Source organism: Xanthobacter pseudotagetidis, from assembly GCF_043194795.2.
GTDB lineage: Bacteria > Pseudomonadota > Alphaproteobacteria > Rhizobiales > Xanthobacteraceae > Xanthobacter > Xanthobacter tagetidis_A.
In genome coordinates this window covers 2,281,306-2,337,570 of record NZ_CM195534.1, presented here as the reverse complement: position 1 = coordinate 2,337,570, position 56,265 = coordinate 2,281,306, and the positions used below count along the sequence as shown (strand labels likewise).

Here is a 56,265-nt window from a genome sequence, read left to right as displayed (position 1 = left end):
GGGCGAGATGCTTTCGAGGTCGTCGCGTTCGCCTCGTGCGCTCTTCGCCATGCTGGCCAGCGTGAAGTGCCACTCGATCCGGCTGGGGTTGCCCTTGCGCCCCACGACATAGACCCCCAGCCCCGCCGCTTGGAGTTCCTTGGCGACGGCTGTCGCCTCCGAGACCGGGACCTTGAGAAGGTTCGCTAGTGAATCGATCTTCGTGGCCGAGCTGTTGTTCGTGCGGTCGCCAAAGTGATCAAAAATGCGTTGCGCCCAAGGCTGTTGGGTGTAAAGCTTCCGAATGGCCTGGACTGTCTTTTGCCTTTCATTGCTACCGGCCACTGTTGGTCCTCGCCGCGTCGACACTGTGCACTCGTCATATATGGACGATGTGGGCTCTCAAGGCAAGCTAAAAAACGATAGACGCTTCTAGATCGGATATGGCCGGGCGTCCGCACCTCATTTTCTTATTGGCTTTAGCCTCCGAAACTCATCCAGCATGTCCGCCCAGGTCTGCATCAGCGCCACGCGCTCAGGCCAATAGGTGGCCCGATTGTAGGCCCGCCGCACCTCGTTCTGATCCAGATGCCCGAGCGCCGCCTCGATCACGTCCGGCGAATGGCCGCGCTCGTTCAGGATCGAGCTGGCGGATGCCCGGAAGCCGTGGGCCGTCATCTCGTCCTGCGTGAACCCCATGCGCCGCAGCGCCGAGTTCATGCCGTTCTCGCTGATCAGCTTCTTGTTGGACCGGATGGAGGGGAACACCAGTTCGCTCGCGCCCGAGAAGGCGCGAATCTCGTCGAGCCCGCTCAGCGCCTGGCGCGACAGCGGCACCATATGGGCGCGGCGCATCTTCATGCGGATGGCGGGGATGTTCCAGACGGCCTTGGCGAAGTCGAACTCGTTCCACCGTGCGCCACGCACCTCGCCCGGCCGTGCGAAGGTCAGCGCCGTGAACAGGAGCGCCGCCCGCAGGGTAGGCCAGCCGTCATACTCATCGATGGCCCTGAGCAGCCCGCCGAGGGCGACAGGGTCCGTGAGAGCCGCACGATGGACGACCTTTGGCCGCTCCAGGGCATCCTTCAAAGGCGAGGTCGGGTCGGTTTCCGCCCGCAGCGTGGCAATGGCGTAGCGGAATACGCTGCCGATGGCCGAGCGCAGGCGACGTGCCGATTCTCTGCGGCCGCTTCGCTCCACCTGGCGCAGGATGTCCAGAACCTCCACCGGCTTGATCTCGGTGATCGGACGGCTGCCGAGCGCCGGCCCGGCGAGCGTCTCCAGCAGCCACTTGTTCTTCTTGATGGTGGCATTGGCGGACTCTCGCGTCTCCAGGCGCGCGATATATTCGGCCGCGAGCAAAGCGAAGGTGTTGCCTGTGGAGATGGTGGCGTTGACCTTCTCGAGCTTGCGGGCAGTCGACGGGTCCTGGCCATCCAGCAGCAGTTTCTTGGCTTCGTCCCGCTTCTGGCGCGCATCGGCGAGAGAGACGGTGGGGTAGGGGCCGAACGAAATCTGCTTGGGTTTGCCGAGGAACCGGTAGGCGAGACGCCAGATCCTGCCGCCGCTCGGATTGACGAGAAGATGGAGGCCACCACCGTCAAATAGCTTGTATGGCTTGTCCTGCGGCTTCGCATTGCGCAGCGCCATGTCCGTCAGCGCCATGTAGGCACGCTCCCTTTGTAGGCATCGAGACGCCTACAAACTTGCCTACATGCCTACAGGATTCAAGCGGACGAGATGGGATCAAGCTGGACGCTAAAGACGTCTATCGCTTTGATTTCAAAGCGATATTGGACATTTTCGGACGCTTCTGGATGGTGAAATGGTGCCCAGGGGCGGAATCGAACCACCGACACTGCGATTTTCAGTCGCATGCTCTACCAACTGAGCTACCTGGGCGTCCGGAGGCGGCCTGAGGGGCCGTTCGGAGCGGCGAGTGTATAATTGGCTTGTCCGGCGCTGTCCATAGGGAGAGCCCAGCGAAAGCCGGCTGAAGCGCCCCTGTGGAAAAGCGGACCTGTGACCGGCGGTCGAAGGTTCGCGCGGAGGCCGGCGGGCATTGCGCTGCCGTATCATGGCGACGCCCGAGACCGCTGACCCAGACTGGCCCCCAGACCCGGCCCCCAGACCCGGCCCCCAGACCCGGCCCCCAGACCCGGCCCCGCCATCCGGATTCCAGACCGGACGCCCCGATGCCCCCGCCCCGCCCGTCCGCCCCGAAAAGGGGTGCCTTCCCAGGCGCAAGCTGGCAATGTAGCCGGCAGGACGCCGGAGGTGAGCCGGCATGGCGGCGAGGGTGAGGAGCGCGACGGTGGCGGAACGCAAGGCGCGCGGGGCGGCAGAGGCTCCGGATGTCATCGACTACACCACCGGCTCGGGCGCGCCGGCCGCCACCTCCGCCACCCTGGAGCAGGCGCTCGGCGTCCAGGTGCGCACCATCCGCCGCCAGCTCGACCTCACCGTGTCCGACCTCGCCGGCGCCGCCGGCATCTCGGTCGGCATGCTGTCGAAGATCGAGAACGGCCAGATCTCCCCGTCCCTCGGCACGCTGCAATCCATCGCCAAGGCGCTGAACGTGCCGATCACCACCCTGTTCTCCGCCTTCGAGGAGCGGCGCGACTGCTCGTTCGTGCGCGCGCGCCAGGGGGTCATCATCGAGCGGCGCGGCTCCAAGGTCGGCCACCAGTACGAGCTGCTCGGCCACGGCCTCGGCGGCGACATCGTGGTGGAGCCCTATCTGATCTCGCTGGAGGCGGGCGCCGCGCCCTTCACCCAGTTCCGCCATGCGGGGGTGGAGTTCATCTACATGCTCACCGGCGAGGTGCTCTACCGCCACGCCGACCGCTCCTACCACCTGCGCCCGGGCGATGCGCTGATGTTCGATTCGGGCGCCGCCCACGGCCCCGAGGAATTGCTGGTCACGCCCATGACCTACCTCTCCATCATCGTCTACGGCCGCGACGGACGCTGAGGCGCGGGGGCTGCCCTCCCGTAATGTTTTCTTATAGCGAAACTTTTATTCTTTCACATTGACGCATTCTCCCAACGGGCGTACCAGTGGAACCGAGGCCGCGAACGCGGCGGAGGCGTGCGGCATCAGGCGCCGCGGCCACGGATCGGAGCCAGTTGAGCGCCATGTGCGGCATCGTCGGAATATTCCTGAAGGACCAGAAGCTCGAGGGCGAGCTCGGGGCGATGCTCGCCTCCATGCTCTGCACCATGACCGGACGCGGGCCGGACAGCGCCGGCTTCGCGGTCTATGGCGCCGGCGCGCCGGGCCAGGTGAAGCTCTCCCTGCGCGCGGCCAAGGGCTATGACTTCCCGGCGCTGGCCCAGGGCCTGAGCGTTCCGGCGGACGGCGTGCCGGCGCTCTCCATCCGCGGCACCCATGCGGTGATCGAGGTGCCGGCGGCGCGCGAGGCGGCGGTGCGCGCCTTCCTCGCCGCGCGCCATCCGGAGGTGGCCGTGGTCGGCTCCGGCACCCGCATGGAGATCTTCAAGGAGGTGGGGCTGCCCTCCTCCGTGGCGCAGACGTTCAACCTGCCCGCCATGCGCGGCACCCACGGCATCGGCCATACCCGCATGGCCACCGAGAGCGCGGTAACCACCGCCGGCGCCCACCCCTTCTCCACCGGTACCGACCAGTGCCTGGTGCACAACGGCTCGCTCTCCAACCACAACGGCCTGAGGCGCTCGCTCGCCCACGAGGGCATGACGTTCGAGACCGAGAACGACAGCGAGGTGGCCGCCGGCTATCTCACCTGGCGCATGAAGCAGGGCGCCTCGCTCGGGGAGGCGCTGGAGGCAGGCCTGAAGGACCTCGACGGCTTCTTCACCTTCGTGGTCGGCACCGAGAGCGGCTTCGGCGTGCTGCGCGATCCCATCGCCTGCAAGCCGGCGGTGATGGCCGAGACCGACCAGTACGTGGCCTTCGGCTCCGAATACCGCGCGCTCATCGGCCTGCCCGGCATCGACAAGGCGCGGGTGTTCGAGCCCGAGCCCGCCACCGTCTACTTCTGGGAGCGCGCGCAATGAACGCCGTCACGCCCGACGCCACCTTCGACCTCGGCACGACGCCGCTGCGCGAGCTCAACGCCGCGCTCCACCAGGCCACCGGCGAGAGCAACGCGCGGCGCTGGCGGGTGCTGAACCCCAATGGCCGCCACGCGGTGGCGGTGGGCATCGCCGCCCCGCTCACGGTCGAGATCGAGGGCAATGTGGGCTATTACTGCGCCGGCATGAACGCCGAGGCGTCGATCATCGTCCACGGCAATGCCGGCCAGGGCGTCGCCGAGAACATGATGAGCGGCTTCGTCCACGTGAAGGGCGACGCCAGCCAGTCCGCCGGCGCCACCGCCCATGGCGGGATGCTCCTGATCGACGGCAACGCCTCCGCCCGCTGCGGCATCTCCATGAAGGGCGTCGACATCGTGGTGAAGGGCTCGGTGGGCCACATGAGCGCCTTCATGGGCCAGTCCGGCGCGCTGATCGTGTTCGGCGACGCCGGCGAGGCGCTGGGCGACAGCCTCTACGAGGCGAAGCTGTTCGTGCGCGGCAGCGTGAAGAGCCTCGGCGCCGACTGCATCGAGAAGGAGATGCGGGACGAGCACCGGGCGCTGCTGCACGACAAGCTGAAAGCGGCGGGCGTCGCCGGCAGCGTCGATATCGCCGAGTTCAAGCGCTACGGCTCGGCGCGCAAGCTCTACAACTTCCACGTGGACAACGTGGACGCCTACTGAGACCCATTCCCTCTCCCGCTTGCGGGGGAGGGCCAGGGAGGGGGAAAGCGCGGCCGATCATTCAGCCGCACGCCGGGGAGCAGCCGAATGCCCCCTCCCCCACCCTCCCCCGCAAGCGGGAGAGGGAGTTTTCGTGCAGCCCCATCGACCCGCTTGGGTGAGGACCCCATGACCGCCCATTCCAACGTGCCCCGCACCCCGCCGCGCTTCTCGGCCACCTTCGATCCGGCGACGCTGGCGGAGATCCGCCGCGCCGCGGCCACCGGCATCTACGACATCCGCGGCGGCGGCACGAAGCGCAAGGTGCCCCATTTCGACGACCTGCTGTTCCTCGGCGCCTCCATGTCGCGCTACCCGCTGGAGGGCTACCGCGAGAAGTGCTCCACCGAGGTGGTGCTCGGCACCCGCTTCGCCAAGAAGCCGATCACCCTCAAGACGCCCGTCACCATCGCCGGCATGAGCTTCGGCGCGCTCTCGGCGCAGGCGAAGGAGGCGCTCGGGCGCGGCGCCACGCTGGTGGGCACCTCCACCACCACCGGCGACGGCGGCATGACCGCGGAGGAGCGCGCGCAGTCGCAGACGCTGGTCTACCAGTATCTGCCCTCGCGCTACGGCATGAACCCGGTGGACTTGAGGAAGGCGGACGCCATCGAGATCGTCATCGGCCAGGGCGCCAAGCCCGGCGGCGGCGGCATGCTGCTGGGCCAGAAGATCTCCGACCGTGTCGCCGCCATGCGCAACCTGCCGAAGGGCATCGACCAGCGCTCGGCCTGCCGGCACCCGGACTGGACCGGGCCGGACGACCTGGAGATCAAGATCGAGGAGCTGCGCGAGATCACCGACTGGGAGAAGCCGATCTATGTGAAGGTCGGCGCCTCGCGCCCCTATTACGACATCGCGCTGGCGGTGAAGTCGGGCGCCGACGTGGTGGTGCTCGACGGCATGCAGGGCGGCACCGCGGCGACGCAGGACGTGTTCATCGAGCAGGTGGGCATCCCGATCCTCGCCGCCATCCGCCCGGCGGTGAAGGCGCTCCAGGACCTCGGCATGCACCGCAAGGTCCAGCTCATCGTCTCCGGCGGCATCCGCTCCGGCGCCGACATGGCGAAAGCCCTGGCGCTGGGCGCCGACGCGGTGGCCATCGGCACGGCGGCGCTGGTGGCGCTCGGCGACAACGATCCCCAGTGGGAGGACGAATACCAGCAGCTCGGCACCACCGCCGGCGCCTATGACGACTGGCACGAGGGCCTCGACCCCGCCGGCATCACCACCCAGGACCCGGTGCTCGCCGCCCGGCTCGACCCGGTGAAGGCGGGCCGGCGGCTCGCCAACTTTCTCTCGGTGATGACGCTGGAGGCGCAGACCATCGCCCGCGCCTGCGGCAAGAGCCACCTGCACAACCTGGAGCCGGAGGATCTGGTCTCCCTGACCATGGAGGCCGCCGCCATGGCTGGCGTGCCGCTTGCGGGAACCGGCTGGATTCCCGGCCAGACCGGCGGCCTCTGAGCCGCCTCCCGGGCGCCCCAGGGCGCCCGCTTCGCTTCCGCGCCCCGGCCGCGTGCCGGTGCGCCCCAACGTCGAAAAATAAAAACCCAGAAATCACCCCCTTCCGAGGACAGAACCCATGAAGCGCCAGTTCGAGATCGCGCGCGAGGCGGAGGGGCGCTCCTCCGCCGCCGCCAAGGCGAGCACCGACCTTGAGAAGGCCGCGAAGGACCGCGGCATCAAGTATTTCCTCATCTCCTACGTGGACCTGTTCGGCGCCCTCAGGGCGAAGCTGGTCCCGGCGTCCGCCATCGGCGCGATGCAGAAGGAAGGCGCGGGCTTCGCCGGCTTCGCCACCTGGCTCGACATGTCGCCGGCGGATTCCGACATGTTCGCCGTGCCCGACCCCGCGAGCCTGATCCAGCTGCCCTGGAAGCCCGAGGTGGGCTGGCTCGCCGCCGACCTCTACATGGACGGCGCGCCGGTGGAGCAGGCGCCGCGCGCGGTGCTGAAGAAGCAGCTCGCCGATGCGCTGAAGCTCGGCTACGAGATGAAGACCGGCGTCGAGTGCGAGTACTTCCTCGTCTCCGCCGACGGCACCGCGATCTCGGACGCGTCCGACCGCGCCGAGAAGCCCTGCTACGACCAGTCCGCCCTGATGCGCCGCTACGACGTCATCAAGGAGATCTGCGACGCCATGCTGTCGCTCGGCTGGGGCGCCTACCAGAACGACCACGAGGACGCCAACGGCCAGTTCGAGATGAACTGGAACTACGACAACGCGCTATTGACCGCCGACCGGCACGTGTTCTTCAAGTTCATGGTCAAGTCCATAGCCGAGAAGCACGGTTTGCGCGCCACCTTCATGCCGAAGCCGTTCCCGAACCTCACCGGCTCGGGCTGCCATGCCCACGTCTCGCTGTGGGCGAAGGGCAAGAACGCCTTCTCCGACCCCAAGGGCGAGCTCGGCGTCTCCAAGCTCGGCTACGCCTTCATCGGCGGGCTGATCCACAATGCCGACGCGCTCGCCGCGCTCACCAATCCCACGGTGAACTCCTACAAGCGCATCAACGCCCCGCGCACGCTCTCGGGCGCCACCTGGTCGCCCAACACCGTGACCTATACCGGCAACAACCGCACCCACATGATCCGCATCCCGGACGCCGGGCGGTTCGAGTTCCGCCTCGCCGACGGCGCGGCCAATCCCTATCTGCTCCAGGCCGGCCTGCTGGCGGCGGGGCTCGACGGCATCGCCAACACGCGCGATCCCGGGAAGCGGCTCGACATCAACATGTACACCGACGGCCACAAGGTGAAGGCGGCCAAGAAGCTGCCGCTGAACCTTCTGGACGCCCTGCGCAACCTGGAGAAGTCGAAGGTGCTGGCGGAGCGGCTCGGCGCCTCCTTCGTCTCCGGCTACCTCAAGCTGAAGACCGAGGAATGGAACGCCTACTCGCGCCACCTGACGCAATGGGAGCGCGACAACACGCTCGACATCTGAGGATCGTCCCGCGACGAACTCTGCGGAAGCCTGCGATAGTCCCCGGTGGAAACACCGGGGACTATCCTGTTTTCGCGGGTGGGAGATGTCAATTCCTTGACGTCATCTTGAGCAAGGCGCCTGGGAATTCTTTCGTTTTGACAAGGATCAAGCGAAGCCGCGCCCGTTTTCTGTGCATCTCCTTGACGCTCGATGCAGCCAATAGATGCATTCCCGCAGAGCGACGCGACCCATGCCGTCGCGGGCGGGTGACGCGGCCAGCCCTCCGCCCGAGCCGGCCTCACCTTGCGAAAGAAATTCTTCACTCGGGCAATGAGTTAGACATTCCCATACGTCATCTCTGTGCCTCCCGTTAGGTATTCCCCAACGCCATCTGCCTCTCTGGCATAAAAGTTGCTCCACAGTGAAAACCTTGGCCCGACCGGAGGGGATACCGACGGGGGCTCTGGCCAAAGGCGCAACAGCGTTCGGGGACCAGCATGACAGAGCAATTGGCAGCCCTGACGACCATCTTCACGGAGTTCTACTACTTCCTGACGGTCGTCCTTATGTTCTTCATCCATGTCGGCTTCTGCATGTACGAGGTGGGCGCCGCCCGCGTGAAGAACGTGCAGCACACGCTGCTCAAGAACACCATGGCGATCCCGCTGATCGGGCTGGCCTTCTTCCTGTTCGGCATGTGGATCTACATCGCCTTCCAGGGCTGGCCGGTCGCCTCCATGTCGCTGAGCTTCACCACGGGCTTCGAGCCGTGGTCGACCACCATCGCCCCCAACCTGTCCGATCGCATCTCGGGCGTCTTCTGGGCCGCGTTCGCGCTGTTCGGCATGACCGCCGGCTCGATCGTCTCCGGCGCCCTCATCGAGCGCACCAAGACGTCGGGCTTCTTCATCATCGCCATCTATGTGGGCGCCATCGCCTGGGTGATCCCGGCGGCCTGGGCCTGGGCCGGCAACGGCTGGATGGCGCAGTATCTCGGCTTCCATGACCAGTATTGCTCGGCCATCCTGCACTCGGTGGCGGGCTTCGCGACCCTCGGCGTGCTGATGAACGTCGGCCCGCGCATCGGCAAGTTCGCGCCCGACGGCACCCCGCGCGAGATCCCGGCGCACAATCCCTGGCTCGTCACCATCGGCCTGTTCATGATCTATGTGGGCTTCTGGGGCTTCTATGCCGCCTGCCACATCCCGATCGTCAATGTCGGCACCGAGGCGGCGCCCTACTTCACCGCCACCAACATCTACGGCGTTCCGATCACCCTGTCGGGCGTCACCGTGAACTTCATGCTCGCCTTGTTCGGCGGCATGGTCACTGCCTACATGATCTCCAACGGCAATGCCTTCTGGACCTACTCCGGCGGCCTGACCGGCCTCATCTCGGCCAGCGCCGGCAACGACTACTACCACCCCATCATCGCGCTGGTGATCGCCATCGCCGGCACCATCATGGCCTACAAGCTGCACTACTGGGTGGAGAAGAAGTTCAAGATCGACGATGCCGTGGGCGCGGTCGCGGTGCACGGCTATTGCGGCGTGTTCGGCGGCATCATCGCCGGCTTCGCGCTCTGGGGCTACCCGGCGGTGATGCCTTCGGAAGGCACGCTGATCGCCATGGGCGAGGGCGTCGGCTGGTTCGGCGTCAATGCCGAGGGCCTGCCGATCATCACCCCGATCGGCAACCTCATCGGTACGCTGGTGTTCGCTCTCGGCTTCGGCTTCGTCCCCGGCTACCTGATCAGCAAGCTGCTCGCCAGCTTCGGCATGCTGCGCGTCCCGGCGGCGGCCGAGATCATGGGCCTCGACGGCAAGCACCGCGAGCTGACCTACCCGCAGCACTCCGGCATCGAGGCGGCCTTCGAGACCATCCAGCGCAAGGAAGCGAAGTTCTGACCGATCGAGCTCAGGCGGCTCCGGCTGCATCAAGCCGGGGCCACCGCCCCAACTTCACAGGAGCAGTCACATGAATACCGGCGTCACCTCTCTGGCGAAGCTCTCCGAAGTGTCCACGCTCTATCCGTTTGCGGGCTTCGAGCCGTTCTTCGCGGCCATCGCGGCGGTTTTTTTCGTCGCCTTCATCGCCAAGCAGATCTCCATGGACAAGCAATTCCACGAGGAGCAGCTCGACCACAGCTCCGAGGCGGTCGCCAGCCCGGCGGAGTGAGGGACCGGGCGGCGGCGGCGCCTCCCTGTCCCGCCGGCGCGGCCCGAGACGTCGCGCGGCCCTCCACGGGGCCGCGCGATTTCGTGTGCTCGAGGGGCGCAGGACCGGCGGCAGCCTCACGAGCCGGAATTGACGCGGCCCACGGTGAAGATCTGCACCCGCCGGTTGATGGGGTCGGTGGGCTTCTTCGGGTCGAGCAGCACCTCCTCGCCCAGGCCCACCGCATCGAGGCGTGTCGGGTTGACGTTGAACACCGAGACCAGCGCGCTCACCACCGCGTCGGCGCGGGCCTGGCTGAGCTTGAGGTTCAGCTCGCGCGGGCCGGTGACGTCGGTGTTCCCGGTCACGATGAACTTGTAGCCGTGCAGGATCGGATTGTGCATGGCATCGGCGATGGCGCCGAGCGTGCCGTAGGAGGACGGCTGGATGATCGACGAGCCGAGGCGGAACTGGATCTGAACGTTGATCTGCGGCAAGCGGTCGAGGTTCAGCGCCAGCGACGGGCGGGTGAGCTGCTCGCCGGGATTCTGCTCCATGTGGCGGCGGACCATGTCGCGCAGCTGCTCGGCGGTGATGCCCGGCGCCTTGTCGGTGAGGCCCTGGAGGCCGCTGAGGATCTGGCTGTCGGAAAGCGCGGTCTGGGCCAGCGCGGGACCGCTCGCGAGCGCGAGGGCGGCGATGAGCGCGAGGCGGGGCAAAGGCGACGTCATGGCGTTCGTCCTTGATCTGAGGGAAAGGGAGCGCGCGATCACCGGTAGCCGGCGTCGGTGATGGCCTGGTTGCAGGCCGGGCTGACGACCCGCGTCGCCTGCAGCAGGCACGAGAGCAGGTTGCCGTCCTGGGGCACCATGCCGGGGCACAGGCGCGCGGTGTCGGCGCTGCAGATGCGCGCGATGGAATCCTGCGCCGCGTCGCGCTGGGCGATCGACGCCTTGGCGATGGCATAGTCGCGCTGGCACTGGGCGCTGACCTGGCCGATCTTGGAATCCATGCAGGCGAGCAGCGCGCCGTTGCCCAGATTGACGTTCGAGCACAGGCGGTTGATGTCCGGCCCGCAGCTCCTGGCGAGCAGTGCGCCCGCCTGGGCGTAGCTCATGGTCTGGGCCTGGGCCGCCGAGCCGGCGACGGCGAACGCCGCCGCGGCCAGCAGGACACGAATGATCTTCATGATTGTGCGCTCCACCGGAGGGAGAGAAGGGCCCCTGAACAGCCGTTGGGGAAGGTCATCCTCGCACGGATGCTGGAAGATTGGGATACCAGAGCTGCCCCATGGTGAACGCGCGCAGAGCGCCGGTTCCTCAGCCGGCGCGGGTGGGGCGGACGGAGGGTGAGAGACCCGCTCCGGCGCCGGCATGCGCCTCCAGCGTCGCCCGGCAGAACTGCGCCATCTCCTTCGGCAGCCGTCCCCACTCCTGGCGCCGCGACACCAAGGTGAGGCTGCGCGCGAAGGCCGGGCCGGGAAGCGGCGCGACGGCGAACGCGCCGGGATCGATCCCGGCCTCGTGGATGCACAGCGGCGTCGTCACCGCGAACCCCGCCCCCGCCGCCACCGTCGCCGCCACCCCGAGCGGGGTGTCGAACTCCAGCCGCCGCGGCAGATCGAGCTTCAGGCGCCGCAGGTGCCGCTCCACCTCGATGCCGGTCTTGGAGCGCGCCGAGAACCGCACCAGCGGCAGGCGATGGGCGAGCGGCGCCATCTCCTCCACCCGCGCCGGCGCCGCAATGCCCGTCGGCAGCATCAGCACATAGGGCTCGCTGACGAGGGGATGGCGCTCCAGGCCCTCCATCTCCTCCAGCTCGTCCACGCCGGCGAGGAAATCGAGCTGGCGCGTCAGCAGCGCGCTGGCATGGGCGGCGGTGAGGCCGGAGCGGATCGAGACCTCCTCGGCGAGCCCCGCCAGATGCGCCCCGAGCGGCGCCGCCAGCGCGCGCGTCAGCGAATCCACCAGCCCCACCCGCATCAGCGGATAGCGGCTCTTGCCGGTGTCGCGCAGCGCCGGTGCGATCTGGCGCGCCTCGGAGAGCAGCGCGCTCGCCCGCTGGCGCAGGAGCCCGCCGGCGGGCGTCAGTCCGAGCGGGCGCACCGAGCGGTCGAACAGCACAGCGCCCATGCGGCTCTCCAGCTCCGCCACCGCCTGCGACACCGCCGGCTGGGTGAGGCCGAGCCGCCGCGCCGCCCCCGCCATGGCGCCCTCCTCGCACACCGCGAGGAAGATTTCCAGGCTCCTCAGGTCGAACGGCAGCGCCTCGCTCCGTGGTGCCATTCCGGTCCCCTCCCCGCCCCGCCCGCGGCGCCGGCAGGGCGCGCGCGTGTATAACTGAGATTTATACTAGCGCATGAAAGGCGCCTAGCTATGGTTTCATGAACGGCCGGCCGGCATGCCGTCCCGAGCCCGGCGCAGCGGGGCTTGCGCCCCTTCGGAACGCGAATGATGTCCGTGAACTGGTCCCCGCGCTATTCCGCCTTCAGCCTGCTGGCGAACGCCCTCTCCGGCCAGAAGGGCTGGCGCCCCGCCTGGCGCGACGCGGCGCCGAAGCCGTCCTATGACGTGATCGTGGTGGGCGGCGGCGGCCATGGCCTCGCAACCGCCTTCTACCTCGCCAAGGAGCACGGCATCCGCAACGTGGCGGTGCTGGAGAAGGGCCATATCGGCTCCGGCAATGCCGGGCGCAACACCACCATCATCCGCTCCAACTACCTGCTGCCCGGCAACGAGCCGTTCTACGAATGGTCCATGAAGCTGTGGGAGGGCCTGGAGGCCGACCTCAACTTCAACGCCATGGTGTCCCAGCGCGGGGTGCTGAACCTGTTCCACTCCGACCCGCAGCGCGACGCCTATGCGCGGCGCGGCAACGCCATGCGCCTCGCCGGGGCGGACAGCCAGCTGCTGGACGCGGACGGTGTCCGGGCGCTGGCGCCGTTCCTCGACTTCGCCAATGCGCGCTTCCCCATCAAGGGCGGGCTCTACCAGAAGCGCGGCGGCACCGCGCGCCACGACGCGGTGGTGTGGGGCTATGCCCGCGCCGCTGACCGCCTCGGCGTCGACATCGTGCAGAATTGCGAGGTCACCGGCTTCCTGCGCGAGAACGGCGCGGTGGTGGGGGTGGAGACCACGCGCGGGCCGGTGCGCGCCGGCAAGGTCGCCCTCGCGGTCGCCGGCTCCACCTCGCGCCTGACGCGGTACCTCGATCTGCGCCTGCCGATCGAGAGCCACGCGCTCCAGGCCTTCGTCTCGGAGGGGCTGAAGCCGCTGGTGCCGGGCGTCATCACCTTCGGCATGGGGCACTTCTACATCAGCCAGTCGGACAAAGGCGGCCTCGTCTTCGGCGGCGACATCGAGGGCTACAACACCTACGCCCAGCGGGGAAACCTGCCCGTGGTGGAGGACGTGTGCGAGGGCGGCATGGCGCTCATGCCGCTGATCGGTCGCCTCAGGATGCTGCGCTCCTGGGGCGGGCTGCTCGACATGTCCATGGACGGCTCGCCCATCATCGACGTGGGGCCGCTGCCGGGCCTCTACCTCAACACCGGCTGGAACTACGGGGGCTTCAAGGCGACGCCGGCCTCGGGCTGGTGCTTCGCCCACACCATCGCCAGGGACGCGCCCCACGCGCTCAACGCCGCCTTCCGCCTCGACCGCTTCCGCAGCGGCCACGTGATCGACGAGAAGGGAGTCGGCGCCCAGCCGAACCTGCACTGATGCGCGCCGCCTCCAGCCTCCCTCCGATGCCGTCAGCGCCACTGCCGTCATCCTCCCCGCCGCCGCCATCCTCCCAACCGCCGTCATCCTTCACCCAGCCGCCGTCATCCTTCCACCCGCCGTCATCCTCCGGCTTGACCGGAGGATCCATGGAACGCCAACCCGTGCGACGGGCCGCAGGATGGGCCCTCCGGTCAAGCCGGAGGGCGACGGCGCGCGGGGCGGCGATGATCCTCTCGGCGCTTTCGACATCAGCCCCGCCACACTCGCCCTCCCAACCGCCGTCATCCTCACCGTCGCCGTCATCCTTCAGCCAGCCGCCGTCATCCTCCGGCTTGACCGGAGGATCCATGGAACGCCAACCCGTGCGACGGGCCGCAGGATGGGCCCTCCGGTCAAGCCGGAGGGCGACGGCGCGCGGAGCGGCGATGATCCTCTCGGCGCTTTCGACATCAGCCCCGCCACACTCGCCCTCCCAACCGCCGTCATCCTTCGCCCAACCGCCGTCATCCTCACCGCCGCCATCCTCCTCACCGCCGTCATCCTTCCACCCGCCGTCATCCTCCGGCTTGACCGGAGGATCCACGGAACGCCAACCCGTGCGACGGGCCGCAGGATGGGCCCTCCGGTCAAGCCGGAGGGCGACGGCGCGCGGGGCGGCAACAGCATGCCAATCGACCGCCGCGCGCGAAGCGAGGGCCTGACCATGCGCATCCCCTGCCCCTATTGCGGCGCGCGCGACGCCCATGAGTTCGCCTATCTGGGCGACGCCACCGTGACCCGACCCGACCCGGCGGCGCCGGACGCGCTCGATGCGTTCTCCGCCTATGTCTATGAGCGGACCAACCCGGAAGGCCCGCACGAGGAGTTCTGGTATCACGCCAGCGGCTGCCGCCGCTGGCTCAAGGTCACGCGCAACACCCGCACCCACGAGATCCTCGCGGTGTCCTTCGCGCGCGCCGAGGAGACGGCGCCATGAGCCGCCTCGCCCACGGCGGGCTCGTCGACCGCACCCGCACCCTCTCCTTCTCCTTCGACGGCGCGACCTATCGCGGCCATCCCGGCGACACGCTCGCCTCGGCGCTGCTGGCGAACGGGGTGCGGCTCGTCGGCCGCTCGTTCAAGTATCACCGCCCGCGCGGCATCGTCTCCGCCGGCTCGGAGGAGCCGAACGCCCTCGTCGAGCTGCGCATGGGCGCGCGGCGCGAGCCCAACACCCGCGCCACCACGGTCGAGCTCTATGGCGGGCTCGCGGCCGCGAGCCAGAACCGCTGGCCGAGCCTTGCCTTCGACATCATGAGCGCCAACCAGTGGCTCTCCCCGCTGCTGGGCGCCGGCTTCTACTACAAGACCTTCATGTGGCCGTCGGCGCTGTGGGAAAAGCTCTACGAGCCCGTCATCCGCCGCGCCGCCGGCCTCGGCCGCGCCGCCGCGCGGCCGGACCCGGACCATTACGAGAAGGCCAACGCCTTCTGCGACGTGCTGGTGGTCGGATCGGGCGCGGCCGGCCTGTCCGCGGCGCTGGCGGCGGCGCGCTCCGGCGCGCGGGTGATCCTGGCGGAGGAGGACTTCCGCCTGGGCGGCCGGCTGCTCGGCGAATTCGCCAATGTCGGCGGCGGCACGGCGCGCGACTTCGCGGCGGCGGCGGAAGCGGAGCTCGCCAGCCTGCCCAACGTGCGCCTCATGGCCCGCACCACCGTGTTCGGCGCCTATGACGGCGGCACCTACGGCGCGGTGGAGCGCGTGAGCGACCATCTCCCCGTCCCGGCGCCCTTCGCGCCGCGCCAGCGCCTGTGGCGCATCGTGGCGAAGCGCTGCGTGCTGGCGGCCGGCGCGTTCGACCGGCCCATCGTCTTCCCCGGCAACGACCGCCCCGGGGTGATGTCGGCGCTGGCGCTCGCCACCTACGCCACGCGCTACGGCGCGAGCGCGGGCGAGCGCGCCGCCTTCTTCGTCAACAACGACCATGCGTTTGCCGCCGCGCTCGACGCGGCGGAAGCCGGCGTGAAGGTGGAAGCCATCGTCGACGTGCGCCCCGATCCGGCGCTGGCGGCGCGGGCGCAGGCGCTCGGCGTCAGGGTGATCCAGGGCGAGGTGACGGCGACCTCCGGCAAGCTGCTCTCGGCGGTCACGGTGCGCACGCCCGCCGGAACCGAGACGCTCGCCGTGGAGGCCCTTGGCGTCTCCGGCGGCGCGACACCCAACCTCAACCTCACCACCCACATGGGCGGCCGCCCCACCTATGACGAGACGCTGTGCGCCTTCGTGCCCGGCGCCCTGCCACCCGGCATGGCGGTGGCGGGGGCTGCGGGCAGCGCCTTCCCGCTCCAGGACTGCCTCGACACCGGCGCGCGCGCCGGCGCGGCGGCCGCCGCCGGCCTGGGCTTCGCCGCCCCGGCCCTCGACGTGCCGCGCGCGGAGGGGGCGCCCTCCGGCATCCGCGCCTTCTGGCACGTGGAGGCGCCCGGAGGCTTCGCCTTCGTCGACCTCCAGAACGACGTGACGGCTAAGGACGTGACGCTCGCCCACAAGGAAGGCTATCGCGCGGTGGAGCTTTTGAAGCGCTACACCACGCTCGGCATGGCCACCGACCAGGGCAAGACCTCCAACATGGCGGGCCTTGCCATCATGGCCCACCTCACGGGACGCTCCATCGCCGAGACCGGGGTGACGGTGTTCCGACCACCCTACACGCCGGTGGCCATCGGCGCGCTCGCCGGCCACCACCGGGGCCGCGACTTCAAGCCCACCCGGCCGACGCCGACCCATCAGTGGGCGAAGGAGCAGGGCGCGGTGTTCGTGGAAGCCGGCTTCTGGCTCCGGGCGCAGTATTTCCCGCGGCCCGGGGAGACCGACTGGCTGGAGACCGTCAACCGCGAGGTGACGGCGGTGCGCACGGGCGTCGGCGTGGTGGACGCCTCCACCTTCGGCAAGATCGACATCCAGGGCCCGGATGCGGGCCGCTTCCTTGACCGGGTCTACATCAACACCTTCTCCACCCTCGCGGTGGGCAAGGCGCGCTACGGCGTGATGCTGCGCGAGGATGGCATCGTCATGGACGACGGCACCTCGGCGCGCCTCGCCGACGACCATTTCGTGATGACCACCACCACGGCGAACGCCGCCAAGGTCTACCAGCACCTGGAATTCTGTCTCCAGGTGCTGTGGCCGAACCTCGACGTGCAGCTCGCCTCGATCACCGAGCAATACGCCCAGATCGCGCTCTCCGGCCCGCGCTCGCGCGACGTGCTGGCCAAGGTGGTGGACGGGGCGGACGTGTCGGACGCGGCCCTGCCCTTCATGGGGGTGCTTCAGACTAGCGTCGCCGGCGGCATCCCGGCCCGCATCTTCCGGCTCTCCTTCTCGGGTGAGCTCGGCTTTGAGCTCGCCGTGCCCTCCGGCCAGGGCGATCGGCTCATCCGCGCCATCATGGATGCCGGCGCGGAATTCGGCATCACACCCTACGGCACCGAGACGCTCGGGGTGCTGCGGATCGAGAAGGGCCACGTCTCCGGCAACGAGCTGAACGGGCAGACCTCGGCGCGCGACCTCGGGCTCGGCAGGATGGCCTCCACCAAGAAGGACTTCGTCGGCCGCGTGCTCGCCGGCCGGCCCGCCTTCCTGGAAGAGGAGCGGCCGATCTTCGTCGGCTTCCGGCCGGTGGACCGCGCCGAGCGCCTGCGCGCGGGCGCGCATTTCCTTGGCCTGGGGGCCGAGCCCACCATGGCGAACGACGAGGGCTACATGACCTCGGCCGCCTTCTCGCCGACGCTGGGCCATTCCATCGGCCTCGGCTTCCTCAAGAACGGGCAGAGCCGCATCGGCGAGACGGTGCGCGCCTATGACCCGGTCCGGGGTGGCGACATCGCGGTGGAAGTGTGCCATCCGGCGTTCGTCGATCCCGAGGGGGAGAAGCAGCGTGGCTGACATCCTGGCCGACATCGCGCCCACCACACTCCTGCCGCAGGGCCATTACGGCGCGCCGGGCGAAGGCGTTCGCGCGCGCCTCCTGCCCGGCTGGTCCGCCGCGACGCTCGCCGCGCGGCGGGGCGCGGGAGAGGCGCTCGCCGCCCGCTTCGCCGAGGCTGGCCTCGTCCTGCCCGCCGGCCCGAAGGCAGCGACGGCGGCCGGCCTGACGCTGGTGGGCACCGGCCCCGGCCGCTGGCTCGCCTTCGCCCAGGGCACGGGCACCCTGCCCGATCGCATCGCCCCGCTGGCCGACGGCCTCGCCGCGGTCACGGACCAGAGCGACGCCAGCCTCATGTTCGAGGTATCCGGCCCCAGCGTGCGGGCGGCGCTCGCCAAGGGGGTGATGATCGACCTCGACCCGTCCGCCTTCGCGCCCGGCGATGCGGCGACCACCACCGTCTCGCACGTGAACCTCACCTTCTGGCAGACACCGGAGCCGCTGGCGGATTCGCCGGCCTATATGTTCGCCGTGCCGCGCTCGTTCGCGCCCGCCTTCCTGCGCTGGCTCGCCGCGAGCGCGGCCGAATTCGGCTTCGCCCTCTCCGGCACGGGGCGAGGTTGACGGCGGCGCGGCGCGCGCGTTCCGCCTCTTCCCTTCTTCCGGCCCCAAGCGGCGCTCGCGCGCCGGGGCAGCCCCATTGCGAGACCCGACCATGAGCAATCCCGAGCTTCAGTTCATCCTCACCCTCGCCTGCCCGAACCGGCCCGGCATCGTCGCCGGCGTCTCCACCTTCCTGTTCCAGCACGGCTGCAACATCCTGGAGGCGCAGCAGTTCGACGACACCGAGAGCGGGCGCTTCTTCATGCGCACGGTGTTCAACGTGGTGGAAGGCGAGGCCGGCCTCGAGGCGCTCAAGACGGAGTTCGCCGCCATCGCCGAGGGCTTCAAGGCCGCCTTCAGCATCCGGCCCAAGGCGGAAAAGCGCCGGGTGCTGCTGCTCGCCTCGAAGTCCGACCACTGCCTCGCCGATCTGCTCTATCGCTGGCGCATCGGCGAGATCCCAATGGACCTCGTGGGCATCGTCTCGAACCACCCGCGCGAGACCTATGCCCATCTCGACTTCGACGGCATCCCGTTCCACCATTTGCCGGTCACGAAGGCGACCAAGCTGGAGCAGGAGACCGAAATCTGGGACGTGTTCAAGTCGTCCCGGGCGGAACTGGCCGTGCTCGCCCGCTACATGCAGGTGCTCTCGGATGGACTGGCGGCGAAACTCGCCGGACGGTGCATCAACATCCACCACTCGTTTCTGCCGGGATTCAAGGGCGCCAAGCCCTACCACCAGGCCCATGCGCGCGGCGTGAAGCTGATCGGTGCCACCGCGCACTACGTCACCTCCGACCTCGACGAGGGGCCGATCATCGAACAGGACGTGGAGCGGATTTCGCACCAGGACTCGCCGGACGACCTGGTCCGCAAGGGCCGCGACATCGAGCGCCGCGTGCTCGCCCGCGCGCTCGCCTGGCATTTGCAGGACCGGGTGATCCTCAACGGCAGCAAGACCGTGGTGTTCCGCGACTGAACGCGCCCAAGGTCAAGTCGGTCATAAACCCAGGCCGCGTATATCGAAATCATCCGTCCGGACGATCCTGCGCCGGGCGGAGAGATGAACGGATGAAACCTCTCGCCGTCCCGCGCGTTCCCGAAAAGAAACCTTTCGGGAGCCCATCATGAGCGGACGATCTACTCTCATCGCCGGCGCACTCGTCCTGGTCGCCGCCATCGCCGCCGCCGGACTGTTCTCCGGCCGCGGCACCCCCGAGCCGTCCGAGACCGCGCCGGCCGCCGTGCCGGTGCCGAGCCCCAGCGGCGAGCCGCCGCCGCCCACCGTATCGCCGGCCATGCCGCCCGGCCGCACGCTCTCGGAGGAACCGCGCTGAGCCGGGGGAAGGAGCCCCAACAATTGCATGCATGGCGGATTTAATTGGCTAATTTTTAGTCAATCTGGTATAAGCTCCCAGAGTGAGGCGCCAGCCTCTCCCCCAGGGCCGTCCCCCCGCCGGCCTTCCTCCAAGCCTTCCGCCGCAAGGATCTTGCGTTGTCCCTCGGGACGGGCGGGAGGCTTGGTCGGGGGACGGAGGACGCTGGCGCGCTTCCTGCTACAGGGACCGGCGGCGGGGCTTCGGCCCTGACCGAGATCGCGCCGGACCGACCTGAAGAGAGCGCCATGCACACCCTTTCCGACCTCCTCGAAGCCCACCGAAGCGGCGCCCGAACGCTTCAGGACACGGTGGCCGAGGTCTACCGGCGCATCGCGGCGCGCGACGATCCGGCGATCTTCATCACCCTGCGTCCCGAGGCGGAGGTGCAAGCGGAGGCCGCAGCCCTGGCGGCACGGGGCGACACCTCCCTCGCCCTCTACGGCATCCCGGTCGCGGTGAAGGACAATATCGACGTCGCCGGCCTGCCCACCACCGCCGCCTGCCCTGCCTTCGCCTATGTGCCGGAGAAGGACGCGACCGCCGTCGCGCGCCTGAAGGCGGCCGGCGCGCTGATCATCGGCAAGACCAATCTCGACCAGTTCGCCACCGGCCTCGTGGGCGTGCGCTCGCCCTATGGCATCCCCCGGAACCCCTTCAAGGCGGACCTCGTGCCCGGCGGCTCGTCCTCGGGCTCGGCGGTGGCGGTGTCGGCCGGGATCGTGCCGGTGGCGCTCGGCACCGACACCGCGGGCTCCGGCCGGGTGCCGGCCATGCTCAACAACATCGTCGGCGTGAAGCCCTCGCTCGGGCTGGTGCCGAACACCGGCCTCGTGCCCGCCTGCCGCTCGCTCGACTGCATCTCGGTGTTCGCCCTCACGGTGGACGACGCCATGGCGGTGCTTGAGGTGCTGGCGGGGGACGACGACGACGCCTATTCGCGCCCGCTCCCCCTCGCCCCCCTCGCCCCGCCTCCGCCGGCGCCGGTGCTGGGGATCCTGGCACCGGGCGAGCGGGAGTTCTTCGGCGACGCGGACGCGGCCGCCGCCTACGAGGCCGCGCTGGCGCGCTGGCGCGCCCTCGGCGCGAAGCTGGTGGAGATCGACTTCGCCCCCTTCGCCGAGACCGCGCGGCTGCTCTATGAGGGCCCCTGGGTGGCTGAGCGCTGGATCGTCGCCGGCGCGCTGATCGAGAAGGACCCGCAGGCGGTGCACCCCGTCACCCGCGCCATCACCGAGCCCGGCGGCACGGCGAGCGCGGCGGACGCCTTCCGCGCCATGTACCGCCTCAAGGCGCTGCGCAGGAAGGTGGAGCCGACGCTCGCCGCCATCGACGCGCTGGTGCTGCCCACCGCGCCCACCGCCTACACCGTGGACGCGGTGCTGGGGGAGCCGATCCTGCTCAATTCGCGCAACGGCACCTACACCAATTTCGTCAATCTGATGGACCTGTGCGGCACCGCCGTGCCCACCACGGTCGCCGCCTCGGGCGTGCCCTATGGCATCACGCTGCTGGCGCCTGCGGGCCGCGATGGCGAGGTCGCATCGCTTGCCCGCACCTTCATGGCGGCCGGCAGCCTGCCGCTCGGCGCCACCGGCGCGCCGCTCATCGCCCCGCCGCTCGCGACGCCCGCGACGCGAGCGGACCGGCTGGAGGTGTGCGTGTTCGGCGCCCACCTCTCCGGCATGGCGCTGAACGCCGACCTCAAGGCCATGGGCGGCCGCTTCGTCGCCGAGGTGGAGACGGCTCCGGCCTACCGCATGAAGCTGCTGCCGGGCGCCCAGCCGCGGCCCGGCGTGGTGCGCGTCGGCGCGGGCGGCGGCACGCTCAAGGGCGAGGTCTGGTCGCTGCCGATGGAGGGGGTGGGCCGGCTGCTCGCCACCATCCCGGCGCCGCTCGGCCTGGGGCAGGTGGAGCTGGAAAGCGGACGGCGCGTCGCCGGCTTCCTCGCCGAGTCCGGCGAGGTGGCGGACGCGCCCGACATCACGCCGTTCGGCGGCTTCCGCGCCTTCGCCGAGAGCCGGCAGGCCGCCGCCGGATAGGAGGCGGCCGCGGACCCGCAAGCGAGACCCAGGCCTCAGCCCACCTTGCCTCAGCCCACCTTGCCCTTGCCCTCGCCCTCGGTGAGGAAGTGCTCCAGCCAATGGATGTCGTAGCGCCCCTCGGCGATGTCGCGGGTGCGCACCAGGGTGCGGAACAAGGGCAGCGTGGTGTCGATGCCGTCCACCACGAACTCGTCCAGCGCCCGGCGCAGGCGGCGCAGGCACTCGTCGCGGGTCTTGCCGTGGACGATCAGCTTGCCCACCAGGCTGTCATAGGTGGGCGGGATCACGTAGCCCTGGTAGGCGTTGGAATCCACGCGGATGCCGAGGCCGCCGGGCACGTGATAGTGGGTGATCCTGCCAGGCGAGGGGCGGAAGGTGGCCGGGTGCTCGGCGTTCACGCGGCACTCGATGGCGTGACCTTCCATCACGATGTCGGACTGCTGGAGCGTCAAGGGCTCGCCGGCCGCCACGCGGATCTGCTCGTTGATGAGGTCGATGCCGGTGACCATCTCCGTCACCGGATGCTCCACCTGGATGCGGGTGTTCATCTCGATGAAGTAGAAGCGGCCGTTCTCGTACAGGAACTCGATCGTGCCGACGCCGAGATAGTTCAGCTCGCGCATGGCCTTGGCGCAGGTCTCGCCGATCTCGGCGCGCTGCTCGGGGGTGATGACGGGAGACGGCGCCTCCTCCCACACCTTCTGGTGGCGGCGCTGCAGCGAGCAGTCGCGCTCGCCGAGATGGATCGCGTGGCCCTTGCCGTCGCCCAGCACCTGCACCTCGATGTGGCGCGGCGTGCCGAGATACTTCTCCAGATAGACCGCGTCGTCGCCGAAGGCGGCCAGCGCCTCGGTGCGGGCGGTGGACAGCGCCTGGGAGAGATCCTCCCGCGTCATCGCCACCTTCATGCCGCGCCCACCGCCGCCGGCGGCCGCCTTCACCAGGACCGGGAAGCCGATCTCCTCGGCGACGCGGTGCGCCTCCTCGTCGGAGGTGACGCCGCCGTCCGAGCCGGGCACCACCGGGATACCGAGCGCCTGGGCGGTCTTCTTGGCCTCGATCTTGTCGCCCATGATGCGGATGTGCTCCGCCTTGGGGCCGATGAAGTGGATGTTGTGGTCGGCGAGGATTTCGGCGAAGCGGGCATTCTCCGCCAGGAAGCCGTAGCCGGGATGCACCGCGTCCGCGCCCGTGATCTCGCAGGCGGCCAGCAGCGAGGGCACGTTGAGGTAGCTCTCGCGCGCCGCCGGCGGGCCGATGCACACGCTCTCGTCCGCGAGGCGCACGTGCATGGCATCCGCGTCGGCCGTGGAGTGGACCGCGACCGTCGCGATGCCCAGCTCCTTGCAGGCGCGCAGGATGCGCAGCGCGATCTCGCCCCGGTTGGCGATGAGGATCTTCTTGAACATCAGCGCTCCTCGCCTTCCGGCCCGATCACTCGATGATGAGCAGCGGCTCGCCGTACTCGACCGGCTGAGCGTTGCCCACCAGCACGCGCGTCACGGTGCCGGAGCGCGGGGCCGGAATGGCGTTCATGGTCTTCATGGCCTCGACGATGAGCACCGTCTGGCCTTCCTTGACGACCGAGCCCACGTCCACGAACGGGGCGGCGCCGGGCTCGGCGGCGAGGTAGGCGGTCCCCACCATGGGCGAGGCGACGACGCCGGGATGCTTGGACAGGTCCGCGCCCTCGGCGGCGGCCACCGGCGCGGCGGCGACCGCAACGGCCGGCGCCACGGCCACGGGAGCGACAGCCGGGCCCTGGGTGATGTTCACCGGCGCCGGCGTGCGGGCGACGCGGATGCGCAGCTCGGCGTGCTGCACCTCGATCTCGGTGAGGTCGGTCTCGGAGAGGAGCTCGGCGAGCTCCTTGATGAGCGCGGTGTCGATGGAGGTCTTCGAGGGTTTCATCATGGTCCTGCTCTGGCCGGCCGCGACGGGCCGCACGAGGGCTGTTGGCGTTTCGCGCCCGCTCACGGGGAGGCGGGCAAGCGGGCGAGCGCCGCGATGGCGAGCACGTAGCTCTGCGGGCCGAAGCCGCAGATCACGCCGCGCGCCACGGGCGACAGAAACGAGTGGTGGCGGAAGTCCTCGCGGGCGAACACGTTCGAGAGATGCACCTCGATCATGGGCACGCCCACGGCCGAGACCGCGTCCCGCAGCGCGACGGAGGTATGAGTATACGCAGCGGCATTGAGCACGATGCCGCGCGCGCCGCGGGCGGCCTGGATCAGGTCCACGAGTCCGCCTTCGGAATTGGTCTGGCGGAAGACCATGTCGAAGCCGTGGCGGGCGGCCTCCTCGCGGCACAGGGCCTCCACGTCGGCGAGCGTCGCCGCGCCATAGATGCCCGGCTCCCGCGTGCCGAGGAGGTTCAGATTGGGCCCGTTGAGGACGTGGACTGTGCTGGACATCCGCGCAAGGTTCTGCCGCCGGCTCCGATCGGCCGGCTGGCGCGTTATAGGGGCGCGCGCGTCCCGTGGAAAGAGTGCCCGTTTGCGGTGGGGACGCCGAACATGTGGAGGACGCGCCCGCCCGGCGTCTCACTGGGCCAGGAAACCGCCATCCACGGGCAGGGTGTGGCCGGTGATCATCCCGGCCATGCCGCTCGCCAGGAACAAGGTCGCGGCCGCCACGTCCTCGGGCTCGGCGAGCCGGCCCATGGGCATCAGCGCCTCCAGCTTGGCGCGCGTCGCCTCGTCCGCCAGCAGCGCGGCGATGAAGGGGGTGCGCACCCAGGTGGGCGCCACCGCGTTCACCCTTACGCCGACGGGCGCCAGCTCCACCGCCAGCGCGCGGGTGAAGTTGACCAGCGCCCCCTTGCTGGCCTGGTAGGCCGGGTTGGGATAGGGCCCGCCGCCCGACAGGCCCATGATGGAGGCGATGTTCACGATCGCCCCCGCGCCCTTCGCCCGCATGTGCGGCACCGCCGCGCGGGCGCACAGGAAGGCGCCGGTGACGTTCACCGCGAACACCTTGTCCCATTCGCGGAGGCTGAGATCCTCCACGCCCTTGCGGATGGAGAGGCCGGCATTGTTCACCAGCACGTCCGGCGCAAGGCCATCGGCGGCGAGCCCGGCGAAGGCCCGCGCAACCGCCCCCTCGTCGGTCACGTCGAGGGTAAGGGGCGTTGCGCTGGCGGCGGGAAACGCCTGGGCGGCCAGCGCCTTGGCCGCGGCCTCGGCGCTGAGATCGGCGAGGATCACGTGCGCGCCCTGGGCGATGAAGGCGGATGCGATGGCAAGGCCGATGCCCCCCGCCCCGCCGGTGACGAGCACGCGGGTGCCGGTGAAGTCGAGGGCGGCGAAAGCGGAGGGCATGGGCTCAAATCCTGGCGTGAGGGGTCTTCCATACGACCGAGCGCCGGGCCGGGAAAGGGGCTCGCCCCCCGCCGCGACGCTGGATGCTCCGGCCGAGCCGGAGCATGACCGCGGGAAGGATTCCCGCGGTCTCTCCGCCTTGCCCCATCGCGCTCACACCGTCGCCCTCCGGCTTGACCGGAGGGCCCAAGACCGCCAGGGCAAGCCCCGCGGCCGGGCATGGATGCTCCGGTCGAGCCGGAGCATGACGGTGGGAAGGATCGGAAGCGGATGCCGAGCAGCGCGCGTCGGCGCGCCTCCCCTCCCCGTTGCGGGGGGCGTGATGGGGTGGGGGTCGCGCGACGACGCCACCCCTCTCACCGTCGCCCTCCGGCTTGACCGGAGGGCCCAAGACCGCCAGGGCAAGCCCCGCCGCCGGGCATGGATGCTCCAGTCGAGCCGGAGCATGACGGCGAAAGGAACCATCGGCGCCCCCACCCCGGCCCCTCCCCGCTAGAGAAAGCCCGGCCGCCCGCGCCGCGCTCCACGCCGGCGCGAGACATTTTGGCCTTCCGCCCGGCGGGGCAATTGCATTAGCTCTGCGCTTTCGAACCCATTCCACGCGCTCAGCGCCAGAAGGACCCCATCCATGTCCCCTCCCCTTGCCGGCCTCCGTGTCCTCGAACTCGCGCGCATCCTCGCCGGCCCCTGGGCCGGGCAACTGCTCGCCGATCTCGGGGCGGAGGTGATCAAGGTGGAGCGGCCGGGCGGCGGCGACGACACCCGCACCTGGGGCCCGCCCTTCTTCACCGGCGCAGACGGTGCGCCGCTCGGGGCGGCCTATTTCCACGCCACCAACCGGGGCAAGAAGTCGGTGGCGGTGGATTTCGAGACCGCCGGGGGCCAGGCCACCATCCGCGCGCTGGCGAAGGAATGCGACGTCCTGATCGAGAACTTCAAGGTCGGCGGCCTGAAGAAATACGGCCTCGACTACGCGAGCCTGAAGGCGGAGAACCCGCGCCTCGTCTATTGCTCCGTCACCGGCTTCGGCCAGGACGGCCCATACGCCCCGCGCGCCGGCTACGACTTCCTGGTCCAGGGCATGGGCGGCATCATGGAGCTGACCGGGGAGCCGGACGGCGAGCCGGAGAAGGTGGGCGTCGCCTTCGCCGACATCTTCACCGGCCTCTACGCCACCGTGGGCATCCTCGCCGCCCTGCGGCGGCGCGAGGAGACTGGGGCGGGTGGCCATGTGGACATGGCGCTGCTGGACACGCAGGTGAGCGTGCTCGCCAACCAGGCCATGAACTACCTCGCCTCCGGCAAGGCGCCGACCCGCATGGGCAACGCGCACCCCAACATCGTGCCCTACCAGGTGTTCGCCTGCGCCGACGGCCACCTGATCGCCGCGGTGGGCAATGACGGCCAGTTCGCCCGCTTCTGCGCCGTGCTCGATGCGCCGGAGCTGGCGCGGGACGAGCGCTTCGCCGCCAATGCCGGGCGCGTCGCCAACCGCGCCGAGCTGGTGCCGCTGCTCGCCGGCCTCGTGGTCCGCCGCGAGCGCGACGCGCTGCTCGCGGCACTGGAGAAGCAAGGCGTGCCGGCCGGCCCCATCAACACCATCCCCCAGGTGTTCGCCGACCCCCAGGTGATCCATCGCGGCATGAAGGTGGAGCTGCCGGAGGCCGGCGGCGGCACCCTGCCCTCGCTGGCGAGCCCGATCGTCATCGACGGCGCGCGGCAGGTGGCGGCGAGCGCCAGCCCGCGCCTCGGCGCCGACACCGACGCCGTGCTGGCGCTGATCAAGGCCCTGGCGCCGGGCTGACGCGCGGAGGGCGCTCCATGGAACCGGCCTATGACGTGGTGATCGTCGGCGGGGCGGCGACCGGCTCCTCGGTCGCCTATCACCTCGCCGCCGATCCCGCCTTCACCGGCCGCGTGCTGGTGCTGGAGCAGGACCCGTCCTATGCCCGCGCCGCCTCGGCGCTCTCGGCCGCCTCCATCCGCCAGCAATATTCGACCGCCATCAACGTCGAGGTCTCGCTGTTCGGCATCGACTTCCTGCGTGCGGCGCCGGAGCTGCTGGCGGTGGACGGCGAGCGGCCGGCGCTTTCGCTCCACGAGGGCGGATACCTGTTCCTTGCCAGCGCCGAGGGCCGCTCGGCGCTGGCCGCCGGGCACGCCGTGCAGCGGGCGCACGGCGCCGACATCGCGTTCCTGGAGCCGGACGCGCTGGCGGCGCGCTTTTCCTGGCTCGACGGCTCGGGCATCGCCGCCGGCTGCCTCGGGCTCTCGGGCGAGGGCTGGTTCGACGGCTGGAGCCTGTTCATGGCGCTGCGCCGCAAGGCCCGCAGCCTCGGCGCCGACTACCGCGCCGCCCGCGCGGCAGCGGTGGAGACGGCCGGCGGCAAGGTCACGGGCGTGCGGCTCCATGACGGAACCCGCATTCCGGCGGGCGTGGTGGTGAATGCCGCCGGCGCCGGCGGCCGCGCGCTCGCGGCCTCGGCCGGGATCGACATCCCGGTGCACATGAAGAAGCGGATGATCTTCACCTTCACCGCCGAGGACCCGCCGCAGGGGCTGCCGCTGGTGATCGATCCGAGCGGCGCCTATGTGCGGCCCGAGGGGCGCGGCTTCCTCGGCGGCTCGGCACCGGCGCCCGAGGACGATCCCGACAGCGACGATTTCGAGGTCGACCATGCCTTCTTCGACGCGGTGGTGTGGCCGCGCCTCGCGGAGCGCATCCCGGCCTTCGAGCGCATCCGGCCGGGGCGCGCCTGGGCCGGGCACTACGACATGAACGCCTTCGACCAGAACGCCTTCGTCGGCCCGGTCGCCGGGGTCGACGGCTTCTATCTCGCCAACGGCTTCTCGGGCCACGGGCTGCAGCAGTCGCCGGCGGTCGGACGGGGCCTCGCCGAGCTGATCGCCCACCGACGCTTCCGCACCCTCGACCTTTCCCCGCTCGGCTTCGACCGCCTCGCTTGCAACGCGCCGCTGCGCGAGCTGAAGGTGGTGTGAGAGACCGGGGGCTTATGGGGCGACGGCCCCCAAAACCACCGTCATGCTCCGGCTTGACCGGAGCATCCATCCTCGCGATTGGCGATGCGGCCGTCGATGGGCCCTCCGGTCAAGCCGGAGGGCGACGGTGGAGAAACACGCAAGTCGCGCGATATTCCCAAACCGCCGTCATGGCCGGGCTTGTCCCGGCCATCCATGCCCGCAGCGGGGGGCGCCTCGCCGGTCCGTGGGCCCTCCGGTCAAGCCGGAGGGCGACGGGTGTGGGGTCCCCTGCCGTCCTCTCACCCGCCGTTGCGATGGGCGCCGTTGGGGCGCGCGCCGCCCGGCAGATGCTCGATCCAGGCCCCTAGCGCCGGGGAAAGGCCGGTGGCGGGCTTCGGGCCGGGGCGGGCGAAGCGGCCGGCGCTGGCGGGGCGCGGCTTCAGGCGGGCGAGCAGCTGCGCCTGGCCCACGGCGGCGCTGAGCGGGTCCACCAGCGGCACCGGCACGCGGTCCGCCACCCGCTGAGCGAGGCCGGTGAGCGGCGCGCCGGCAAGGATCACCACGTCGGCCCTGTCCTCGTCGACCGCGCGGCGGGTCATCTCCACCAGCTCGGCCTCCATCTCGTGCTGCACGTCGGACACCGAGCTGAAGCCCACGTCCGGCACGCGGATGGAGGCGCAGCGCGCGCCCATGCCGGTGAGCGCCACCGCGTCCTCGTACCAGGGGGTGAGCGCGGGCGAGAAGGTGACGATGGAGAATCTCGGCCCCAGCATGCAGGCGGTCAGCATCGCCGCCTCCGCCATGGCGACCACAGGCAGGTCGAACAATTCGCGTGCCGCGATCAGGCCGGGATCGCCGAAGGCGGCGATCACCACCGCGTCCATGCCCTCCTGGTGGGCGGCGATCATCTCCAGCGTCAGGGCGCCTGCCACCACCGCCTCGGCGCGGCTGGCGATATAGGGCAGCCCCTGCGCGGCGGTGAGGGCGACCAGCTCCACGTCCGGCGCCAGCACCGGGCGGGCAGTCGCCACCATGCGCGCGGTCATGTCCGCCGAGGTGTTGGGATTGATGAGAAGGATGCGCATGGTCGTCAGTTCCCGCGCGCCCGCCGCCAGAGCGCGGCGATGGCGGCCTCGGCGTCGCGCCGGATCTCGCTTTCATTGACCTTCGTGGGGGCGCCGGCCTCGACCACCACCTCGCCGTCTACCGCCACCAGCTCCACGTCGCGCCCGTGGGCCACGTGGACGAGGTTGCCGAGCACGTTGGTGCGGGGCGTGAGGTGGACGCGGCGGAAGTCGAAGGCGACGAAGTCCGCCTTCTTGCCGGGCGCGATGGAGCCGATCTCGTCCTGAAGCCCCATGGCGCGGGCGCCGGCCAGGGTGGCCATCTCGAACACGGTCGCGGGCTGCCAGTCGTCGGTCACCGCGCCCACCTGGATGCGGCCGACCGCCAGCGCCCAGCGCATCACCTCCACCATGTCGGCGTGCATGTTGTCGGTGCCGAGGGTGAGCCTGGCGCCTGCCGCCCGCAGCTTCTGGGTCGGGGCGATGGTGGCGCCGGTGGCATTGCCCTTGGCGATGTGCGCCACATGGATGCCGGCGCGGCCGATGCGCGCGATGTCGCTCTCGCTCACATGGATGCAGTGCGCCGCCAGCAGGCGGTCGTTCAGAAGGCCGATCTCCTCCAGCAGCTCCGGCGGGCTCTTGCCGTCGCGCTCGCGGATGCGCGCCACCTCCACCTTGCTCTGCGAGAGATGGGTGGTGACGCGCAGGCCGTTCTCCTCGGCGGCGCGGGCGATGCGCTTGAGGAACGGCGTCGAGCAGGTGTCCGGCGCATGGGCGGCGAGCTGGACGCCGATGCGGCCGTCGCCCTTGCCGTTGTAGCGCTGCGCCAGCGCCAGTGCGTCGTTCAGCTTCTCCGCGCCGATGGCGTCCACATGCTCCCAGCGGCCCACCGAGACGCCGGAGAAATCCACGTCGTGGATGCGCCCGCACGACCACACGCGCAGCCCGATCCCGGCCATGGCGGGGGTGACGACGTCCGCATGGACGAAGGTGTCGTTGATGAGGGTGGAGCCGAACAGCAGCGCCTCCAGCGCGCCGAGGCGGGAGATGGCGTAGGCCTCGTCCGGCGTCACCATGTGGCCCTGGGGGATGCCGGGCGTGTAGGCCGGGGCGAAGCCGAGGTCCTCCGCCACCCCGCGCACCATGGAGAGGTTGGCGTGGGTGTGGATGTTGAGGAAGCCCGGCGTCACCACCCGGCCCGGCAAGTCGATGCGGCGGCGCGCGGCGGGCGGGGCGGCCTCCGCGCGCGCGTCCCCGATCAGAGTGAAGCGGCCGTCCTTCACGCCCAGCCAGGCATTCTCGATCTGCGGCCGCGCCGGATCGCCGGTGAGGACGGTGGCGCCGGTGACGAGGAGGTCGAGGGCGGGTTCGTTGGTCTCGGTCATCACGCTCACCGGTTCAGCACATGGGCGAGGAAGCGCCGGGTCTTCTCCTCGCGCGGGGCGGAGAACACCGGCTCGGGCGGGCCTTCCTCGACGATCTCGCCGTCGGCCATGAAGATCAGGTGGTCGGCGACGCGGCGCGCGAAGCTCATCTCGTGGGTGACGACCACCATGGTCATGCCCTCGCGGGCGAGCTCCGCCATCACGTCCAGAACCTCGTGCACCAGCTCGGGGTCGAGCGCGGAGGTGGGCTCGTCGAACAGGATCAGGCGCGGCTCCATGGCGAGCGCGCGGGCGATGGCGACCCGCTGCTGCTGGCCGCCCGAAAGCTGGGACGGCCGCTTGTGCATGTGGTCGGCAAGGCTGACGCGGGCGAGCTGGGCCGAGGCCCGGGCCTCGGCCTCCTTGCGCGGCAGGCCCAGGACCTTGCTGGGGCCGATGGCGACGTTCTCCAGCGCGGTCAGATGCGGGAACAGGTTGAAGCGCTGGAACACGAAGCCGAACTTGCGGCGCTGGCGCGCCATGTCCGCTTCCGGCAGCGGCCGCCACTTCGCCTCCTCGCCCATATAGGCGCCGCCGATGGGCTCGCCCAGAAGCTCGATGGTGCCGCCGTCCGGCGTCTCCAGATGGTTGAGGCAGCGCAGCACCGTGGTCTTGCCGGAGCCGGACGGCCCGATCAGCACCAGGGTCTGCCCGGCCATGAGGTCGAACGAGATGCCCTTGAGGATCTCCCGGTCGCCGAAGGACTTGCGCAGGCCGCGCACGGCAAGGAGCGGGCGTCGGCGGCCATGCTCCCGGCCGTGGTCTTGGCTGTTCCCTTGCGCAAGGGAGGTGAGAGGAGAGGTCATGGCGATCACCAGGCCGGCAGGCGACGCTCGATCACCCGCGAGATCCACGAGAGGACGCTGATGATGGCGTAGTAATAGATGGCGAGCAGGGTGAAGATCTCCACCGGGGCGAAATGGGAGGCGATGATCGCCTGGCCCGAGCGCGTCAGCTCGTAGACCGAGATCACCGACAGCAGCGAGGTGTTCTTGAGCAGGGTGATGATGTCGTTGGTGAGCGCCGGCATCATCGGACGGATCGACTGCGGCAGGAGCACGTAGATGAGGATCTTGCCGCGCGTCATGCCGATGGACTTCGCCGCCTCGGTCTGGCCCTTCTCCACCGCGCCCACGGTGCCGCGCACCACCTCCGCCACATAGCCCGCGCAGTTGAGCGAGAGGGCGATGACGCCGGCCCAGAACTCGCCCAGCCGCAGGCCCATGGCCGGCAGGCCGAAGAAGACGATGAAGATCTGGATCAGCAGCGGCGTGCCGCGGATGAAGTCCACATAGGCGCGCACCATCCAGCGCGCGGGCGCGAAGCCGCCGAGCGAAATGAGGCCGAGGGCGACGCCGCCGGCAAGGCCGAGGACGCCGGCGATGGCGGCGATCTTCAGCGTCATCACCGTGCCTTCCGCGAGCAGCGGAATGGCCATCTGGACGACGGACCAGTCGATGGTCATGGGGCGGTTGCTTCCTCAGTTTCACGTGCGGCGCGGCGGGCGCGCGTTTCGCTCCCGCCGTCCGCCGGGGATCGTGGCCGAACCAAGACCCTTGTCGTTTCAAGCCCTGTCATGCCCCGGCTTGTCCGGGGGATGACAGCGCGCCTGAAGACGCTGGTCCTGCCGCTGCTCGCCCGGCAGCATGAGCCGCTGCGGCCGCGGCGGGCAATCCGCGGGACGCGATCAGGAGAAGGTCGGGATCTTGTCGGACAGCTGCATGCGCATGCCGAACCACTTCTCCTGCAGCTTGTAGATGGCGCCGCTCTCCTTCAGCGCGGTGATGCGCTGGTTGAGGAAGGTGATGAGGTCCTCGTCCTCCTTGCGGGTGCCGATGCCGGCCCAGTTGCGCGGGCCGATGTCGCGCACGATGGCGTACTTGCCGGGCGCGTCCTTCACCACCTGGGTCAGGGTGGCGAGCGAGTTGATGACGCCGTCCACCGAGCCCTGCGCCAGCGCCAGATAGGCCGCCGGGTGGTCGTCATAGGTCTTGATCTCGGAGAAGCCCTTGCCGGTGTCGGCCTTCAGCTTCTCGTCGAGCTTGGTCTTCATGGTGTCGCCGGCCGAGCCCAGCTTCACGCCCAGCACCTTGCCCGACATGCCGTCGAGCGACTTGATCGTGCCGGCGTCGGAGGCGCGCACCAGCATCTCCTGCGTCGCCTCGGTGTAGGGGATGGAATAGCCGACCTTGGCGATGCGCTCCTTGGTGTAGGTGAGCGAGGTCATGATGACGTCGAAGTTGCCGGCATAGAGGGCCGGGATGACGCCGGCCCAGGCGGTGTCCACCATCTCCACCTTCACGCCGAGCGGGGCGAAGATCTCCTTCGCGAGATCCACGTCGTAGCCGACGATGGCGCTGCCCTCGCGATAGGTGAAGGGGCGGTAGGCGGCCTCGACGCCGATGCGCACCACGCCGCGCTTCTTGATGTCCTCGACCGTGAGCGGCGCGGCCTCCGCGCGGCCGGAGACCTGCGCCAGGAGCGCGGGGGCGGCAGCGGCGGCGGCGAGCGCGGAGACGGTGAGGGTCAGGAAGCGGCGGCGCGAGGCCAAGGGCAGGTTCGACGGGCGGTCGGACGAGCGGTGAGACATGGCGATTTCTCTCTCGTTCAGAAGGGCTTGGGAGACGCGAACGAACTAGATAAAATTGCATTCCATTTGATTTTCAATATTATATGCAATTAGTTAGTTACATCATGCTAGAGGCTTTGCCGCTGAATGATTGGGCATGGGGTGGCGCATAATCGGGCAGAGGGCGCAGGTCACGGCCGCCGCAGCGGCGCCGGGTCGGCCGGGAACGCGCGGCATCCCGTTGTTCGCAATCGGAAATTGCGCGACTGCGCCCGTGCGGCGCGGTCGGCCGCGGCGCACCTGGGGCCGGGTTCCGGTGCCGACAATCTGCGCAGCGCGGCGCGTCTTGCCCTGCAGCCGCGGCGGACGGTCTCAGCCCGGCGCGCCGTCCTCGTCCGCGACCGCGTCAGTCATGGCGGCGGCCTCCAGCACCGCGCACACGGTCTCGCCGGTGCGGATCAGGTGGCGCCGCCAGACGCGGCGGGCGGTTTCGGCGTCGCGGGCGTGGAGGGCCGCCATCAGCGCCGTATGCTCGCCCACCGATTCCTCCCAGCGGAACGGATCGATGATCGCCATGTAGCGGCCGCGCCGGGCGCGCAGCATGAGGCTTGCATGGGTGGCGATCAGGATCGGATTGTCGCTGGCCCGCACCACCGCGTCATGGATCAGCGTGTTGAGCTCGAAATAGGGGTCCTTCTCCTGCCGCTCGTAGTGGGCGCACATGCGCGCATGCATCTCATCGAGCCGCGCCAGCTCATCCGCGTCCATGCGCTGGGCGGCGAGCTCGGCGGCGAGGCTCTCCAGCCCCGCGATCACCTCGAACAGCCGCGCCGCCTCCTGCGGCGTGAACGACATGATGCGGGCACCCTTGTGCTGGGAGATTTCCACCAGCCCCTCGGCCTCCAGCAGCTTCAGCGCCTCGCGCAGCGGCGTGCGCGACACGTCGAGGCTCTGGCACAGCGCGCGCTCGACGATGCGCCCGCCGGGCGGCAGCGCGCCGCGGATGATCTGGTCGCGCAGCAGGTCCGCCACCTGCCGGGCGAACGGCACGCGGCGCGAGAGCGGCGACGGCTTCTGGGCTGGGGCCTCCCCTGCCGGCTTGGGCGCCGCCGTGCCGGCGTGCGCCCGCGCGCCGCGCTTCCTGGCCGCGCCCGTCTTCGCCGCCGTCCCTTCCATGGTCCCGTCCGCTCCGATGCGGGAATCGCGCCCGCCCACAGGTTCTAGCAAAAACAACTCCAACACCGTGAAAGACTTGCCCATGCCCGACAGCGTTCCCGCGTTCGACACCGTCATCCGCAACGGCCGCGTCGCCACCGCCGCCGACGTCTTCTCCTGCGACATCGGCATCAGGGACGGGCGCATCGCCGCCCTGGGCGAGGGCCTCGCGGGGCGGCAGGGGATCGACGCCGCCGGCAAGTGGGTGCTGCCGGGCGGCATCGACAGCCACGTCCACATCTCCCAGCCCTCGGGCGAGGGCATCATGATGGCCGACGACTTCGCCTCCGCCACCCGCTCGGCGGCGCTCGGCGGCAACACCACGGTGCTCCCGTTCTGCATGCAGGAGAGCGGGGCGAGCCTCAGGAGCGCGGTCGGCGCCTACCACGCCAAGGCCGAGGGCGAGTGCTACGTGGACGTCTCCTTCCACCTCATCATCACCGATCCGAGCGAGAGCGTGCTCGGCCAGGAGCTGCCGGCGCTGGTGGCGGACGGCTATCCCTCCTTCAAGGTGTTCATGACCTATGAGGGCCTGGCGCTCGCCGACCGGCAGATCCTGGAGGTGATGGAGGTGGCGCGGCAGACCCGGGCGCTGGTGATGGTGCACGCGGAGAATTACGACATCATCCGCTTCCTCACCGACCGGCTGGAGCGCGGGGGCAGGACCGCGCCGCGCTTCCACGCCGCCTCCCGCCCGGTCATCGCCGAGCGCGAGGCGACCTCCCGCGCGATCTCGCTGGCGGAGCTCTCCGACGTGCCGCTGATGGTGGTGCACGTCTCCAACCGCGAGGCCATGGAGGAGATCCGCCGCGCCCAGGCGAAGGGGCTGAAGATCCTCGGCGAGACCTGCCCGCAATATCTGGTGCTCACCGCCTCCGACCTCGACGGCCTCAACATGGAGGGGGCGAAATATGTCTGCTCGCCGCCACCGCGCGACACCGCGAGCCAGGAGGCCTGCTGGGAGGGGCTCCAGCAGGGCGTGTTCGCGACCTTCTCCTCCGACCACTGCCCGTTCCGCTACGACGATCCGCAGGGCAAGCTCACGCCGAAGGGCCGCACCAGCTTCCGCTGGGTGCCGAACGGCATTCCCGGCGTCGGCGCGCGCCTGCCGATCCTGTTCTCGGAAGGGGTGGTGAAGGGGCGGATCGACATCAACCGCTTCGTGGCCGTGACCGCCACCAACCACGCCAAGATCTACGGGCTCTACCCGAAGAAGGGCACCATCGCCGTCGGCGCCGATGCCGACATCGCCATCTGGGACCCGGCGCTGACACGCACCCTGACCCACGCCGCGATCCAGGACGGGTCCGACTACACGCCCTATGAGGGCATGGAGATCACCGGCTGGCCGGTGCTCACCATGGTGCGCGGGCGGGTGGTGGCGCAGGACGGCGTCCTGACCGGAGCCAAGGGCTTCGGGCAGTTCGTCCCGCGCGCGCTCTGAGCGGCCTGCATCCGGGCACGCCGCCCGTGAATCAGTGCGATCGGACGTGCCTCAGTGGGTCGAAGCCGGCCCCTCGGGCGGCGCGGCCGTCTGGGTGGAGCTCAGGAGCTTCGCCTGCACCAGCTCCGCCACTTCCAGCATCTCGCTGCTCCAGGCGAGCGCGGACTGCTGGAGGAAGGCGGCTTCCTTGGTGAAGGCGTTCGCCATGTTCTCCTCCTTGGAAAGCTCGGAGAACAGCTGCACCTGATCCTGCATCTGGCGGCCGGCGAAACGCTGGAGGTGAGAGGCCACTTCCACCGGGCAGTCGAAGAAGCAGTTCTTCCAGAAGGCCATGGGCCAAGCCGCAGGCGGGGTGCCGGCGCTCATGGCGCGGGCCAGCCCCTGGAAAATGGCGGAATCGTTCATCTGAGCATCTCCCTATGTGCCACCAGACATATGCCACCAGCGCGACCACGCCGGTAATCCGGCGATGATGGCGTCTCGTCCTCACCTCGCGCCGAAGCCCGCCGCTAAAATCCCAGCCGAGCGCCCGAAGGACCTTGCGCCACATCAAACCGCAGGCGAGAAAACCATCCTACAGGGGCGCCGGAGGACGGTCCGGAGCGGCGCCGCCGATCGGCCGTACAACGCCCAAGCTCCTGTTTTGTTCCGCATCATCGAGGAAACGCCCATGACCGAACTGCCCCCCTTCTTCCGCCAGATCCGGCTTGAACTCGCGCGCGAGAAGGGCCATCCCGAGGGCGCGCGCAATTTCGGCTACAGCTTCGTGGCGCCGCTCGATGAGAGCGGCCACATCGACCCGGCGCTCTGGGCCAAGCACCGCGATGCCTGCCGCGTGCTGCGCTTCCGGCCAAACGAGACGGACGAAAGCGGGCACTTGGTGCGCCGCCCCGGCGGCAGCTGGGCGTTCCGCTATGACATCCACGGCACGGACGACGACGAGGCCGGCTACCGCTTCGGCGAGGAAAAGTTCGAGGTGGGCGAGTACGTCTCCATCCGCGAGGACGAGGATGAGACCCACACGTTCCGCGTGGTGTCGGTGGAATCCCTGCGCTGAGGCGCGCCGGGCGGGAAATGCCCGTTCATCCTGATCCCATCGCCTGAGGGTTGCCCGCACCCTGCCAACCGCGAGACCGCATCGCTTGCGGTTGGCAACACCCATATGGGGGGTGCGACAGGCGCCTCCCCATCAGACACTCGCGATTGACACCGGCCCGCGCCAGGAAAGCGCCGGGAACCAGGAACGCGCCAGGAAAGGGCGCCGACCAGCCGGAGCTTCGATCAGCGATCGAAGCGACGAGGGTGTCGGTCGTCATGCGGGGCCGGTCGTCATGCGGGGCCGGTCGTCATGGGGGCGGTCGTCATGGGGTCAGGGCGCCATGCATCAGGGATCAGCGGCACACTATGATCGTCTGGAAGGCCGGCTGATCGACCTCATCTATGCCGCGCTGGTGGACGAGGGCGCCTGGAGCGACTTTCTGAAGGAGCTCGCCACCTGCACCCCGAACGGGCAGAGCACCCTGTTTTTCCACGACGAGTTCTCCGCGGCCGGGTCCATTTCGCTCTCCCACGGCGTGGACCGCGAGTTCGAGCGCCTCTACCCCCTGTATGCGCCGAAGAACTTGTGGATGCAGAATCTTCACAGGAGGCCGATCGGGCTCGGCGTCCGCTCGGAATACATGGTTCCATTCAAGGAAATCGAGAATTCTGAATATTACAATGAAATACTGAAGCAGTTCGGCATCCAGTCCGGCGTCGGAATCACGCTGCAGCGATCAGGATCGCTGAATTTTCTGCTGAGCGTCGTCGGCTCGCGCCAGGGTGATGCGGAAGAGCAGCGCGCCGCCGACATGCTGACCCGGCTTGCGCCCCATCTCACGCGCGTTTTCAAGATCTATGGCCAGGCTCGGGAACGCTCGTCGCTGATCGCCATGGGGCAGGCGCTCGCCGCCCACGAAACGGGCGTGATGCGCGTGGGCCCCGGACGGAAAATCCAGTGGCTCAACGAAGCGGCGAGCGCCGTGCTGGAAAACGGCGACGGGATGCGCAGGGATGGCGCCGATCGGCTGCGGCTGGCGGATGAGGCCTTGGATGGCATGCTCGGCCTGATGCTCGGGCCGGGCGGGCCCCAGGAAGGACAGGCAAGGACCCTGACCCGCACCATGCGACGCTGCGGGGCGCCGCTGAGGGTGACCCTCGCCAGCTCGGGACAGAGCCTTGTGGAGCGCTACTTCGGCGGACCGACCGTGACCGTGCTGCTGAGCGAGGTGGAAGGCGCGGGCACATTGCCCGCCGAGCTTCTGGCGACGACCTTCAGCCTGACGTCGCGGGAGGTGGATGTGACGATGGGGCTCGTGGCCGGCCACTCCCTGCAGGCGATCAGCGAACGGCTGAACATCTCCTACGAGACCGCCCGGACGCACCTGAAGCAGATCTTCGCCAAGACCGGGACCCGTCGCCAGGCGGAACTGCTGGCGCGGCTCTACAGCGTCGGCAGCGCGGATACGTAGGCCAGCCGGGGCAACGAGCCCCCGCCGGCGATCCGGCGGGGGCTCCTGTCCTCAGTAGCTCTTGTATTCCGCCCTGCCCTTCGAGAGCGCGAACTCCTCCTCGGGCGAGAGCACCAGCTTGTGCCGGCCATACGCCGCGAAATAGGCGATGCCCACCGCGAACCAGATGGCGACGCCGATCACCCCGTTGCGGTAGACGGGATCGGACAGCTGGTAGCCGATGGTGACGAGCGCGATGACGATGGTCAGCACCGCCCCGGGAATGCCGAACGGGCTCTTATAGGGCCGCTCGATGTGCGGCATGTTCCGGCGCATGAGGATGAACGAGAGCGCCTGCATGACATAGGAGAGCATGGCGCCGAACACCGCCATGTTGAGCAGCGTGCCGCCGATCGCCGCCGCTCCGGCCTCCGCCCCCAGCGCGAACCAGATGGCGAGCATGATGGCGAGCCCCACCACCGCGCCGGCCACCATGGCCACGTGCGGCGTCTTGCGCCCGCCATGGGTGACGGACAGGCCGCGCGGGAAGTAGCCGGCGCGCGAGAGCGAGTAGATCTGCCGCCCCTGGGCGTAGATGATGGTGTGGAACGAAGCGATCAGGCCGATCACCGCCACGCCCGCCAGCAGCTTGGCGAGGCCGTCGCCATAGATCGCCTTGAAGCCGTCCAGCAGCGGCTCCAGCGAGGTGGACAGGCCGAACGAGCCGTTGGCCACGGAGGAATTGAGCCACAGGATCATGAAGGCGGAGACGATCAGCGTCGCCATGCCGAGCATGATGCCCTTGGGCATGTCGGTCTTCGGGTCCACCGATTCCTCGGCCGCCAGCGGCAGCTGCTCGATGGCGAGGAACAGCCACACCGCGAACGGCAGCGCCGCGAGCGCGCCGCCGATGCCGAACGGCAGGAACGGCCCGCCGCCGTTCGGCAGCTCGACCGCGGCGCCGTCCGGGCCGACGCCGATATTGAGCGCCCAGCGCGAGAAGTCGGCGACCGGGATCGCGCTGACCCAGAAGGCGACGAGGCAGGCGAGCGCGGCGAGCGTGACCACCAGCGTCACCCGGAACGACAGTTCCACGCCGACGATGTTGAGCCCCACGAAGACGATGTAGCCGAAGATCCAGTATACCGGCTGGAAGCCCGTGGGCGTGCCGAAGATGGAGCCGAGATAGGAGCCGATGAAGGACACCACCACCGCCGGGGTGACGACGTACTCCACGTTCTCGCACAGGCCGGTGATGAAGCCGCCCCACGGCCCCATGGTGGTGCGGGCGAAGGAATAGGCCGCGCCCGTGTGCGGCAGGGCCGGCGACATCTCGGCGATGGAGAAGGTCAGCCCCAGATACATCACGGCGATGATGACGGCGGCGATGAACATGCCGCCCCAGCCGCCCGAGGCGATGCCGAGGTTCCAGCCCGAGAAGTGTCCCGAGATCACCGCGCCCACGCCGAGCGCCCACAGCGACCAGACCCGCGCATGGCGCTTCAGAGCCCGCTGCTCGAAATAGGCGACGTCGACGCTGGTATAGGTCACGCCTGCATGCTTGCCCTCAGCCATGGCACCAGCCCTTCCGTAGCGGAATCGCATCGACCGCGATCCATATGCTTCGGAAAGGCAAAATGCATGCCTTTTCATGACATTACTTAACGTCAGGCGCGTCGTTCCTGCGGCGCTCGCGCGCCTCCCCTCCCCCTTGCGGGGAGGAGCGAGGGGGTGGGGGTGGCGCAGCGTCGCCACCTCCCGCCCCCGTCGCCCTCCGGCTCGACCGGAGGGCCCATGGTCCGCGCCGCGTCTCCAACGGCGCGGACGGATGCTCCGGTCAAGCCGGAGCATGACGGCGGTGGCCATGGCGAGGCGCGGCCGGAGTCCTCCGTCCCCCTCAGTCCAACAGCCCCCCGACCGGCGGGCGCCCGGCCACCAGGAGCAGGTCGCTCTCGTCCTTGAGGTCGACGCCCGTGAGGCCGCGCTTGAGCGCCTGCGACAGGTGCCAGGCGAGCTTGAAGGCGGCGAGGTCGTAGGCCAGCCCCTCCGGCCGCACATTGGAGATGCAGTTGCGCTCGGCGTCCGAGCGGCCCTTCCTCGGCGCGAAGGTGAGGTAGAGGCCGAGGCTGTCGGGGGAGGAGAGGCCCGGCCGCTCGCCCACCAGCAGCAGGCAGGCCCGGGCGTGCAGCAGCTCGCTCACCTCGTCACCCAGCGCAACGCGCGCCTGGGAGGCGATGGCGACCGGCGCAAGGCTCCAGCCCTGCCGGGCGATCCAGGGCTTCAGCGCTTCAAGGAACGGCGCGGTGTGGGCATGGATGGCGGCGGAGGAGAGCCCGTCCGCCACCACGATGGCGAGGTCGCTCGGTGCCGCATGAAGGGCGGCGAGGCGCTCGCGGCTCTCCGCCGAAAGCGTGCGGCCGAGATCCGGCCGCCGCAGATAGGCGTCCCGCCCCGGGGCGGCGCTCGAAACCCGCACCGTGTCGAAGCCGAGGCCGCGCACCTCGGCCTCCACCGCCTCCGCGTCGAAGGGGGTGTGCACCGCGTCGCGCGCCTTCGCATGGGCGAGCGAGAAGCGCAGCACCTCGCTGGTGGGCAGGCTGGCGCCGGTGCGGCCGAGGGCGATGCGCGCCGGGGTGTGGCGGGCGAAGGCGAGCCAGGGGTCGCGCGCGGTCATGCCGCCTGGTCCGCGACGAAGCCGAGCAGCGGGTGGTGCGCGTCCGCCGGCAGCAGGCGCCCGTCGGGCCCGGCGATGCCCATCTTCTCCAGCCACGCCTCGAACTCGGGGGCGCGCTTCAGGCCCAGCACCTCGCGCACATAGAGCGCGTCGTGGAACGAGGTGGACTGGTAGTTCAGCATCACGTCGTCGGCGCCGGGAATGCCCATGATGTAGGTCACGCCCGCGGCGCCCAGCAAGGTGAGCAGGGTGTCCATGTCGTCCTGGTCGGCCTCGGCGTGGTTGGTGTAGCAGACGTCGACGCCCAGCGGCACGCCCAGCAGCTTGCCGCAGAAATGGTCCTCCAGACCGGCGCGGATGATCTGCTTGCCGTCATAGAGATATTCCGGGCCGATGAAGCCCACCACGGTGTTCACCAGCAGCGGCTCGAACACCCGCGCCACCGCGTAGGCGCGCGCCTCCAGGGTCTGCTGGTCGACGCCGTGATGGGCGCCGGCGGAGAGCGCGGAGCCCTGGCCGGTCTCGAAATACATGGCGTTCTGGCCCACCGTGCCGCGCTTGAGCGCCCGCGCCGCATCGGTGCCCTCCTTCAGCACCGCGAGGTCGACGCCGAAGGAGCGGTTGGCGCCCTCGGTGCCGGCGATGGACTGGAACACGAGGTCCACCGGCGCGCCGCGGTTCATCAGCTCGATCGAGCTGGTGACATGGGTGAGCACGCAGCTCTGGGTGGGGATGTCGAAGCGCTGGATCACCTCGTCCATGAGCTTCAGCAGCCGGTCGATCACCGGCAGGCTGTCGGAGGCGGGGTTGATGCCGATCACCGCGTCGCCGCAGCCATAGAGCAGGCCGTCGAGGATGACGGCGGAGACGCCCGCCGCGTCGTCGGTCGGGTGGTTCGGCTGCAGGCGCACCGCCATGGTGCCGGGCAGGCCGATGGTGTTGCGGAAGCGCGTGACCACCCGGCACTTGCGCGCGGCGAGGATCAGGTCCTGGTTGCGCATGATCTTGGAGGCCGCCGCCGCCATCTCCGGCGTCAGTCCCGGCGCGAGACGCGCGAGCGCCTGCGGGGTTGCCGCATCGGACAGCAGGAAGTCGCGGAAATCGCCTACCGTGAGGGCACTTACGGGGGCGAAGGCCGCCCGGTCGTGGCCGTCGAGGATGAGGCGCGTGACCTCGTCCGCCTCGTAGGGCACCAGCGCCTCGGAAAGAAACGTCTTCAGCGGCACCTCGGCGAGGCACATCTTAGCGGCGACGTTCTCCTCCGCGCTGGCGGCGGCGATGCCCGCCAGCATGTCGCCGGAGCGCGGCGGCGTCGCCTTGGCCATCAGCTCCTTCAAATCGGCGAACACATAGGACCTCGCGCCGACCCGGTGGACGAAGGCCATGACACCTCTCCTCTCGCCTCGAACGCGACCGCCTCGACGGCCGCCGCACCGATCACCCGCCACGATCCGGCGATCCGCGCTCCAATGCAACAAGCGTGCCCCGGATGGCCTGCCGACGCCGGAAGCATCCGGTGCGGGCACGGGCGGCGCACCGTTCATTTCCGGTTCAGGCACGCGGCCCTAACCACCCGCGCCACGGTGCAGGCCCCGCTGCCCGCGCGAGCCGGACCGGCCCGCCGCGGCCGCGGGCGACGGCGCAGCCGGCCACGCGGGGTGGCCGCGCGTTCGTCGGGACGCCGCACCGTGCCGGACCTTGCGCTGGAAGCGCAGGACCGTGCCCGGCACCGCGACCGAACTTCCCCTCATGCCTCAGCCCGAGCATGCTCGGCGGCGGGTCGGCGCGCCTCGTCTCAACGGAGTGACCTCGAACATGGCCTTCAAGCCTGAACGCCGCCGGTCCCGCGCCGGCCTCCTTCCTTGCGCCTTCGCCGGCGCCGTCGCGTTCGCGGCGCTCGCCGCCGCGCCGGCGGCGGCCGAAACCCAGCTGGAACGCGGCAAGTACCTCGCGACCATCATGGACTGCGCCGGCTGCCACACCCCCGGCGCGCTCATCGGCAAGCCCGACATGGCGCGCTATCTGGGCGGCGCGGACGTGGGGTTCCAGATCCCCGCAGTCGGCATCTTCTACCCGCCGAACCTGACGCCGGACACGGAGACCGGCCTCGGCGCCTGGAGCGAGAAGGAGATCGTCGATGCGGTGCGCAAGGGCGTGCGGCCGGACGGGCGCATGCTCGTCCCCGTCATGCCCTTTCCTTCCTATGGCGCCATGTCGGACGCCGACGCCATGGCGCTGGCGGTCTATCTGAAGAGCCTCCCGCCGGTGAAGCACAAGGCGCCCGGCCCCATCGGCACGACCGAAAAGACGCCGGCGCCCTACCTCACGGTGGTGATGCCGCAGTGAGCCTCGGGGCGCGCGGCGGACCCCGGGATGACGCGCGCCCATCTCGCCGCCTATCTGCGTTGCGGCCCCCTCACCCTGCCCTCTCCCCGCCGGGGAGAGGGTTCGGGCCATGCGCGACGGAGTTCTCCCTGCGCGTGGTCCCGATCGTCACATGCACCTCGTTCGCCCCCTGCGCGACGGGGCTCCCTCTCCCTGAGGGAGAGGGCGGGGCGAGGGGCTCGCCGCGCCGGAGGCCGTCCCCGCCGCCAGGGGATGCTCCGGTCGAGCACGATGGAAGGCGGAAGGTGGCTCAGCCCGGCCAGGGACCGAGCTCCTTCGCCACCTGCGCCACCTTGTCCGGACCGCCGAGGCCCATCCACACCGCCACGGCGCAGGCGGCGAACAGCTTCTGCACCTTCATGTCGGTCTCGTCGAACATGTAGCGCGCCTGGGAGGCGGTGTTGAACATGCCCACCGCGTCGCCTTTCCACATCACCGGCACATAGACCGAGCAGCCGACGCGGCCGGTCTTGATGATCTGGCGGAAGATCGCGTCCTCGTCGGTGTTCTTCACCACCGCCGCCTGCTTGGTCTGCACCGTGTGGCCGGGGCGGCTGTCGGTGACCGAGATGCGGGCGCGGCCGAGGCCGAAATTGTCCGCGAACACGATCATATGGTCGCGGCTCGGAGCGATGAAGAAGCAGGCCGAGACGATGAACTGCGTCTCCCCCGGCTTCAGCGCGCCGGGCTTCATCGGCGCATCGGGATCGCCCAGCAGCGCGCGGGTGGCGGTGGTGAAGTGGCGCACGCCCTCCTCCGGGTCGCTCTCGCGCCAGGCGGCCTCGTTCACATCGTGCAGCACGTCGACGGCGCGCGCGTGGAAATCCGCGGGTCGGGTCATGGGTGGCTCCTGGAAGGCTGCGGGTTCGGGTGGCGGAGGGCGAGCTTGAGGGCGCGGGCGCTCGCCCCGCCTCGGGGTCTCGGGCGCGCTCCCCTCCCCCTTGTGGGGAGGGGCGAAGGGGACGGGGGTAGCGCGCCATCGGGCCGGCCTCGCCGGGAGTGGCGCTGACACGGTGACACCCCCTCCCCTGCCCCTCCCCACAAGGGGGAGGGGCAGCTCCGTGTGGGGAGGGAAAGCCCCGGGCCGGACATCGCGCCAGTCCCCATCTTCAGTGGCTGAAGCGGGCGGGGAAGGTGTCGGGCGCGATCTCCACGCACTGGCAGCGGCGGAAGATGCGCTCGTAGTGCGGGGAGATGCGCTCCACGTCCTTTTCGGATTCCGTGAGCAGCGGCTCGATGCGCGCGTGCGCCTCGGCGATCTCGTCGAGGATCGCCGCCTCGTCGATGCGGGTGAGCCTGCCGTCCCTTTCGATCACCGCGCCGTCCACCATGACGAGGTCCACCTCGGCGCGGGACGCGGAATAGACCAGCTGGTTCACCGCATTGTTGAACGGCGTGAAGGGGATGGTGTCGAGCCGGTAGCCCACGAGGTCGGCGATGCGGCCCGCCTCCACGGCGCCCAGCTCCTTGTCGCGGCCGAGCGCGCGGGCGCCGCCCATGGTGGCGGCGTGGAACGCCTCCTCCGCCCCCACCCATTCGGTGTGGTCGCCGCGCAGCTTCTGCAGCAGCGCCGAGAGATAGAGAGCGTTCTGCATGTCCGTGCCCTCGATGGAGCCGCAGCCGTCGGTGCCCATGCTCACATTGACGCCCGCCTTCAGCAGCGCGCGGATGGGCGCGAGGCCCGAGCCCACCTTCAGGTTCGAGGGCGGGTTGTGCTGGATGGTGACGCCGGTGCGCGCCAGGATCTCGATCTCGCGCGGGTTCAGCCAGATGCCGTGGATGAAGGCGGTCTTCGGCTTCATGAAGCCGATGCGGTCGAGATACTCGATCATGGTCGAGCCGTAGAAGATCTGGCCCGTCACCACCTGCATTCGGGTTTCCTGCACGTGGATCATCAGCGGCAAATCGTACTCGTCCGCCATGCGGCGCACCGCCATCAGGAACTCTTCCGTGCAGCGCTGCGGCGCCGAGGGGGCGGCGATATAGGCGACGCGGTTGGTGGAGGGGTGGCGCGTGCGGGCGAGGCCGGTGACGAACTCCAGCAGCTCGGCGCCCGAATACATGGGCGTGCCGTCGAGCTCGGCCAGGAGCGCCGGAGGGAACTCCTCGTCCACGAACGGCACGGCGCGGAAGAACGGCTTGTCGAACAAAGTGATGCCGACGTTCGCCCGGATACCGATGTCCTCATAGGCCTGGAACACCTGCTCCACGTGCTCGGGACGGATGCGCGGGCTCTGGTTGGTGTCGTCGCTGAGCGTGGTGGTGCCGCTCCTCACCGCCTCGATGGCGCCGATCATGGTGCGCAGATAGACGTCGCGCGCCGAGAGCTCGATCGGCTTCAGCGGCCGCACGTAGTTCATCCACAGCTCGAGCGGCAGATTGTCCTTGCGGCCCTTGTAGAACCCCTCGTGGCTGTGGTGGTGGCCGTTGATGAGGCCGGCCGCCACCAGCAGGCGGCGCCCGTCGATCACCCCCCCCTCGGGCGCGCGGGCGCCGGCGGGACGGATGTCGGCGATCAGCCTCCCGACGATCTCGATGTCCACCGGACCGGGCGCCGGCGTCGCCGCCTCGCCGAGCAAGGCATGGCAATGGACGATGGTCGTCTTCACGCGGCGTCTCCACTCGGTTCGGGGCTTTGTTGGTCTTGGATGCGAAAGGGTGGCCCGGCATCGATGCGCCCCTCCCCCACCGCGTGGCAGGCGACGGAGACGGCATCGACGCGGATCGGCTCCGGCCGCTCGGCGGCGCAGCGCGCATCGGCGAGCGGGCAGCGGGGGTGGAAGGCGCAGCCGGAGGGCGGGGCGAGCGGGCTCGGCACCTCGCCCGAGAGCCGCGCCCGCGGCCGGTGCGGGGCGTGCGGATCGGGCACCGTGTCGAGCAGCGCGCGGGTGTAGGGATGGAGCGGACGGGTGAGGATCTGCCCCGCGTCCCCCTGCTCCACCAGGCGGCCGAGATACATGACCCCCAATCGGTCCGCCATGTGCGCCACCACGGCGAGATTGTGCGAGATGAGGAGGAAGGTGAGGCCCAGCTCGCGCTGGAGCTTCTTCATCAGGTTCAGGATCTGCGCCTGCACCGACACGTCGAGCGCGGAGGTCGGCTCGTCGCACACCACGAAGGCAGGGCTGGCGGCGAGCGCGCGGGCGATGGAGATGCGCTGGCGCTGGCCGCCGGAGAACTGGTGCGGATACTTCTGCGCATCCTTCGGCGAGAGGCCCACCGTCTCCAGCAATTCGCCGATGCGGGCGTCGAGGGCCGCCCCGCGCTTCATCAGGCGGTGGGTGAGGATCGGCTCGGCGATGATGCGGCCGATGCGCCAGCGCGGATTGAGGCTGGCGTACGGGTCCTGGAAGATCATCTGCAGGTTGCGGCGGTAGGGCAGCGCCGCGTGCCGCGTCCTGAAGCCGGCGACGTTCACGCCCATGAAGGAGACCGCGCCCTTGGTCGGCGCCTGGATGCCGGCGATGGTGCGGGCGATGGTGGACTTGCCGCAGCCGCTCTCGCCCACCAGCGCGAAGGTGGAGCCGCGCCCCACCTCGAAGTCGACGCCCTCCACCGCATGCACGGTACGCCGCTTGGCGCCGGTGAGGAGGCGCTTCGCCAAGGGCGGCGAGGCGTCGAAGCGCACGGTGAGCTGGTCCACCGAGAGGATGATGTCGGCGCCGCTCATGCCGTTGCCCCCTGAAGGGCCGGGTCGGCGCGCCAGCAGGCGACGCGTGCCGGCCCCACATCGAACGCGTTGGGCCGCTCGATGGCGCACCGCTCGAACGCAACCGCGCAGCGCGGATGGAAGGCGCAGCCGGAAACCGGCGCGTCCGGGCGCGGCATGGCGCCGGGGATCTGCGTCAGCTCGGCCTCGCGCCGCCGCATGGAGGGGATCGAGGCCATGAGGCCGCGTGTGTAGGGATGGGCGGCGTCCTCGATCAGCGCCCGGGTGGGGCCGATCTCCACCACGCGGCCGGCATACATCACCGCCACCCGGTCGGCGACCTCGGCGATCACGCCCATGTCGTGCGTCACCAGCATCACCGCCGTGCCGCGCTCGCGGCACATGCGGCGCAGCAAATCGAGGATCTGCGCCTGGATCGACACGTCGAGCGCGGTGGTGGGCTCGTCGGCGATGATGAGGCGCGGCGCGCAGCAGAAGGCGAGCGCCAGCACCACGCGCTGGCGCATGCCGCCGGAGAGCTCGTGCGGATAGGCCGAAAGGCGCTCGCGCGGCGCGGGGATGCCGACTTCCGCCAGCAGCTCGCCGGCCCGCGCCTGCGCCGCCGCCCGCGTCATCGGCAGGTGCGTGAGCATGGTCTCGGCGAGCTGGTCGCCGATGGTCATCAGCGGATCGAGGCTGGTGAGCGGGTCCTGGAACACGGCGGCGATCTCCCTGCCGCGCAGCGCCCGCATCTCCTCCTCGCCGAGCGTGTCGATGCGCCGGCCGTCGAACAGGATGCGCCCACCCGCATGCATGGCCGGCCGCTCCAGGAGGCCGAGCACGGCGGTTCCCGTGACCGACTTGCCGGCCCCGGATTCGCCCACCACGCCGAGCACCTCGCCGGCGGCGATCTCGAACGACACGTCGTCGATGGCGACGAGGCGCCTTTTGCGGGCTGCGATCTCCACCCGGAGGTTCTCCACCTGAAGCAGCGCGCTCATGAGGCGAGCTTCGGGTTGAGCGCGTCGCGCAGGAAGTCACCGAAGATGTTCACCGATAACGACAAGAGTACCAGCAGCGCCCCCGGCGCGGCGCTGATCCACCAGTCGCCGGAGAACACGAACTCGTTGCCGATCCGCACCAGCGAGCCGAGCGAGGGCTGGGTGGAGGGCAGTCCGACGCCGAGGAAGGACAAGGTCGCCTCGGTGAGGATGGCGAGCGCGAGGTTGATGGTGGCGATCACCAGCACCGGCCCCAGCACGTTGGGCAATATGTGGGTGAACAGGATGCGCGGCGTGCCGACCCCGATCACCCGCGCCGCCAGCACGTATTCGCGATTGCGCTCCACCAGCACGAGGCCGCGCACCGTGCGCGCATACTGCACCCAGAACGAGGCGGCGATGGCGAAGACGAGGACCGGCACGGCGAGCGCGTCATGCACCTCGCGCGGCAATGCGGTGCGCGTCACCCCGTCGATCAGCAAAGCGATGAGGATCGCCGGGAAGGAGAGCTGCACGTCGGCGATGCGCATGATGACCGCGTCCAGCACGCCGCCGAAATAGCCGGCGACGAGGCCCAGCAGCACGCCGACGAGCGCCGCCAGCGCCACGCTCGCGAGGCCCACGACGAGCGAGGTGCGCAGGCCGTAGATCATGGCCGAGAGCATGTCGCGGCCCTGCGGATCGGTGCCCAGAAGGTAGCTCTCGCCGTACATCCCGGCGCTGCCGGGCGGCAGGCGCGCGTCCACCACGTTGGCGCTCGCGGGGTCGAAGGCGTCGTAGGGCGCGATGGCGTCCGCCCCGAGCGCCACCGCGAACAGCAGCACGGCGACGAGCAGCGAGACGATCGCCACCGGCGAGCGGCGGAAGCGGTAGAGAAGGTCGCCGTCCCACCAGGCGGCGAGGGCGGCGCGGGCGGCGCTCATGTGGCCCTCCCAGCCGCCCGTGAGCCACGCACCCGCGGGTCGATGGCCACATAGGCGAGGTCCACCGCGAGGTTGATGACCGCGAAGCACAGAGCGATGAGCACCAGGTAGCCGGCGAGCAGCGGCACGTCCGCGAACTGGATCGCCTGGATCACCAGCAGGCCGAGGCCGGGCCACTGGAACACGGTCTCGACGATGATGGAGAAGGCGAAGACGTTGCCGAACTGGAGGCCGACGATGGTGATCACCGGCAGGAGCGTGTTGCGCAGCGCGTGACGATACTCGATGGCGCGCGGCCTGAGGCCCCGCGCCTTGGCGAAGCGGATGAAGTCGGTGCGCATCACCTCCAGCATCTCGGCGCGGGCGAGGCGCATGATGAGGGCGAGCTGGAACACTCCGAGCGTCACCGAAGGCAGCACCAGCGCCTTGAGGCCGCTCACCGTCAGCATGCCCGTGGTCCAGCCGCCGATCGCGACCACCTCGCCGCGCCCGAACGAGGGCAGCCAGCTGAGCCAGACCGAGAAGATGAGGATCAGCGCGATGCCGATCAGGAAGGTGGGCAGCGCCACGCCCACCAGCGAGACCGCCAGCAGCACCTGCGACAGCCAGCTGCCCCGGTGGAGCGCGGTCCACACGCCGAGCGGCACGCCGAGACCGGCGGCGATGACCATGGAGATGAGGGACAGCTCCAGGGTCGCCGGAAAGCGCTCGCCGATCAGCGCCGCCACCGGCTGCCCGAAGCGGTAGGAGATGCCGAAGTCGCCCCGCAGCGCGTTCATCACGAAGCGGGCGAACTGCACCACCATGGGGTCGCCGAGGCCGAGCGCCTGCCGCACCGCCTCGCGGTCGGCCATGCTGGCGGCCTGGCCCACCATGTTGTTCACCGGGTCGCCCACATAGCGGAACAGCGCGAAGGCGACGAAGCTCGCCACCAGGAGGACGAGGACGGTCTGGCCGAGACGCCCGAGGAGGAAGCTCATGGGGTAGCGCCCCGTGCAGCCGACCCGCCGATGGTCGCGGCGCGCCTCCCCTCCCCTCGTGGGGGAGGGGTGAGGGGGCGGGGGGCCCGCCGCCGCTGTAAGACTTGCCGACGCGATGTCGGACGTGCCGCGACACCCCCCTCCCTGCCCTCCCCCACATGGGGGGAGGGAGGCCAGCGGCGGGGGAGCGCCCGGCGGAGAAGAAAGCTCATGTCACCGTCTCATTTCCGCCGGCCGGGCGCGCCTCCCCTCCCCCTTGGGGGGGAGGGAGGTGAGCCGAGGGGGAAGGAAGGCGCGCCGGGATCAAAGCTCATGGGGCGCCTTTCTGGAGGTTGCTTGGAAGTCTTGCCGCCATCCCGGCCTCCCCGTCGTCATGGCCGGGCCTGTCCCGGCCATCCACGCTCTGCGACCGGGCGCCCCGCGCCGGCACGACGCGCGAGCGGCGTGGCGTGGATGCCCGGCACCAGGCCGGGCATGACGTCCGTCATCGCCGCTGGGCATCGGCCATTGGCGTGCGCGGCCGACCGTCCTCAGTCCAGCGTCACCCACTTCAGCTCCAGGCTGTCGTCGGAGCGCAGCACGGCGTTGACGCCCTTGCGCACGCCCCAGGCGATGCCGGCCTGGTGCAGCGGGATGTGGCTGTAGTCGTCCTTGCTCAGCGTCATCGCCTCGAAGATGAGCGCGTTGCGCTTGGCCGGGTCAACCTCGACCTCGATCTGCTGCGTCAGCGCGTCGATCTTCGGGTTGGAGTAGTTGCCGATATTGTAGGTGCCGATCTTGCCCTCCGGCGTGTTCATGGTGTCCTGGAGGGTGGAGTGGGCATCATAGCTGAGCGGCTGCCACCCGAGCATGGCGAACGAGGTATCGCGGGCCAGCACCTTCTCGAAATACTTGCTGCGGGTCTGGGCGTTGAGGTTCACCTTCAGGCCGATGCGCCCCAGCATGCCGACGATGGCCTGGCAGATGCGCTCGTCGTTCACGTAGCGGTCGTTCGAGCAGTCCATGGTGAAGGAGAAGCCGTCCGGATAGCCGGCATCCGTCAGCAGCTGCTTGGCGGCCTTGGGATCGTAGGGGGCGGTGCGGGTGTCGAGCTTGGCGTCGTAGCCGTTGATGCCGGGCGCGATCATGGTGCCGGCGACGTGCGAGGTGCCGCCCATGATGCGGTCCTTGATCGCCTCCATGTCGATGGCCTGGTAGATCGCCTGGCGCACGCGCTTGTCCTTGAAGGGGTTCTTGCCCTTCACGTCGGAGGTGGTGAGCTCGTCGCGCTTCTGGTCCATGTTGAGGAACATGGTGCGCAGCTCGGCGCCCTTCAGCACCTTGGCGGAGCCGGAACCGTCGATGCGCGCGGCGTCCTGCTGCGGCACCGGGTAGACCATGTCCACCTCGCCCGAGAGCAGCGCCGCGACGCGCGTAGCGTCGGCCTGGATCGGGGTGAAGATCACCTTGGTGACGTTGGAGGTCTTGTCGCCCCACCAGTTGGGGTTCGGCACCAGCACGGTGCGCACGCCGGCCTGCCGGCTGTCGATCTTGAACGCGCCGGTGCCGTTGGCGTTGGTGGAGGCGAAGTTCTCGACCTTCGCCTTCACGCTCGCCGGGGCGGTGGCGCCGTTCTTCTCCGCCCAATCCTTGCTCATCATGTAGGTGGAGGTGATCTGCACCGGCAGGATGGGATTGGGCTTGGCCATCACGAGGTCGACGGTGTGGTCGTCCACCTTCTTGATGTCGGTGACGGAGGCCACCGTGTAGGCCATGTCCGAGCCGTCCTTCTTCACCCGCTGGAGCGAGAAGACCACGTCGTCGGCGGTGAAGGGCGTGCCGTCGGCGAACTTCACGCCCTTGCGCAGATGGAAGCGCCAGGTGGTGGGATCGACCTGCTCCCACTTCTCGGCCAGCGCCGGCACCAGCTCCAGGTTCTTGCCGCGGCCGACGAGCGGCTCATAGACCTGCCCGAGCCAGGACAGCGTGAAGGTCTCGGCCAGCGCATGCGGGTCGAGCGAGGCCGGGTCCACGCGATAGGCGTAGCGGAAGACCTTCTCGGCGCCGGCCGCAGGGGCCGGCGCCTGCGCCGCGGCGGGCGCGGCGGCGATGAGAAGCGCGGTGAGCGCGGTCGAGACGAGCAGCGGAAGGCGCATGGCGAGAGGCTCCTGGAAGGTCATTTTTGAATTCATTTTCTCGCGAAAGAGTGCCCGAACTAAGTGGACGCTTAAATATCAAATTGTAGGCAGGACGCAGGACGGCATTCCCGAAGACTGCCGCTCCCGACGCCAGAGTCTGCCTCATTCCTGTGCAACAACCGTTGCTATTACGCGATTTGAATGGATTGACGAAGCACGCGGCACAGGGCAGAGCTAAAGGCGGGCTCCGGCGCCACCGCCTCGGCTTCGGCCTTCGCCGGCCGGGACGCCCTTCTTGGATCGGGTCATTTCTGAATGCAAAATCTCACCGCCCTCCCCCGACGCCGCATCGGCATGCTGACCCCCTCGTCCAATACGGTGCTGGAGCCCTTCACCGCGCATCTGCTGGCGCCGCTGTTTCCGCAGGTGAGCGCGCATTTCGGCCGCTTCCGCGTCACCCGCATCGCCCTCGACGACGCCGCCAACGAGCAGTTCGGCCAGGAGGCGATCCTCGCTGCGGCGGAGCTGCTGGCCGATGCCCGTGCCGACATCATCGCCTGGAACGGCACCTCGGCGAGCTGGCTCGGCTTCGACTGGGACGCGCGCCTCACCGCCGCCATCGAGGACCGCACCGGCGTCCGCGCGACCAGCGCCATGGCGGCCATCAACGCGCTCATCCGCAAGGACGGGGTGGAGAGGCTCGCCCTCGTCACGCCCTATACCGAGGAGGTCGAGCAGAAGATCGTCGAGAATTATGCGGCCTGCGGCGTGCGTTGCGTGGCCGGACGCCACGCCGGCCTGACCGACAACTATTCCTTCGCCGAAATCTCCGAGGCGGAGATCGCCACCATGTGCACGGATGTCGCCGCCGCCGAGCCGGACGCCATCGCCATTGTCTGCACCAACATGCGCGGCGCGCTCGTGGGCGCGCAGATCGAGCGCCGGCTCGGCGTCAGGGTGTATGATTCCGTGTCGGCGACCCTGTGGGGATGCCTCGACGCGCTCGGGCTGCCGACCGGGGCTCTCGGCGCGTTCGGCGCCATGTTCGCCGAGCCGGGCCCGGCCGCCCCGATCGGGATGCCGGCCGAGTGAGGGCGCGCGGGGAGAACGGGCCGCGCGCAGGACGAGACGGGGCAAGCACGGTGGAAGAGGCCACGCAGGACCCGCGCGAGCAGACCACGCTCCACGAGCAGATCGTGGAGCGGCTGCGCGCCGTGCTGCTCGACGGCGAGCTCGCCTACGGCGCCAAGATTCCCGAGGCGGAGCTGTGCCTCAGGTTCGGCATCTCCCGCACCCCGCTGCGCGAGGCGCTGAAGGTGCTGGCGGCGGAAGGCTTCGTCGAGCTTCGGCCGAACCGCGGCGCCATCGTCGCCCCCATCGACCCCGACGACATCGCCCATCTGTTCGAGTTCAAGGGCGCGATCGAGCACCGCATCGGCCTGCTGGCGGCGGTGCGCGCCACCGCCGCCGACCAGGCGCGGCTGGAGGAGATCCACGCGCTGCTGCGCACCCATCCCGCGCCCTCGGCCTATACGGCGCTCAACCAGGACTTCCACCGCGCGCTTGCCGCCGCGACGGGAAATCCGGTGCTGCTGCAGACCTACGACAACCTGCAGAAGCGCGTGCTGCGCCTGCGGTTCGTGGTCAATGTGAACCCGCTGCGCGTGGCCCAGTCCTTCGACGAGCACGAGGCCATCATGGTGGCCTTCCGCGCCCGCGCCCGGCTCGACCTCGCCGAGCGCCTGGAGGCCCACAACCGCCTCACCGGCGAGGCGGTGCTGCGCGCGCTGGCGGGCGCGGCCGAGCCCGCCTGAGAGCCGACCGGGACGGCTGGAGAGAATTTGGGCACGCCCCGGCGCAGGGGCGCCCAAGGAACCGGCACCGCGACGCCACATCGCATAAACATCAAAGGCATAGATGGAAATCCCGTGGCCAATCTATCGGCTTGCGGGGCGGTCGCGCGCTGATCAAACTAAGTAAGTACTTAATTTATCCGACATCCAATCCCGCCCCCGCGCCGCCTGCCTCCGAGCCCCCAGGAGATCCGCCATGTCCTTGAGCCGCAGAGATTTTACCCGCGCCGCCCTCGCCGGGACCGGGCTTGCCGCCACCGGTGTGTCCACCCTGGGCCTCCTCACGCCGGCCCAGGCGGCCGAGCGGCTGCTGGTGGTGCAGTGGGGCGCCAACTGGATCGAGGTATCGAAGCAGATCCTCGCCGAGTTCCAGAAGACCAACGACACCCAGGTCGCCTGGGAGCTGCATTCCGGCGGCTCGGCGGCGGTGGTCGCCAAGATCAAGGCGGTGTGGCCGCGCACGCAGTACAATGTGCTTTCGGTGTGGGACCCGGTGTTCCGCGCCATGATCGCCGAAGACTGGCTGCTGCCCATCGACGAGAGCATCGTCACCAACCTGAAGACCATTCCCGACCAGTACATCCAGAAGAACGCCATGGGCGAGAAGATGACGGTGCCGCTCAGCACCGCCGGCGCCTTCTGGGGCTATCGCGAGGACCTGCTGCCGGGCGGCTTCTCGTCGCTGGAAGACCTGCTGAAGCCCGAGTTCAAGGGCAAGCTCTGCGTGCCCTACCCCATCAACCTCACGGGCCTGCTCATCGTCAGCGCCGCCATCCAGCGCGGCGGCAACGAGAAGAACCCCGAGCCGGGCTGGGACTTCATCAAGGAGCTTGCCTCCAAGGGCCAGATCGGCGAGATCTGCACCTCCAACTCCGAATACATCAACGCCATGGCCACGGGCCGCTATTCGGTCGGCTTCTGGAACAACGGCGGCTGGTTCGCCACCGCCAAGAACTTCCCCGTGAAGCTCAAGAACCGCATGCCCGACAACAAGGGCTTCCTCTACAATGAAGGCTTCTGCGTGCTGAAGGGCTCGCCCGCCAAGGCGGCGTTCGAGTTCGCGAACTTCTTCGCCGATCCGAAGATGAACGAGATCTACAACATGCCGCTCGGCTCCGGCCCCACCCAGCCCTCGGCCAAGGCCAACCCCATGATCGCCGACTGGTACTACGCCCCGGAGGAGCTGCCGAAATACGCCTATTTCGCCGACTTCGCCTATCTCTCCTCGGTGATGAACGAGTGGAACGCCCGCTGGGAGCGGGAGATCGTTCCGCTGGTGCGGCGCGGCTGAGCGGGCGACGCGCGCGCCATGGCGATGCGGCGTCCCTCCCTGAGCGCGGCCCTGCTGTGGCCGGCGCTCGTCGTCATGGTGCCGCTGCTCGCCGGCCCGCTGCTGCTGCTCGCCCACGAGAGCCTGAAGCCGTTCGTCGGCGGGCGCATCGGCGGCGACGAGAGCGGCGCGCTCACGCTCCAGAACTACGCCCAGATCGCCGACCCGCAATATGTGCGCTACTTCCTCGACACCTTCCGGGTCGGCCTGCTGGCCACCGCCTTCGCCCTGGTGCTCGGCTTCCCGGTCGCCCACTTCATCGTCCGCCGCGCCGGGCCGGTGGCGCGCCGGCTGATGGTGGGCGGGCTGGTGGGAACGCTGTTCCTGTCCATCATCGTGCGCGTCTACGCCATCGCCATGACGTTCGGGCCGCACGGGCCGCTCTCCGACTTCAGCCGCCTGTTCGGCATCTCCGCATCGAGCCCCGACGGGGCCGAGCTGATGGTGGTGCTGGGACTGCTCAATTCCACCCTGCCGCTGGTGGCGCTGACGCTCATCGGCACGCTTCAGAACATCAATCCGCGCCTGGAGGATGCCGCCCTCTCGCTCGGCGCGCCGCGCTGGAAGACGTTCTTCCAGGTCACGGTGGCCATGAGCCTGCCGGGCATCCTCTCCGCCGCGATCATCGCCTACGCCTTCTCGATCAGCAATCTGGTGGTGCCCATGCTGGTGGGGCGCGGCTTCATCGTCTTCGTGTCGAACCTCATCTACTTCCGCTTCTCGGAAGTGGCGAACTTCCCGAGCGGCGCCGCGCTCTCCATGGTGATGATGGTGATCTCGGTCGCCCTCTTCTACGGCCTGCTGAGCCTCGTGCGCGGCCACTGGCAGGAGGCGGGCAAATGAAGCGCCTCGCCGACGCCCTGTTCCAGACCGCCTACCTGTCGCTGGTCACGTTGTTCGTCGCCTTCTCGGTGATCCCGGTGGTGGTGGCGGTGGTGCTGTCCTTCGACGCGCGCGGCTTCGTCGGGCCGTTCCCGCCGACCCAGTTCTCGCTGCGCTGGTACGACCGCTTCCTCGCCGACAGCTACTATCACGACGGCCTCGTCACCAGCCTCATCCTCGCCACCGGGGCGACGCTGATCGCCACCGTCATCGGCGCGCTGGCGGCCATCGGGCTCCATCACGCCACCTTCCGCGGCAAGGGGCTGATCCAGGCGGCGCTGCTCTCGCCGCTGGTGATCCCGAACGTGGTGCTGGGCTTCGGCGTGCTGATCTTCGCCAGCCGCCTCGGCATCCTCGACGGCATGACGCGGCTGATGATGGGCCACGTGCTCATCACCTTTCCCTATGTGATGCGCACCACCGCCGCCGCGCTGGTGGGCATCCGCGCCTCCTATTACGAAG

51 protein-coding genes and 1 tRNA gene (2 of these 52 cut by a window edge) are annotated in these 56,265 nt (G+C 69.7%); 25 read left to right on the top strand and 27 right to left on the bottom strand.

Annotation, left to right across the window (positions count from 1 at the left end; genetic code table 11):
* The 3 genes from V5F67_RS10710 to V5F67_RS10700 form a co-directional block, all read right to left on the bottom strand.
* Positions 1-324, bottom strand: the 5' portion of a protein-coding gene (locus V5F67_RS10710; RefSeq protein ID WP_394019371.1) for a hypothetical protein. The gene continues 132 nt to the left of window position 1, outside the view; 324 of the gene's 456 nt are visible here — the first part of the coding sequence; its start codon is at positions 322-324; the stop codon falls past the left edge of the window.
* Between the two features lie 117 nt (positions 325-441).
* On the bottom strand, positions 442-1,644 hold the full coding sequence (locus V5F67_RS10705) for a tyrosine-type recombinase/integrase (protein ID WP_394019373.1): 1,203 nt from the start codon (positions 1,642-1,644) through the stop codon (positions 442-444).
* A 161-nt stretch (positions 1,645-1,805) separates the two neighbouring features.
* Positions 1,806-1,881 (bottom strand) — tRNA-Phe (locus V5F67_RS10700).
* Between the two features lie 385 nt (positions 1,882-2,266).
* On the opposite strand from V5F67_RS10700, the gene V5F67_RS10695 reads away from it, so the two are divergent.
* The 7 genes from V5F67_RS10695 to V5F67_RS10665 all read left to right on the top strand — a co-directional run bounded on the left by V5F67_RS10695 (position 2,267) and on the right by V5F67_RS10665 (position 9,867).
* Positions 2,267-2,953 carry a helix-turn-helix domain-containing protein gene (locus tag V5F67_RS10695; RefSeq protein ID WP_394019375.1) on the top strand — a complete coding sequence of 229 codons (687 nt, stop codon included), beginning with the start codon at positions 2,267-2,269 and terminating at the stop codon, positions 2,951-2,953.
* Between the two features lie 164 nt (positions 2,954-3,117).
* The gene (locus tag V5F67_RS10690) at positions 3,118-4,017 is read left to right on the top strand and encodes a class II glutamine amidotransferase (protein WP_394019692.1); all 900 of its coding nucleotides are present in this window, start codon (positions 3,118-3,120) and stop codon (positions 4,015-4,017) included.
* A complete protein-coding gene (locus V5F67_RS10685; RefSeq protein WP_394019377.1) occupies positions 4,014-4,721 on the top strand; it encodes a protein glxC in 708 nt (235 codons plus the stop codon). Before V5F67_RS10690 ends, V5F67_RS10685 begins: the two co-directional genes overlap by 4 nt.
* Positions 4,722-4,889: 168 nt before the next feature.
* Positions 4,890-6,227, top strand: a complete 1,338-nt coding sequence (locus V5F67_RS10680) for an FMN-binding glutamate synthase family protein (RefSeq protein WP_394019379.1) — start codon at positions 4,890-4,892, stop codon at positions 6,225-6,227.
* A gap of 118 nt (positions 6,228-6,345) precedes the next feature.
* Entirely contained in the window at positions 6,346-7,707 is a 1,362-nt protein-coding gene (gene glnT / locus V5F67_RS10675) for a type III glutamate--ammonia ligase (RefSeq protein WP_394019381.1), read from the top strand.
* 479 nt (positions 7,708-8,186) lie between these two features.
* Complete coding sequence (locus tag V5F67_RS10670) at positions 8,187-9,596, top strand: ammonium transporter (protein ID WP_394019383.1); 1,410 nt, start codon at positions 8,187-8,189, stop codon at positions 9,594-9,596.
* Positions 9,597-9,666: 70 nt separating this feature from the next.
* Positions 9,667-9,867 (top strand): hypothetical protein, encoded by a 201-nt coding sequence (locus tag V5F67_RS10665; protein WP_394019385.1) that lies wholly within the window; start codon positions 9,667-9,669, stop codon positions 9,865-9,867.
* 116 nt (positions 9,868-9,983) lie between these two features.
* Here V5F67_RS10665 and V5F67_RS10660 read toward each other — a convergent pair whose 3' ends face one another.
* From V5F67_RS10660 to V5F67_RS10650, 3 genes are all read right to left on the bottom strand, one after another.
* Positions 9,984-10,577 carry an OmpA family protein gene (locus tag V5F67_RS10660; protein ID WP_394019387.1) on the bottom strand — a complete coding sequence of 198 codons (594 nt, stop codon included), beginning with the start codon at positions 10,575-10,577 and terminating at the stop codon, positions 9,984-9,986.
* Between the two features lie 38 nt (positions 10,578-10,615).
* Positions 10,616-11,035, bottom strand: a complete 420-nt coding sequence (locus tag V5F67_RS10655) for a cysteine rich repeat-containing protein (RefSeq protein ID WP_394019388.1) — start codon at positions 11,033-11,035, stop codon at positions 10,616-10,618.
* Between the two features lie 130 nt (positions 11,036-11,165).
* Positions 11,166-12,131, bottom strand: a complete 966-nt coding sequence (locus tag V5F67_RS10650) for a LysR family transcriptional regulator (protein ID WP_394019390.1) — start codon at positions 12,129-12,131, stop codon at positions 11,166-11,168.
* Positions 12,132-12,305: 174 nt separating this feature from the next.
* Here V5F67_RS10650 and V5F67_RS10645 point away from each other — a divergent pair, with 174 nt between their 5' ends.
* The 7 genes from V5F67_RS10645 to atzF all read left to right on the top strand — a co-directional run bounded on the left by V5F67_RS10645 (position 12,306) and on the right by atzF (position 21,499).
* Complete coding sequence (locus V5F67_RS10645; RefSeq protein WP_509210650.1) at positions 12,306-13,568, top strand: sarcosine oxidase subunit beta family protein; 1,263 nt, start codon at positions 12,306-12,308, stop codon at positions 13,566-13,568.
* A gap of 706 nt (positions 13,569-14,274) precedes the next feature.
* Entirely contained in the window at positions 14,275-14,547 is a 273-nt protein-coding gene (locus V5F67_RS10640; protein ID WP_394019696.1) for a sarcosine oxidase subunit delta, read from the top strand.
* Positions 14,544-17,495, top strand: a complete 2,952-nt coding sequence (locus V5F67_RS10635; RefSeq protein ID WP_394019392.1) for a sarcosine oxidase subunit alpha family protein — start codon at positions 14,544-14,546, stop codon at positions 17,493-17,495. Before V5F67_RS10640 ends, V5F67_RS10635 begins: the two co-directional genes overlap by 4 nt.
* Positions 17,488-18,099 (top strand): sarcosine oxidase subunit gamma, encoded by a 612-nt coding sequence (locus V5F67_RS10630; protein WP_394019394.1) that lies wholly within the window; start codon positions 17,488-17,490, stop codon positions 18,097-18,099. The genes V5F67_RS10635 and V5F67_RS10630 overlap by 8 nt, the downstream gene beginning before the upstream one ends.
* A gap of 91 nt (positions 18,100-18,190) precedes the next feature.
* Positions 18,191-19,060 carry a formyltetrahydrofolate deformylase gene (gene purU, locus V5F67_RS10625; protein ID WP_394019396.1) on the top strand — a complete coding sequence of 290 codons (870 nt, stop codon included), beginning with the start codon at positions 18,191-18,193 and terminating at the stop codon, positions 19,058-19,060.
* A 148-nt stretch (positions 19,061-19,208) separates the two neighbouring features.
* A complete protein-coding gene (locus V5F67_RS10620) occupies positions 19,209-19,418 on the top strand; it encodes a hypothetical protein (RefSeq protein ID WP_394019398.1) in 210 nt (69 codons plus the stop codon).
* Positions 19,419-19,705: 287 nt separating this feature from the next.
* A complete protein-coding gene (gene atzF, locus V5F67_RS10615; RefSeq protein ID WP_394019400.1) occupies positions 19,706-21,499 on the top strand; it encodes an allophanate hydrolase in 1,794 nt (597 codons plus the stop codon).
* Between the two features lie 50 nt (positions 21,500-21,549).
* On the opposite strand, the gene accC is transcribed toward atzF, so the two are convergent.
* The 4 genes from accC to V5F67_RS10595 form a co-directional block, all read right to left on the bottom strand.
* Entirely contained in the window at positions 21,550-22,911 is a 1,362-nt protein-coding gene (accC, locus tag V5F67_RS10610; RefSeq protein WP_394019402.1) for an acetyl-CoA carboxylase biotin carboxylase subunit, read from the bottom strand.
* 25 nt (positions 22,912-22,936) lie between these two features.
* Positions 22,937-23,413: an acetyl-CoA carboxylase biotin carboxyl carrier protein gene (accB, locus tag V5F67_RS10605; RefSeq protein ID WP_394019698.1), complete on the bottom strand. Its 477-nt coding sequence runs from the start codon at positions 23,411-23,413 to the stop codon at positions 22,937-22,939.
* 62 nt (positions 23,414-23,475) lie between these two features.
* Complete coding sequence (gene aroQ / locus V5F67_RS10600) at positions 23,476-23,916, bottom strand: type II 3-dehydroquinate dehydratase (protein ID WP_394019404.1); 441 nt, start codon at positions 23,914-23,916, stop codon at positions 23,476-23,478.
* Positions 23,917-24,045: 129 nt separating this feature from the next.
* Complete coding sequence (locus V5F67_RS10595; protein ID WP_394019406.1) at positions 24,046-24,822, bottom strand: SDR family NAD(P)-dependent oxidoreductase; 777 nt, start codon at positions 24,820-24,822, stop codon at positions 24,046-24,048.
* Between the two features lie 628 nt (positions 24,823-25,450).
* On the opposite strand from V5F67_RS10595, the gene V5F67_RS10590 reads away from it, so the two are divergent.
* Together V5F67_RS10590 and V5F67_RS10585 are read left to right on the top strand one after the other, a co-directional pair.
* A complete protein-coding gene (locus V5F67_RS10590) occupies positions 25,451-26,626 on the top strand; it encodes a CaiB/BaiF CoA transferase family protein (protein ID WP_394019408.1) in 1,176 nt (391 codons plus the stop codon).
* A 17-nt stretch (positions 26,627-26,643) separates the two neighbouring features.
* Positions 26,644-27,822 (top strand): NAD(P)/FAD-dependent oxidoreductase, encoded by a 1,179-nt coding sequence (locus V5F67_RS10585; protein ID WP_394019410.1) that lies wholly within the window; start codon positions 26,644-26,646, stop codon positions 27,820-27,822.
* 281 nt (positions 27,823-28,103) lie between these two features.
* On the opposite strand, the gene V5F67_RS10580 is transcribed toward V5F67_RS10585, so the two are convergent.
* From V5F67_RS10580 to V5F67_RS10555, 6 genes are all read right to left on the bottom strand, one after another.
* Positions 28,104-28,889, bottom strand: a complete 786-nt coding sequence (locus V5F67_RS10580; protein WP_394019412.1) for an aspartate/glutamate racemase family protein — start codon at positions 28,887-28,889, stop codon at positions 28,104-28,106.
* Between the two features lie 5 nt (positions 28,890-28,894).
* Positions 28,895-30,253 carry an amidohydrolase family protein gene (locus V5F67_RS10575; protein ID WP_394019414.1) on the bottom strand — a complete coding sequence of 453 codons (1,359 nt, stop codon included), beginning with the start codon at positions 30,251-30,253 and terminating at the stop codon, positions 28,895-28,897.
* A 5-nt stretch (positions 30,254-30,258) separates the two neighbouring features.
* Positions 30,259-31,098 carry an amino acid ABC transporter ATP-binding protein gene (locus tag V5F67_RS10570; RefSeq protein WP_394019416.1) on the bottom strand — a complete coding sequence of 280 codons (840 nt, stop codon included), beginning with the start codon at positions 31,096-31,098 and terminating at the stop codon, positions 30,259-30,261.
* 5 nt (positions 31,099-31,103) lie between these two features.
* Complete coding sequence (locus tag V5F67_RS10565) at positions 31,104-31,757, bottom strand: amino acid ABC transporter permease (protein ID WP_394019418.1); 654 nt, start codon at positions 31,755-31,757, stop codon at positions 31,104-31,106.
* A gap of 222 nt (positions 31,758-31,979) precedes the next feature.
* On the bottom strand, positions 31,980-32,882 hold the full coding sequence (locus tag V5F67_RS10560) for a transporter substrate-binding domain-containing protein (RefSeq protein ID WP_394019420.1): 903 nt from the start codon (positions 32,880-32,882) through the stop codon (positions 31,980-31,982).
* A gap of 351 nt (positions 32,883-33,233) precedes the next feature.
* Positions 33,234-34,037 (bottom strand): GntR family transcriptional regulator, encoded by an 804-nt coding sequence (locus V5F67_RS10555; protein WP_394019422.1) that lies wholly within the window; start codon positions 34,035-34,037, stop codon positions 33,234-33,236.
* Between the two features lie 82 nt (positions 34,038-34,119).
* Between V5F67_RS10555 and hydA the strand changes: the two genes are divergently transcribed.
* Positions 34,120-35,520, top strand: a complete 1,401-nt coding sequence (hydA, locus tag V5F67_RS10550) for a dihydropyrimidinase (RefSeq protein WP_394019424.1) — start codon at positions 34,120-34,122, stop codon at positions 35,518-35,520.
* Positions 35,521-35,571: 51 nt separating this feature from the next.
* Here hydA and V5F67_RS10545 read toward each other — a convergent pair whose 3' ends face one another.
* Positions 35,572-35,925, bottom strand: a complete 354-nt coding sequence (locus V5F67_RS10545; protein WP_394019426.1) for a hypothetical protein — start codon at positions 35,923-35,925, stop codon at positions 35,572-35,574.
* 265 nt (positions 35,926-36,190) lie between these two features.
* Here V5F67_RS10545 and V5F67_RS10540 point away from each other — a divergent pair, with 265 nt between their 5' ends.
* Positions 36,191-36,577: a hypothetical protein gene (locus tag V5F67_RS10540; protein ID WP_394019428.1), complete on the top strand. Its 387-nt coding sequence runs from the start codon at positions 36,191-36,193 to the stop codon at positions 36,575-36,577.
* Between the two features lie 322 nt (positions 36,578-36,899).
* Positions 36,900-38,030, top strand: coding sequence for a helix-turn-helix transcriptional regulator (locus V5F67_RS10535; RefSeq protein ID WP_394019430.1), 1,131 nt, complete (start codon positions 36,900-36,902; stop codon positions 38,028-38,030).
* 51 nt (positions 38,031-38,081) lie between these two features.
* On the opposite strand, the gene V5F67_RS10530 is transcribed toward V5F67_RS10535, so the two are convergent.
* From V5F67_RS10530 to V5F67_RS10520, 3 genes are all read right to left on the bottom strand, one after another.
* On the bottom strand, positions 38,082-39,584 hold the full coding sequence (locus tag V5F67_RS10530) for an amino acid permease (RefSeq protein WP_394019432.1): 1,503 nt from the start codon (positions 39,582-39,584) through the stop codon (positions 38,082-38,084).
* Positions 39,585-39,906: 322 nt separating this feature from the next.
* Positions 39,907-40,683, bottom strand: a complete 777-nt coding sequence (eutC, locus tag V5F67_RS10525; RefSeq protein ID WP_394019434.1) for an ethanolamine ammonia-lyase subunit EutC — start codon at positions 40,681-40,683, stop codon at positions 39,907-39,909.
* Positions 40,680-42,068, bottom strand: a complete 1,389-nt coding sequence (locus tag V5F67_RS10520; RefSeq protein ID WP_394019436.1) for an ethanolamine ammonia-lyase subunit EutB — start codon at positions 42,066-42,068, stop codon at positions 40,680-40,682. Before V5F67_RS10520 ends, eutC begins: the two co-directional genes overlap by 4 nt.
* A 430-nt stretch (positions 42,069-42,498) precedes the next feature.
* Here V5F67_RS10520 and V5F67_RS10515 point away from each other — a divergent pair, with 430 nt between their 5' ends.
* Complete coding sequence (locus tag V5F67_RS10515) at positions 42,499-43,029, top strand: c-type cytochrome (RefSeq protein WP_394019438.1); 531 nt, start codon at positions 42,499-42,501, stop codon at positions 43,027-43,029.
* A 289-nt stretch (positions 43,030-43,318) separates the two neighbouring features.
* Here V5F67_RS10515 and V5F67_RS10510 read toward each other — a convergent pair whose 3' ends face one another.
* From V5F67_RS10510 to V5F67_RS10480, 7 genes are all read right to left on the bottom strand, one after another.
* The gene (locus V5F67_RS10510; protein ID WP_394019440.1) at positions 43,319-43,909 is read right to left on the bottom strand and encodes a GAF domain-containing protein; all 591 of its coding nucleotides are present in this window, start codon (positions 43,907-43,909) and stop codon (positions 43,319-43,321) included.
* 268 nt (positions 43,910-44,177) lie between these two features.
* Positions 44,178-45,677: an amidohydrolase family protein gene (locus V5F67_RS10505; RefSeq protein ID WP_394019442.1), complete on the bottom strand. Its 1,500-nt coding sequence runs from the start codon at positions 45,675-45,677 to the stop codon at positions 44,178-44,180.
* Positions 45,674-46,738 carry an ABC transporter ATP-binding protein gene (locus V5F67_RS10500; RefSeq protein WP_394019444.1) on the bottom strand — a complete coding sequence of 355 codons (1,065 nt, stop codon included), beginning with the start codon at positions 46,736-46,738 and terminating at the stop codon, positions 45,674-45,676. Before V5F67_RS10500 ends, V5F67_RS10505 begins: the two co-directional genes overlap by 4 nt.
* The gene (locus tag V5F67_RS10495) at positions 46,735-47,718 is read right to left on the bottom strand and encodes an ABC transporter ATP-binding protein (RefSeq protein ID WP_394019446.1); all 984 of its coding nucleotides are present in this window, start codon (positions 47,716-47,718) and stop codon (positions 46,735-46,737) included. Before V5F67_RS10495 ends, V5F67_RS10500 begins: the two co-directional genes overlap by 4 nt.
* Positions 47,715-48,641: an ABC transporter permease gene (locus tag V5F67_RS10490; RefSeq protein ID WP_394019448.1), complete on the bottom strand. Its 927-nt coding sequence runs from the start codon at positions 48,639-48,641 to the stop codon at positions 47,715-47,717. The genes V5F67_RS10495 and V5F67_RS10490 overlap by 4 nt, the downstream gene beginning before the upstream one ends.
* Positions 48,638-49,621: an ABC transporter permease gene (locus V5F67_RS10485; RefSeq protein WP_394019450.1), complete on the bottom strand. Its 984-nt coding sequence runs from the start codon at positions 49,619-49,621 to the stop codon at positions 48,638-48,640. The genes V5F67_RS10490 and V5F67_RS10485 overlap by 4 nt, the downstream gene beginning before the upstream one ends.
* Before the next feature lie 530 nt (positions 49,622-50,151).
* Positions 50,152-51,756 carry an ABC transporter substrate-binding protein gene (locus V5F67_RS10480; RefSeq protein WP_394019452.1) on the bottom strand — a complete coding sequence of 535 codons (1,605 nt, stop codon included), beginning with the start codon at positions 51,754-51,756 and terminating at the stop codon, positions 50,152-50,154.
* Between the two features lie 336 nt (positions 51,757-52,092).
* Here V5F67_RS10480 and V5F67_RS10475 point away from each other — a divergent pair, with 336 nt between their 5' ends.
* From V5F67_RS10475 to V5F67_RS10455, 5 genes are all read left to right on the top strand, one after another.
* A complete protein-coding gene (locus V5F67_RS10475) occupies positions 52,093-52,830 on the top strand; it encodes a maleate cis-trans isomerase family protein (protein WP_394019454.1) in 738 nt (245 codons plus the stop codon).
* Positions 52,831-52,880: 50 nt separating this feature from the next.
* On the top strand, positions 52,881-53,552 hold the full coding sequence (locus V5F67_RS10470) for a GntR family transcriptional regulator (protein WP_394019456.1): 672 nt from the start codon (positions 52,881-52,883) through the stop codon (positions 53,550-53,552).
* A 235-nt stretch (positions 53,553-53,787) separates the two neighbouring features.
* Complete coding sequence (locus V5F67_RS10465) at positions 53,788-54,882, top strand: extracellular solute-binding protein (protein ID WP_394019458.1); 1,095 nt, start codon at positions 53,788-53,790, stop codon at positions 54,880-54,882.
* An 18-nt stretch (positions 54,883-54,900) separates the two neighbouring features.
* Positions 54,901-55,764, top strand: coding sequence for an ABC transporter permease (locus tag V5F67_RS10460; RefSeq protein WP_394019460.1), 864 nt, complete (start codon positions 54,901-54,903; stop codon positions 55,762-55,764).
* Positions 55,761-56,265, top strand: partial view of an ABC transporter permease gene (locus V5F67_RS10455; RefSeq protein ID WP_394019462.1) — the 5' portion only. Its footprint extends 317 nt past the window's final position; the window shows 505 of its 822 coding nt (coding positions 1-505); it begins with the start codon at positions 55,761-55,763; its stop codon lies off the right edge, out of view. Before V5F67_RS10460 ends, V5F67_RS10455 begins: the two co-directional genes overlap by 4 nt.

Coding starts and splice junctions, on each gene's coding strand:
- V5F67_RS10660 (WP_394019387.1), bottom strand. CDS start 10,577: ATGACGTCGCCTTTGCCCCGCCTCGCGCTCATCGCCGCCCTCGCGCTC.
- V5F67_RS10655 (WP_394019388.1), bottom strand. CDS start 11,035: ATGAAGATCATTCGTGTCCTGCTGGCCGCGGCGGCGTTCGCCGTCGCC.
- purU (WP_394019396.1), top strand. CDS start 18,191: ATGAGCAATCCCGAGCTTCAGTTCATCCTCACCCTCGCCTGCCCGAAC.
- V5F67_RS10590 (WP_394019408.1), top strand. CDS start 25,451: ATGTCCCCTCCCCTTGCCGGCCTCCGTGTCCTCGAACTCGCGCGCATC.
- V5F67_RS10495 (WP_394019446.1), bottom strand. CDS start 47,718: ATGAGCGCGCTGCTTCAGGTGGAGAACCTCCGGGTGGAGATCGCAGCC.
- V5F67_RS10570 (WP_394019416.1), bottom strand. CDS start 31,098: ATGACCTCTCCTCTCACCTCCCTTGCGCAAGGGAACAGCCAAGACCAC.
- V5F67_RS10565 (WP_394019418.1), bottom strand. CDS start 31,757: ATGACCATCGACTGGTCCGTCGTCCAGATGGCCATTCCGCTGCTCGCG.
- V5F67_RS10665 (WP_394019385.1), top strand. CDS start 9,667: ATGAATACCGGCGTCACCTCTCTGGCGAAGCTCTCCGAAGTGTCCACG.
- V5F67_RS10635 (WP_394019392.1), top strand. CDS start 14,544: ATGAGCCGCCTCGCCCACGGCGGGCTCGTCGACCGCACCCGCACCCTC.
- V5F67_RS10535 (WP_394019430.1), top strand. CDS start 36,900: ATGCATCAGGGATCAGCGGCACACTATGATCGTCTGGAAGGCCGGCTG.
- V5F67_RS10580 (WP_394019412.1), bottom strand. CDS start 28,889: ATGCGCATCCTTCTCATCAATCCCAACACCTCGGCGGACATGACCGCG.
- V5F67_RS10560 (WP_394019420.1), bottom strand. CDS start 32,882: ATGTCTCACCGCTCGTCCGACCGCCCGTCGAACCTGCCCTTGGCCTCG.
- V5F67_RS10480 (WP_394019452.1), bottom strand. CDS start 51,756: ATGCGCCTTCCGCTGCTCGTCTCGACCGCGCTCACCGCGCTTCTCATC.
- V5F67_RS10545 (WP_394019426.1), bottom strand. CDS start 35,925: ATGAACGATTCCGCCATTTTCCAGGGGCTGGCCCGCGCCATGAGCGCC.
- aroQ (WP_394019404.1), bottom strand. CDS start 23,916: ATGTCCAGCACAGTCCACGTCCTCAACGGGCCCAATCTGAACCTCCTC.
- V5F67_RS10640 (WP_394019696.1), top strand. CDS start 14,275: ATGCGCATCCCCTGCCCCTATTGCGGCGCGCGCGACGCCCATGAGTTC.
- V5F67_RS10650 (WP_394019390.1), bottom strand. CDS start 12,131: ATGGCACCACGGAGCGAGGCGCTGCCGTTCGACCTGAGGAGCCTGGAA.
- V5F67_RS10515 (WP_394019438.1), top strand. CDS start 42,499: ATGGCCTTCAAGCCTGAACGCCGCCGGTCCCGCGCCGGCCTCCTTCCT.
- atzF (WP_394019400.1), top strand. CDS start 19,706: ATGCACACCCTTTCCGACCTCCTCGAAGCCCACCGAAGCGGCGCCCGA.
- accB (WP_394019698.1), bottom strand. CDS start 23,413: ATGAAACCCTCGAAGACCTCCATCGACACCGCGCTCATCAAGGAGCTC.
- V5F67_RS10520 (WP_394019436.1), bottom strand. CDS start 42,068: ATGGCCTTCGTCCACCGGGTCGGCGCGAGGTCCTATGTGTTCGCCGAT.
- V5F67_RS10485 (WP_394019450.1), bottom strand. CDS start 49,621: ATGAGCTTCCTCCTCGGGCGTCTCGGCCAGACCGTCCTCGTCCTCCTG.
- V5F67_RS10595 (WP_394019406.1), bottom strand. CDS start 24,822: ATGCCCTCCGCTTTCGCCGCCCTCGACTTCACCGGCACCCGCGTGCTC.
- V5F67_RS10460 (WP_394019460.1), top strand. CDS start 54,901: ATGGCGATGCGGCGTCCCTCCCTGAGCGCGGCCCTGCTGTGGCCGGCG.
- V5F67_RS10695 (WP_394019375.1), top strand. CDS start 2,267: ATGGCGGCGAGGGTGAGGAGCGCGACGGTGGCGGAACGCAAGGCGCGC.
- V5F67_RS10500 (WP_394019444.1), bottom strand. CDS start 46,738: ATGAGCGGCGCCGACATCATCCTCTCGGTGGACCAGCTCACCGTGCGC.
- accC (WP_394019402.1), bottom strand. CDS start 22,911: ATGTTCAAGAAGATCCTCATCGCCAACCGGGGCGAGATCGCGCTGCGC.
- V5F67_RS10490 (WP_394019448.1), bottom strand. CDS start 48,641: ATGAGCGCCGCCCGCGCCGCCCTCGCCGCCTGGTGGGACGGCGACCTT.
- V5F67_RS10670 (WP_394019383.1), top strand. CDS start 8,187: ATGACAGAGCAATTGGCAGCCCTGACGACCATCTTCACGGAGTTCTAC.
- V5F67_RS10540 (WP_394019428.1), top strand. CDS start 36,191: ATGACCGAACTGCCCCCCTTCTTCCGCCAGATCCGGCTTGAACTCGCG.
- V5F67_RS10690 (WP_394019692.1), top strand. CDS start 3,118: ATGTGCGGCATCGTCGGAATATTCCTGAAGGACCAGAAGCTCGAGGGC.
- eutC (WP_394019434.1), bottom strand. CDS start 40,683: ATGACCGCGCGCGACCCCTGGCTCGCCTTCGCCCGCCACACCCCGGCG.
- V5F67_RS10555 (WP_394019422.1), bottom strand. CDS start 34,037: ATGGAAGGGACGGCGGCGAAGACGGGCGCGGCCAGGAAGCGCGGCGCG.
- V5F67_RS10575 (WP_394019414.1), bottom strand. CDS start 30,253: ATGACCGAGACCAACGAACCCGCCCTCGACCTCCTCGTCACCGGCGCC.
- V5F67_RS10465 (WP_394019458.1), top strand. CDS start 53,788: ATGTCCTTGAGCCGCAGAGATTTTACCCGCGCCGCCCTCGCCGGGACC.
- glnT (WP_394019381.1), top strand. CDS start 6,346: ATGAAGCGCCAGTTCGAGATCGCGCGCGAGGCGGAGGGGCGCTCCTCC.
- V5F67_RS10475 (WP_394019454.1), top strand. CDS start 52,093: ATGCTGACCCCCTCGTCCAATACGGTGCTGGAGCCCTTCACCGCGCAT.
- V5F67_RS10680 (WP_394019379.1), top strand. CDS start 4,890: ATGACCGCCCATTCCAACGTGCCCCGCACCCCGCCGCGCTTCTCGGCC.
- V5F67_RS10585 (WP_394019410.1), top strand. CDS start 26,644: ATGGAACCGGCCTATGACGTGGTGATCGTCGGCGGGGCGGCGACCGGC.
- V5F67_RS10705 (WP_394019373.1), bottom strand. CDS start 1,644: ATGGCGCTGACGGACATGGCGCTGCGCAATGCGAAGCCGCAGGACAAG.
- V5F67_RS10510 (WP_394019440.1), bottom strand. CDS start 43,909: ATGACCCGACCCGCGGATTTCCACGCGCGCGCCGTCGACGTGCTGCAC.
- V5F67_RS10620 (WP_394019398.1), top strand. CDS start 19,209: ATGAGCGGACGATCTACTCTCATCGCCGGCGCACTCGTCCTGGTCGCC.
- V5F67_RS10685 (WP_394019377.1), top strand. CDS start 4,014: ATGAACGCCGTCACGCCCGACGCCACCTTCGACCTCGGCACGACGCCG.
- V5F67_RS10530 (WP_394019432.1), bottom strand. CDS start 39,584: ATGGCTGAGGGCAAGCATGCAGGCGTGACCTATACCAGCGTCGACGTC.
- hydA (WP_394019424.1), top strand. CDS start 34,120: ATGCCCGACAGCGTTCCCGCGTTCGACACCGTCATCCGCAACGGCCGC.